Below are 54,786 nucleotides of genomic sequence, written 5' to 3' on the forward strand. Positions count from 1 at the left end.
TGAAAACAGCTTCACGGGCACGGGCGGCGGTGGGACGGACAACGTCCGTCCCTTCAGGAGCTACGAGCTTCTTGCCACGAAAGCGACCGCCAATGATTTGCATGCTATCCTGTCGTACGTTCAGGATGCGTCGTAGCGTTTGCGCGGAGCACCAGCGGCGGAACGGGGGCGGTCCTCGCGGTTCCGGAACCCGTCTTCACGGCGTGGGCGGAATTCATCCCGTGCCGGGCGTTCGCTCCCTGCGGAACGGGGGCGGTCCTCGCGGTTCCGGAACCCGTCCTCACGGCGTGGCCGGAAACCTTCCTCGCGGCGTGGGCGGAATTCATCCCGTACCGGGCGTTCGCTCCCTGCAGAACGGGGGCGGTCCTCGCGGTTCCGGAACCCGTCCTCACGGCGTGGCCGGAAACCATCTTCACGACGTGGGCGGAACTCGTCCCGTGACGGGCGTTCGCTCCCTGCGGAACGGGGGCGGTCCTCGCGGTTCCGGAACCCGTCCTCACGGCGTGGCCGGAAACCATCTTCACGGCGTGGGCGGAATTCATCCCGTGACGGGCGTTCGCTCCCTGCGGAACGGGGGCGGTCCTCGCGGTTCCGGAACCCGTCTTCACGGCGTGGCCGGAAACCATCTTCACGGCGTGGGCGGAATTCATCCCGTGACGGGCGTTCGCTCCCTGCGGAACGGGGGCGGTCCTCGCGGTTCCGGAACCCGTCTTCACGACGTGGGCGGAATCCTTCCTCGCGGCGTGGGCGGTTTTCGTTGTTGTGGTCCCGATCCTTGTGGTGTGGGCGACGTGCACGGGACGGGGCTGTTTCTTCAGCCTTGAATGATGTGCGGCTTTTCTGCTCGTTTGGCATAGAGTCTACTTTGTTGGTTTTATGAAAATGTTTTCGGTGCCCGGGGCGTGTTGGTGCTACTTTTGCCTTTGCCCATCCGGTCCGGTCCATAACGGGTTTGCCCGTAGGCCCCGATTGAGTTGGGTCAAGGCTTGCCAGCTGTTCACGTAGAAGACGGGGAGGCACTTCCTCAATGCATCCACGTTCCATGCGGCCAAGATAGAAGTTTCCGTAGGCAACCCGGATCAAGCGATTGACGTGATAGCCAAGGTGTTGCATCACCCGCCTGATTTCGCGGTTCTTTCCTTCGGTCAGGGTTATCAGCAGCCATGAATTCGCGCCAACCCGGCGCTCTACATGCGCCTTGATCGGGCCATAGTGAATGCCCTCAACCGTGATGCCGTTTTCCAGATCGGCCAACCTGTTTTCATCAACTGCACCGTAAACCCGTACCCGGTAGCGACGGGGGATGCCTGTGCTCGGCTGTTCAAGCTTGCGTGCCAGTTCACCGTCATTGGTCAACAGCAAAATGCCTTCAGAGTTCAGGTCCAGCCGGCCTACGCTGATCAGACGTGGCAGATTACCGGGCAGGTTCTCGAAAACAGTCGCGCGACCCTGTGGATCATGATGCGTGGTGACAAGACCGGCAGGCTTGTAATAGCGCCAAAGACGCGGCACATCCGCTTTTGCAACCGGCACGCCATCAACGGTTACCCGGTCTGTCCCGGTAACCATAAAGGCCGGTGTATCCAATACCACACCATTGACGGCAACGCGTTGGTCTGCAATCCAGCGCTCTCCATCACGGCGTGAGCATACCCCGGCGCGGGCAAGAAACTTGCAAATCCTTTCTCCTTCGGGGCCTTGCCCTGTTTCATCGGAGTGGGGTTCCGCGCTGTCATCGTGATGGTCTGGAGCGTTGTCTTCGTTCCGCGACGAAGAATCCGCCATGAAATCCAGTTCTTCCAGCGAGGTATCAAGCTCGGGCAGCTCTTCCTCGTTGTCGGGTTTGTGCATGTCGAGCGGGATGATGGTATCGGGTGTCATGGGAGGCGCGCCTCGTTGATAAAGGCGTCAAAGATTTTTTTGTCCGCCGGGCTGATGTGATACTCCGGGTGCCATTGCACACCGAGGCAAAAGGAATAGGAAGGGTGTTCAATGGCCTCGACTACGCCGTCGGGTGCTGTCGCGCTGACAACAACCCCCGGGCCAGGTGTTTTTGCAGCTTGGTGGTGTGCTGAGTTGACGGGAAATTCCTGCTCGCCCGTAATGCGATGGAGCAGTGTTCCCTCGCGTACATGGACGACATGTCCGGGTTCGGTACGCGGGTTGGGTTGCTCGTGGGCCAAGGGAGAGGGGATTTCGTCAGGTATATGCTGGATCAGTGTACCGCCTAGCAGAACGTGCAGAAGCTGCTGCCCGCCACAGATTCCCAGAACAGGCTTGTCTGCAGCAAGGGCTGCACGTGTTATGGAGGCTTCAAACAGGGTTCGGCCCGGCTTTAGCGTAACAGTTTCATGACGGTGGTCAGCACCGAACAGTGCAGGATCGATGTCAAAGGCGCCGCCGGCGATCAAGAGACCATCGATCATATTGATGTAGGCTTCTGTGCATGCCTCTTCATGAGGCAGCAGCAAGGGCACACCCCCGGCCTTGACCACGGATTCCACGTAATTCTTGCGCAAGGCATACCACGGCAACTTTGAGTAACCGCCCCCATCCTCGCTGTCCAGGGGAATTCCAATAACGGGTGCTTTCATGGGTCCCTTCTTACCGTCCCCGTATCAATCCGGCAATCATCCTGTAGAGAAGCAGAGCAAACTCTTGACGCCAAGTGTCTGTAACCAGACATTCAAGCCATGAAAAACGACGCTTCCCATATTCCGATGATGGCCGCTCTGGCCGAAGCCCATGCCGCTGCCAAGCGCGGGGAAGTGCCTGTTGGTGCGGTCGTCGTTTGCAAGGGCGAGATCATCGCCCGTGCATCCAACCGTACCGAGGAACAGTGTGATGCTACGGCTCATGCCGAGATTCTGGCCCTGAGGCAGGCTGCAAAGCATTGCAGAAGCACACGGCTCGATGATTGCGATCTGTATGTTACCCTTGAACCGTGTGCCTTGTGTGCGGCTGCTGTGTCTTTTTTTCGTATTCGACGCCTGTATTTCGGGGCCTATGACCCCAAAGGAGGTGCTGTCGAGCATGGCCCCAGACTGTATACCCAGCCAACGTGCCATCACAGGCCGGAAGTATACGGAGGATTGGCTGAAACGCAATGTGCTGATGTGCTGCGTGCCTTTTTTCGTTCCTTGCGCCAGACTTGATGCTGGTTATGGAAGCCGGGGTGTGTCCGGAGTCGGTTCATCCTCGTTGGAGTAGAGGCACATGTTATTTTTTTACAGGCAGTTACGGCACATTCTGGCGGTAGCCTTTGCCCTTGTGTCTGTTCTTTCGGTGTTTTTGTCTTCGGATGCAGAGGCCGGGTCTGGCGGGAAAAAGGCTTCAAAGCCACGTAGCGAGGCCAATGCGGTACCTGGAGACTATATCCAGCTGGATGTGATCTGGATTCCCGTTGTGGACGGTCAGAAGACCCTTTACCAAGGTCTTTTTGTCCGTCTTTTTGTTCCTCCCCCGCCAGAGCCTGTAGAGGGTGCGCTGCCGTCCAATGCCCGTTATCAGGCGTGTGTGAAGGCACCATGGGCTCGACAAGCTATCATCGCGGCTCTTAACGATATTCCTGCAAGCCGCAAGGAGTTTGCTGACGAAGCCAAGCTCAAGCGGCGGGTGGAGCAAGCTGTACAGACCATTTCCAAGGAGAAGGTCTATCGGTCGATAGAGATATCCACCAACGTGTTGGTACCGGATGCCGATGCGGCCATGTTATCCAATACGTGCAAGTAGTACTGTTATTTCAGAGCAGGGGTGCTCTTGCTGTGAAGAGGGCAACCGTACCATGTGTGCGAACGTGAACTGACCCGAAGTGCTTTTTCAGGGCTTCTTCCAGGTTCTCTGCCGTGTCGTTCCGGTTACCGAAAATCCCCTTCTTGTTGTAGACATTCATCAACGTGCGGCCAAAGCTGTTGTGGTTCGCCTGATCCCCCAGAATTGTTGCACCGTAGAGTATGCCGTCTGTGCTCAGTGCTGTTTTCAGGCAGTGAAAAGCGGCGGCCTTGTCCTCCATGGTTCCCGGAAGGCAATGCAAAAGGTAGAACAGCGAAATGGAGTCCCAGCTTTGCGCCGGGAGTTGAACCGATGGATTCAGGATATCAGCTTGGATTGATGTTGTGCCCGATCGCCCGATCCGGTCCGAGGCTGCGTTCAGGCTATCCGTGTTGAGATCGAGGAGGGTCAGTTTGGCATTGTCCCGGAATGTGGTGTTCGTAGGATAGAAGCCCGTTCCAACACCGACATCCAGGTGCCGGTTGCTTGCGTGCTCGGTGAAGAAGGGGAGCAGAACGGTCCGTGTTGGACACTGCCATGCCAGTGTATTTGATACCCCCAGCACCCAGAAATCATAAAGTTTCAAGATGAAGCGCGAGTATACGGCTGCCCCCGCTGTGGTATCGAGTGTTGTTGTCATCGTCTGTCCCCACCAAAAACAACGCGGCCACCCTTGACCGAGGGACAAGTTTTATCAGCCCTTTCTATTCAATTGAAGATAGATTTTTCCAGAATCACCTTCTTTTACTATGTTTGTATCCTTTGGCTTGCATGCAGGCATCAAGGATTTCTGTGTAGTGTTTCATGGCATTGCCCCGGTCTTGGATGTCCAGGGCATGTGTGGTGGAGCTTGCGCTGTCCACATAGCGTCTTCCCCCGCTTATCCCTTCGGCATAGCGTCGGCAGGACAGCCATTCTCGCTGTGTTTCCGTGTCGCTGGAGCCTGTTTTTGACCAAGGAGGGGGTGCTGCTGCGCAGGATGACAGGACTGTGCTGACACATATGACAGCTGGCAGGAACAAAGAGCGTATATGCATGGAGTCGTCTCGAGGAATTCTGGTCTTTACCGACCAAGCATACAGGCACGGCATGTGTCCGTCATGCGTCCTTTGCTTGTGACAGAGCCCTGTTCGGGTCTATACTGCGATGCACAAATTTGTTCGGTGTATTAGTACGTCCGTAACACCAAGGAGATCCTGCGATGAACAGCGTTGTTACGGGTTTTGCTGTTGATTCCCCCGTCCATTATTTTGAAGATATTATCAAGGGTGCCTACGCGTCATTCAGCAAAACTGTGACGGAAGCGGATATGGTTCTGTTTGCAGGGATCAGCGGTGATACGAACCCGATCCATATCAATCAGGAATTTGCCGAAAGCACGGCCTTTGCCGGGCGAATTGTGCATGGCATGTTGTCTGCGGGTTTCATATCGACTGTTCTGGGGATGAAATTACCTGGTCCGGGGGCTGTTTATATGTCCCAGACCCTTAACTTCCGGGCACCCGTGCGCGTTGGGGATACTGTAACCGCCAGAGCCGAGGTCGTTGACCTGATACCGGAAAAAAGAGTGATCGTGCTGCAAACAGTGTGTCTGGTCAAGGAGAAGGTTGTTCTGGATGGAGAAGCCAGGATGACCATGCCCTCCCGGCAACGACACGGCCGTTGATTGCTGTTGCTTTTCATTCATCCGGCCAGCGCCGGTGTACCCATAGCCATTGTTCCGGATTTTCGCGGATCCATCCCTCCACCATGGCATTGACATCCTTCATGATCTTTTCCACCCCATCATGATGGTCTGCACATGTTTCGGGCGAAAGGGGAGGAAGAATGTCGATGCGGAATCTGGCTCCGTTCAGGCGAATGACTCGTGCCGGTACAGCGGGTATAGCATACTTCAGGACAAACTGGGCCAGGGCCGGGGCTGTCATGGCTGTGCGCCCGAAAAAGGGGACAGGAATGCCGTCGTTCATTTTCTGGTCCACCAGCATGCCAACGTGTTCACCGCTTTTGAGAAGGGCAAGGCCCTGCTTGGCTCCGGATGCTCCCTTGGGCAGAAGGATCCCATTTCCCCGTCGCAAACGTGTGAATAACCGTCGCATCAGGGGGTTGTTGGGGGCACGGTAGAAAAGGTGTATGGGCAGCCCTTGATCCGCGGCGGACAAGGCAGCCAGTTCCCAGTTGGCAAGGTGGGCCGAAAAAAAGATACCGCCGATGCCATCTTCGGCCAAGGCTTGTATGTGTTCTGCGCCATTCAGCTGTATGCGTCCGTTGGCCCGGTCCATGATGCGTTCCAGGTGCGGGAACTCTCCAACATTTCGCCCCAGGTTATCCCACATCCCTTTCAGGGTTCTCTGGATCCATGCTTCATCCTGTTCCGGGAATGCCTGCCGCAGGTTGCGGCTGGCAATGCGATGCGCACGCAGCCGCGGGCCTATGATACGCAGGACAAGGCCACCGAAACGGGATGCAGCGTCTATTGGAAGAACACGCATAAGACCCCAGTACAGGCAGGCAAGGGTAACCAGAAGAATATCTGTAACAGTTGGCTTTTCTCTCATCGGGTCAGGGGCTCCAGCAACGCACCCAAGGCTTCTCCATGATCGTTCCATTCTACATGCACGGACAGGACGGACAGTGCAGAACGCTGTAGGGGGTCAATGCGGACGGCATCTTTTGTGGTTGTGACCAGCTGACAGTGTTCAAGACGGGCATGTTCAAGCATCCTGCTGATCTTACTCCTGCTGTAAGGATGGTGATCGGCAAAGGAATAGGTCGCAACCAGTTCGGCCCCCAGCGTTGTAAGGGCATCAAAAAATTTCCCGGGACGCCCGATTCCGGCAAAGGCAATAACGCGCTGCCCGCTCCAAGTTTGGTCCTTGTTGTCCGGGACGAGGCGACCCCGCAAAACAGGAAGATGAGCCGGAGCCGTGTCTATAATGCCCGTGCGGTCTTCACCCAGAAGTACAATGCCATCAGCCCTTTTCCATGCTTGGCGCGGGATCTCCCGCAAGGGGCCGGCCGGTATCATCAGGTTATTGCCAAAGCCGTATTGTCCATCGATGACAACCAAGGACAATGTTTTAGTCAGGGAGGGGTTCTGTAAACCATCATCCATGACAATATACCGTGCACCCGCCTCGCAGGCCGCTTGTGCTCCGGCCGTGCGATCGCGTGCAACCCATGTCGGGGCTTTTTCAGCCAGAAGCAGGGCCTCGTCACCGGTTTCGTCACAGGTGTGGTGCTGTCGGTTGACCTGTACTGGCCCCTTGAGTTTCCCACCATAGCCGCGCAGCAGGGCATGCGCCCCGGGAAGACGTTCAAGAATATCCAGCGTTACCGGTGTTTTTCCGTTTCCCCCTGCGGTTATGTTGCCAACGCAGATAACCGGGACGGGTGCTGTCCAAGGGTGCATGGCGCGCTGCCTCATAAACGTCCCGAGGCCGTACAGCCACCCGAAGGGAGACAGGGCCAAGGCTGTCATATTGCGGTGCTGCCACCAAGAGGGGGTTTGCATCAGCTGGCCCCACTGTCGCACAACGGGAGCAGATAGGCCATAATCCGCTCCAGAACAGCAGCCTCTTGATGGCAAAAGCTTTGAGCAGACTGTATCAAGGTTTCGCGTATGCCGGGCTGCAGCAAAAGCTGCTGCACTGTTCTGGTCAGTTCTTCTGCATCGGGAACCTGTATTGCGGCACGATTCTGCAACATGCGGATGCTGATTTCAGCAAAGTTCTCCATGTTGGGTCCAAACACAACAGCGCTGCCAAGTCGGGCTGGTTCCAGTGGATTCTGTCCACCCGTTCCGAGCAGGGATTTGCCGATAAAGGAAACAGGGCACAGGCGATAGAAAAGCCCCAGTTCTCCCAAGGTGTCAGCCAACCAGACATCGCATGCCTGATCAGGAGCAGACCCGTGGGAGCGGAGGGCAACTTTCATCCCTCTGTCTGTTAGCTCCCTTGCAATATCTTCCCCGCGTTCGGGATGGCGGGGCACGATAATGGTCAGCAGGCCAGGCAGCTGTGCCGTCATGGCGCGGTGCACCTGCCCGGCCATCAGCTCTTCCCCGGGGTGGGTAGACGATGCCAGCCATACAGGGCGATTCTTTATGACGCTTCGAGCTGCCTCCAGTTTGTTGAGGTCGACCGGCAAAGGGGGTGATGCGTACTTGAGATTTCCCGGGCATACAGGATTCCGGGCTCCCAGTTCCTGCAGGCGTTGCGTGTCTTCCGGGCTTTGCCCCATGCACAGGGAGAAACCGGACAGCATATCCCGGATCAGGGCAGGGGCGAGCCGCCAGCGTTGGAAGGAGTGTTCCGACATGCGTCCGTTTACCAGAACGGAAGGAATGCCGCGCTCGCGGCATGCCTTCAGCAGGTTGGGCCACAGCTCGCTTTCAACCCACAAGGCAAGGTTTGGCTGCCAGTGATCCAGGAACCGTCCTACCCAGCGGGGGTGATCCAGGGGGACAAACTGATGTATGACGCGCCCGGCTCCGATGTCATGGAGGCGAGAGGGGAGCAGGCGTGCCGATGTCCGTGTGCCGGTTGTCAGAACAGCTGACCAAGACGGACGGGCTGTCATCACGGACTGGAGCAGGGGCAGGACAGACAGGCTTTCCCCCACACTGGCCGCGTGGATCCACAGTACAGGTCCTGCAGGGCGCGGGCGGCTGGCAATCCCCCTGCGTTCCGGCAGGCGTTCAGGGTCCTCCTTGCTTTGCCGGGCCCGGTACTGAAGCCACAGGCGCAAGGCTGGTGCGCTGGTTGAGACAACGCTATGGTACAAAAAAGGTATCACGCCGATCGCCTTGTCTTGCTTGTCTCCCCGGGGTTGGCCGGGGGTGTTGGTTCGTGGCCCATGCGTGCATCGGCGTTAGCAGCCAAGGCAATCATCGCAGTCTCCAGCTTTTCGCGTTCTTGTTCCACCTGATCCGGGTCCAGGTCTGGTGCGATTGTGACGGGATCCCCCCATGCGATGATCCCCTTGCTGAAAGGCAGAGCAAGGCGGAATTTGTCCCAGCTTCCCAGGATCCGACGTTTCTTGCAGGAAAAGGCGCATGGGATGATGGGTACACCGCTCAGGCGGGCAATATCGATAATGCCCCGGCTGGCCCGCATCCTTGGTCCCCGGGGGCCATCTGGGGTCATGCCGATGCTGCTTCCTGTCTTGAGGACCTTCAGGATCTGCCGTACGGCAGATGCGCCGCTTTTGCCTGAGCTTCCGGCAATAGAGTGAAGGCCAAGGTAAGAGATCGTTTTCGCAATCAGCTGTCCGTCGCGGTGCCGCGAGATCAGCATGTACATAACGCGCCCTGTGCGCCATGCGTAAGGCATCATCAGCAGATGCCCATGCCAGAATGCCATGATGAAAGGCTTGTTCTCTGCCCACATGCGCTTGGGCTGTTCGTCATTGTCTATTGTCCACGATCCGGTATGCCAGACCAGCCGTATGTACAGGGATCCCAGCCAGCTGAAGAGGGAATGGACACGGTCGTGGCGCAGAATTTTTTTCAGCATGACGGTCCCGGTTCTGTTGTATCCCTGAACTGAAGGGCATACAGGGCGGCGTAGGCCCCGCCACGTTCCAGAAGATCCTGATGGGTACCATGCTCGATAACCCGACCTTCATCAATAACATGAATGATATCGGCTTGGGTTATGGTTGACAGGCGGTGCGCTATGACAACCGTTGTGCGTCCCTGCATCAGGGTTTGAAGAGCGTCCTGAACCTGACGTTCGCTTTCGGTATCAAGGGCGCTGGTAGCTTCATCCAGCAGAAGGACCGGTGCATTCTTCAGGATGGCCCGGGCAATCGCAATCCGTTGTCGTTGGCCCCCGGACAGGCTCATGCCACGTTCCCCGACCGGTGTTTCATACCCCATGGGCAGCGCAGAGATGAAGTCGTGCGCAGCGGCCAGGCGAGCTGCATTTTCAATTTCGGTATCATTGGCGTCCGGTTTACCGAAGGCAATGTTGGCCCGGATTGTATCATCGAACAGGACCACATCCTGACTGACCAAGGCGACGGATTGGTGGAGTGAGACGAGCGTTGCCTTCCGTACGTCCAGCCCGTCTATCAGGACGGCACCGGATGCAACATCATGGAAGCGTGGTATCAGGTTCAGGATGGTCGATTTTCCTGCCCCGGATGGCCCGACCAGCGCGACAGTCTTCCCCGGCGGGACAATCAGGTCCAGACCCGAAAGAACCGCTTTCTGACCGTTGTAGGAGAACGAGACATTCCGGAATTCAATCTGCCCGCCATTTGTTTTCAGGGGAACAGCGTCCGCCTGTTCGGTAATGGCGGTACGGGTGTCCAGAATAGAGAACAGCCGTTCAGCCCCCGCCAGTCCTTCTTCCAGCGAAGCATTCAGCTTGGCCAGATTTTTCATGGGTTGGTAAGCCAGCATCAGGGCCGTGATGAAGCTGAAAAACTGACCAGCCGTTGTGGTGCCGTCCACAACCCGGCTGCCGCCATACAGTATCACAACAGTGATGGCAATTCCGCCCAGTGTTTCCATGACCGGACTGGACATAGCCCTGATTCGTGACGCCTTGAAAGCCAAGGAAAACAGATCTTCGGTCAGGGCACGAATTTTTGAGCATTCGTGTCCCTCAAGGCCATAGGACTTGACCATCCGGATTCCGTGGAAGGATTGCTCGAGAACGGTGTTGAAGGCCCCCATCTGATCCTGGGTGTTGATAGAGACCTTGCGCATGCGGCGCCCGATCCGGGCAATCGGCAAGATGGCAACCGGAAAGACAAAAAAGGCTACCGCAGCCAGAAGCCAGTCCTGCCAGAACATGACGGCTACCAGGCCTATGACGCTCAACATGTCTTTTCCCAAGCTGGTCAGGGCGTTGGAAACCGCATTGCGCATCTGGTTGATATCCACCAGGAAGCGCGATACCAGCCGCCCGGTTGTGTTGCGGGCGAAGAAGCCGGCATCCAGTGTCATCAGGTGGCCAAACAGCCGTTGCTGCAGGTCGGCAATGATACGCAGTCCAACCCGGGCCATGACAACAGACTGCCCGTACTCGGCTATCCCCTTGGTGGCAAACGTTGCCAGCACCATGCCGGCGACCGGCCACAGCAGGGCTGCATTCCGCAGCATGAACACTTCGTTGACAACCGGTTCCATCAGCTTGGCTACCGCTGCTGTCGCCGCTGCAGAAAGAGCCATGAAAAATGCCGCCAGAACAATCTGGCCGCGGTATTGTCCAACAGACTCCCGGTAAAGGCGTTTCATCAGGGCCATGGTCGGGGTTCTGTGGCGGGTCTCGGCGGTCACGCTTGGTTATCCTGTTGCTGCCATGATGCGGCGGGAAGCTATCATGTTGGCCTGTTTTGTCCAATCCCGCAGGCATGATGCAAGGCTTCCTCCGGGGCTATAGATCTGCTATCCACGCATGAACGTGTGCGCAGATCCACCATTGTCTGCCTCCCAACCCTGTTTTTCTGTGGAATGTCCTATGTCCAAGCCTCCTCTTGTGATTGCCCTGGCCGGACCACGTGGCTTCTGCGCCGGTGTTGACCGGGCGATCCAGATTGTCGAGCGGGCGCTGGAGAAATTCGGGGCTCCTGTTTATGTGCGTCATGAAATTGTCCATAATCGCTTTGTAGTTGAAAGTCTGAGGGCGCGTGGCGCTGTCTTTGTCGAGGATCTGGATCAGTGTCCGGACGACCGCCCGGTTATTTTCTCGGCGCACGGTGTCCCCAAGAGTGTCCCGGAGGCCGCAAAGGCCCGCAGGATGACCTGGGTAGATGCAACCTGTCCCCTGGTCAGCAAGGTTCATAACGGGGCCGAACGTCATGTGGCAGAGGGGCGTCAGGTCATCCTGATTGGTCACGCCGGCCATCCTGAAGTCATCGGTACCATGGGGCAGGTTCCCGACGGCCAGATGTTGCTCGTTGAAACGGTGGAGCAGGCCGAGGTTGTGCAGCCCCGAACGCCGGAGCATCTGGCCTATGTTACCCAGACGACCCTGTCGGTTGACGAAACCGCTGACATCATTGCCGTTCTGCGTCGTCGTTTTCCGCAGATTTCTGCGCCGCACAAAGAAGATATCTGTTACGCCACGACCAATCGCCAGGCCGCAGTCAAGGCGATGGTCCGTGGATGTGATGCCGTTATGGTGATCGGGGCGCCGAACTCGTCCAATTCACGCCGCCTGGTAGAAGTAGCCCGCAAGGCCGGCTGCGAGCATTCCCTGCTGGTGCAGTCTGCGGCAGAGGTTGACTGGGCCGCCTTGGCAGGCGTGCGTCGTCTTGGGTTGACGGCTGGTGCTTCCGCCCCGGAAATTCTGGTTGAGACTGTTATCGAGGCGTGTCGGGAGCATTTTGATGTGACCCTGGAGCATGTGTCGGTGACCGAGGAAAACATCGTGTTCCGATTGCCCCGTATACTGGCAGCCGAATAGACGGAGAAATACAGAACAATGGCCGTTTATACCAAGGTCGGCGATTCCGAGCTGGCCGCGTTTGTCCGCTCTTATGATATCGGGGATGTCCAGTCTCTGGAGGGTATTGCAGAAGGGGTTGAGAATACCAATTTTCGTCTGGTGACCAGCGGCGGTACCTTTATCCTGACCTTGTACGAAAAAAGGGTTGATCCGGACCATTTACCCTTCTTTCTTGGCTTGATGCGGCATTTGGCTGCGCGTGGTGTTCCTTGCCCTGTGCCGGTGGATAACAGGCATGGTCAGGCGTTGGGTATGTTGTGTGGGCGTCCGGCTGCCCTTGTTACGTTCTTGCAGGGGCATTGGCCGCGACAGATCCTGCCTGTCCACATGGAACCGCTGGGCATGGCGTTGGCCACGATGCACCGCGGGGCTACCGATTTTGCCATGACCCGCCCCAATGATTTGTCCCTGCAGGGGTGGCATACCCTGTACAGGGCCTGTGCCGATCGCGCCCATGACATTGAGCCAGGCCTGGCTGATGAACTTGCCGCTGAGCTTGCTGTTCTTGATGATGTGTGGCCTTCCGGGCTTCCCTACGGGATCATTCACGCCGACCTGTTTCCTGATAATGTGTTTTTTCAGGATGGCCATCTTTCCGGGCTTATTGATTTCTACTTCGCCTGCAATGACATGTTGGCCTATGACATTGCTGTTTGCCTCAATGCCTGGTGTTTTGATGAGATGGCTGGTTTCAGTGCCGAACGTGCCCGTCTCTTCCTTTCTGGTTACCACAGTGTGCGTCCTTTACAGCCGGCAGAGCTTGACAGCCTGCCGTTGTTGGCCCGCGGTGCGGCACTGCGTTTTCTCCTGACCCGCCTTTATGACTGGTTGTACACAGATCCCGATGCTCTTGTGACCAGGAAAGACCCGCTTGAGTACCTGCGCAGGCTGCGTTTCCACCGTACGGCTGCCGGGATTTCCGCGTATGGATTGACGCCGGGAGAGCTGGTATGAGCCAGACACGGGATGATTCGGATCGCGTTGAAATTTTTACAGACGGGGCTTGTTCCGGGAATCCGGGCCCGGGTGGATGGGGGGCCATTTTGCGCTGGAAAGGGCACGAAAAAGAGATTTGCGGGGGGGAAAGCGAAACCACCAACAACAGGATGGAGCTGACCTCGGTAATCGAGGCTCTCAAGACCTTGCGGCGTCCGATGGTGGTAGATGTCTATACAGACAGCACATATGTCCAGAAGGGCATGACCGAATGGCTGCAGGGGTGGAAAAGGAAGCAATGGAAGACGGCTGACAACAAGCCAGTCAAAAATGCGGACCTGTGGCAGCTTCTTGATGTGCAGGCCAGCCGCCATGAGGTACGATGGCACTGGGTCAAGGGGCATGCCGGCCACCCGGATAACGAAAGGGCAGATTTCCTTGCCCGGTCCGGCATCCCGCAATCAACCCGCCAGGCTATGGATTGATTGCCCTTCAGTGGCGATGGCAACAGTTCCGGTTGTGGTGATGTACAGGGGAATGCCGTGTCGGACCAGAACAAGGACAAGAAGCTGAGACTGGGTGTCGGCGGGCCGGAAATGATCGTGCACGCCGAGGAAATTGGTAAGGTTGCAAAGAAGCTGGCGGAATCACGGGGCGTTGACAAGCTGGTTGCCGAAACCGAGCTGTTTGTCAAAGGCCAGGTCGCCCGTATGGAGATTACCTGCTCCAGCTGTGCCCGGCGTATGGTTCAGGATGCCTCTGCCGAGGCATTGAGGGCCGAGCCTATCGAGCGCCCCGCGTGGGACCGCCGTGCTGATTTTCTCCTGCGTTTGATTGTTGCCTTCTACCCACACGGTGTTTCCAACGAGGTCAAGGATCACTCCCTGGTTCTGCCCCGGCACTGTTTGGTGCGCCTGGGGGGGTTCTGGCGTGATGTTCTGGGGACTTTTCCCTATTCGGACCTGAATTCGGATGCCAGCCGCCTGATGACGCGCTTTCCCTCGGCCCGGGATAGCGAGCTGCGGTCGTTGATGTTTTCCCACCCGCCCTCGCGGCTTTTGCTGATGAAGCTTCTGACGCGCCTGTTGGCCATTTTCCAGGATGCTCCGGCCTTGCGTTCCCACTTCATTCCTGCTCTTGCGTATGACAAGTGGCCCAATATTTTCAAGCCGACGGAGAAGCATTTTTCGGCGATATGCTCGGGTTTGTTCGGTGACTTCATGCTGCAGCTCCAGAAGCCCCGGCAGGGGGATGATATGGAGCAATGGTTCGGGCGTGGGGCAACGGGGCGGCTTCTGGACTTGTTGGAAATGACGATCAGCCCCGGTGGCTGAGCTGTTTGTATTCCGTTCTTGCCGAGTCTGGTGGTGGTGCTATAACCATCGGCATCTTAGCCTTGGACAGGATACCTGCCATGTTTCCGGCCAACCCGTTGTTTGTTGCCTTGGATACGGTTGATCACACCCGTGCCGTGCGGCTGGCTTCTGCTGTAAAAGATCTGGCAGGAGGGATCAAGCTTGGTCTTGAGTATTATTCCGCCCATGGGCCCGATGGTGTGCGCTCTGTCCAGGAAGTATCGGGTGGTTTGTCGCTTTTCCTTGATCTCAAATTCCACGATATCCCCAATACGGTTGCCGGTGCTGTGCGTGCCGCGTGTCAGCTTTCTCCCTTTTGTATGACGCTGCATGCCGGGGGAGGGCGCGACATGATGCGCGCCGCAGCGGATGCCGTGCATGAGGAAGCGGGGCGGCGTGGCATTGTCAGGCCACGGCTGTTTGCTGTGACTGTCCTGACCAGTCTGAATGCTGCAGATCTGGCTGAAGTTGGTCTGCCGCGTGTGCCTACGGACCAAGTGCGGCACTTGGTCTCTCTGGCCCGTGATTGCCGTATGGACGGGGTTGTGTGCTCGGCGTACGAGGCTGAGCTTGTCCGTTCTGCCTGTGGGCCCGATTTCGCGATTGTCGTGCCGGGCATCCGGCCACTGTGGGCTGGCTCCGGTGATCAGAAGCGTGTTGCAACCCCGGCAGAAGCACGGGAAGCAGGCGCGGATTATCTTGTTGTCGGTCGTCCGGTAACCACGGCAGAAGATCCTTCACAGGCCGTTTATCGTATACTGGAGGAGCTGGCCGATCCAGCTTTCTCCCAGCAAGGAGATTATGTGTGAGCCAGCCGGTACTCATCAAGATTTGTGGCCTGACCGACGAGGATGCGGTTGAAACGGCAGCAGGGGCCGGTGCCGACTTCCTTGGCTTTGTCTTTTGTCCTGCCAGCCCCCGTGCTGTCAGCCCGGAACGTGCAGCCGAGCTTCTGGCCGGTGTACCAGCTGAGATCCGCGACGAAATTCGGATTGTTGGCTTGTTCGTTGATCCATCTGATGCGGACATTGATGCGGTGTACCGTCATGTCAGGCTGGATGTCATTCAGCTCCATGGAACCGAGAGTCCTGAGCGGGTCGAGGAACTCCGGCTGGAGTATGGTTCGGAAGTGATCAAGGCCATTGGTGTTGCCAGTGCTGCCGATCTGGAGGACGCAAGGCCTTATGACGGTATTGCTGACTGGTTGCTGTTTGATGCCCGTCCTCCGGAAGGAGCGTCTTGCCCAGGAGGAAATGGCCATGCATTTCCGTGGTCTGTAATGCGGGGGTGGTCCGGCCAGAGTCCCTGGCTTCTGGCTGGCGGACTGAATCCCGAAAACGTGGCGGCAGCAATGGCAGAAAGCGGTGCTGTTGGTGTCGATGTGTCTTCTGGCGTCGAGCGTGCGCTAGGGGTGAAAGACCCGGAGCGTATCGCCCGTTTTATTGTTGCGGCGCTTGATGCGGGTGAAGGAGAGTAGTCTCCCTCACCTTTTCAGGTATCCAGATCAGGCGGCCTGACGCTTCAGCTCGGCATCCAGTTTCTTGGCCCGCCGTGAGATGAAAGACCACATGATCTTGCCGACAGCCGCCCCGACCAATCCACCGGGTCTTATACCGGCTGCCTTCAAGACCATGTTGGAAGCGCGTTCTACATGCAACGGCCTGTAGAAACTGAAGGCCCGGGCACCATAGGCCAAGCTGGCCCGGGCACGGTCATAGGGTGTGTCGGCTGGCGCATTAGCGGCATGCCATGCAAAGGACAGCTCGTCATCCTCGCTTTCACGGATTCGTCCCATGGCGACCAGAAGGCGCCGCCATGTGGGGATTTGTTCTTTGTCCAGATAATCCTGCAGGGCAGTGTAAAACAGCTTGTAGTGACGGAACTCATCGCCGGCAATCCGGTGGCAGATGTACTGCAGGACAGGTTCTTCGGTTCCATCGCGCAGGGCGGAGTAGTAGGAGCTGGTACCCGTCTCTACGATGCAGCGTGCAATCAGCTCGCGGGTCAGTGACCCGCGTATGCTTTCTCCTGTTTCCAGATTGATCCGGTATCCATCCCGGAATCTCTGGAGTGCAGATTTGTAGTCGAAAGTCTGGTCTGCACGTTCAGCCCAGAGTCCCAATGCATCACCGTGCTGTACCTCTTCTTCCTGCCATTCATCGGCCAGGGACTGGAAGGATGGGTCTGCATGGAACACGTTCTTCAGATATGTGGTGTAATCTGCGGCGTTTCGCTCGACCAAGGCGGCGGCCTTAACCAGCTTGGTCACTTCGGGATCAACCTTGGAGGGGTCAAACTGGCTCCAGGGAATATCGTCCAATTTCCATGTCTTCATTGTGCTGTTTGTATCTCCATTTACACCGACAGCAACTGTTTCCACGCAAAAAGAAAAGGGAACCAGTTACCCGCGCATCATCCAAGATCTTATACCTTTTGTAGTGATAGCCATGAAAAATACAAGGATATGTGTTCGGAAAAGGTTGCGTTTGCTCTCCTGGGGGAGGCTTGTAGAGGATGATTTTCATCTCTGGATTGTTGATTCTGCAGCGGGGATATCATCGTTTTGTGACTGTCTATCCGCCCGGGCATTGCGTGCATGTGTCGGGTCGGGAATAATTCACGGGGTAATGGCCAGGGTTATCGGGAAGCATGAATACGTCCAGTCAGAACAGGGCTCCTGAGAATGACACCCCTCCCGAGGAATGGCAGGCGAAGGTCGCTGGCGCCAATATCAGCCAGCAGACCCTTCTGGCGACAGATTATCTCAATCATTTCAATGAAATAGTCATGCTGATGGATATCTTGGCAGATATGCCGGAGCTTTTGGAAGAATGCCTGCAGTGGACGCCAAAGAGTTATCAGGAACACTTTCGCGACAGTAGCTTCTCGGATAAAGAACTGGCAATTGAGGCGTATAATCATGTGCCCGCCCGTTACAAGCGGCCGTTCGAGGATACCATTGCCCAGATGGATTCGATTGTTCAGCAATCGTTGGAGCGTGTTGCCGAGGCGGTCAAACTGCAGGACCAAGAGATCGTAAGGGCGAGGGCAAAGGCAGGCTCAACGGCATTGCAGCGCCTGATTGACGTTGCCAGCTCCATCATTCACGGCAGGGACGCCGCGATGGATCAATCACAGATTGATGAAATCTTTCGTCACCTCTGAGAAATACTGATAGCAGGCCCTTTTCAGGGAATCCGTTTTGCCAATGGCTCATTGGGCATCAGCTCTGCATCCCACGGAAACAGGAGCCACATGTCTTGGGGAACGGCCACAGCGTATGTATCAACGCAAGGTTCTCCATGGGGTTTTGCATAGACGGTTGCCATGTAGCCCTGCGGCAGGATCGCTTTGGCCTTGCGAGCTGTAACGCCTGAATCAACCAAGTCATCGATAATCAGCCATCCTTCACCGTTCCCGACCACATCTTTCTGAACGGTCTTTGCTACTCTGACTTCCCCTTGGACGCGATCATCATAGGAAATGATGGACAGGCAGTCGATTAATCTCAGGTCAAGCTCGCGGGCAATGATGGAAGAGGGAATAAGTCCCCCCCTGGTTATAGCCACGATGCCCTTCCAGTCTTTGCGACCCATCAGTTTGTGCGCCAGAAGGCGCGTATCACGGTGGAACAGCTCCCACGCGATGGGCAAGTAGCGGTTTGCTGAATAGTCCTGCATGGCGCACGCTTCCACGAATCCAATTTCTCAAAGGTTTATCCCGACGTATGGGCATAGCTCCACCCAAGTTACAGGGCGGTTTTTGTATCCCATGATTTTCTGTCTGCGTCACATGTAAATTTTCTTGCCATACGTGGTTCTTTGTTACCGTATTCTTGATGAAATATTATTGTTGGACATACGTAGTTTCTATGTTCTCATCATCCGTTGAGACTGTCTTCGTTACCCTTTTCCGGGTTCCTGTGTCCGATGAAGGCAGGCTTGGCTTGCGGGTATACGTCCGGAGCGGATTCTGCTTGGGGGCACAGCTAGCATGTTCACTGTTGGATGAATGAAAAGATGGCTGCGGAATCGCCAACAAATTTGAGTGTATGTGATCTTTATACCATTGGTGTCGGTCCCTCCAGCTCACATACGGTTGGGCCAATGCGGGCAGGATACCGTTTTGTGCAGTCTCTGATACAGCAAAATATTCTGGATGCCGTTGCGTCGGTAACAGCCGAGCTTTACGGATCATTGGCCCTGACCGGCAAGGGGCATGCAACCGATACGGCTGTTTTGGTCGGGTTATCCGGAGAACAGCCGGAAACTGTTGATCCGGATGCGATCCCGACGATTGTTGCCGGGATTGAGCGTGAAGGAACGCTTCGTTTGGGAGGAACGCGGACGATTTCTTTTGCGGTATCCAAAGACCTTGTCTGGCGGTTTGATGATGTTCTTCCGGGTCATCCCAACGGGCTGCGCTTTACAGTCCGCGATGCCGGTGGCGAGGTTTTGTGTACGCGCGACTATTACTCGGTCGGAGGCGGCTTTGTTGTGACCGAGGGAGAGAGCGAGGCTGCCCTTACCCCGGGGCGCAATGTCTTTCAGCCTTACCCCTATAACTCGGCTGCAGAACTGGTTGCGATCTGTAACAGGGACAGCCTTTCAGTTGCCCAGGTTATGATGGCCAACGAGCAAGTCTGGCGCCCCGAAAGCGAGACCCATGCTTTCCTGGATCGTGTCCGTGATGCCATGATGCAGTGTATTGACCGGGGGATTTCACAGACAGGTATTTTGCCGGGGGGGCTGAAGGTCCGTCGCCGTGCCAATGATTTGTTTCGTGAGCTGACCGGAAGGCCCGAGGCCGCCATGAAGGATCCTCTGACAGTCCTTGACTGGGTCAATCTCTATGCCTTGGCGGTCAACGAGGAAAACGCAGCTGGCAGCCGTGTTGTCACGGCGCCAACCAATGGCGCTTCAGGCGTTATACCAGCTGTGCTGGCATACTATGAACGGTTCTGCCCGGGGGCAACCCGGGATGGCAGCCGGACATTCCTGATGACAGCGGCTGCGATTGGTGCCTTGTACAAGACACGTGCCTCAATTTCTGCGGCCGAGGTTGGCTGTCAGGGAGAAGTCGGCGTGGCTTGCTCGATGGCAGCAGGGGCGTTGACGGCTGTTCTGGGCGGGACGCCGGATCAGGTTGAGAACGCAGCCGAGATTGGCATGGAGCACAATCTTGGCTTGACATGTGATCCTGTGGGGGGCTTGGTGCAGGTTCCCTGTATCGAGCGCAACACGATGGGGGCCGTCAAGGCAATCAACGCTGCGCGTCTGGCATTGCGCGGCGATGGCCAGCACTTGGTGTCACTGGACAAGGTCATCGAGACCATGCGCCAGACCGGCCTTGATATGCAGAGCAAGTATAAGGAAACCTCGCAGGGCGGGCTGTCTGTCAATGTGGTTGCGTGTTAGTCCCGTGCCTTGAGACACTCTTTATGAATTCGGTATGAGCCCGCAAGACTTCCATATGGTGGTTCTGCGGGCTTTTACTGGCGTCTAATGACACAGCGAATCCAGTTCCTGGACACGGATGCTCCCCTGACATTATGTTTCATGAACTGATCAATTTGATATATATACTTTGCATAAAGCATATTTTTTACTGATATATGACATATATACGTTCATGCTACTGCAAAATGTATATGCAGATCCCTGTTGGTTGTGTTATCGCTCCTTTCCATAAGAAGGACGTTTATAGGGGCCTGTTTTCGGCTCGTCCGGCGTCATTTTCATGGTGCTTCCTGCCCTGACAGGGCTGTGAGGCGCGTTTTTGTGGATCATCTCCTTGTATTGAAGAGATTTTGCAGTGAGGGACACAGAGATGACAAAGCAGGCCGGTGTTTTGAGCCCCGGAGATCTTGAAATGGTTGTGCAGGAAACGGCGCCGTCCCGCAGTGGGTTGCGTCTTGGGGCTCTGACAGCCTTGGTCGTTGGTTCGATGATTGGTGGCGGTATTTTTGCGTTGCCGCAGAACACCGCCAGCAGTGCCGCGCCTGGTGCCATGCTCATTGGCTGGACAATCAGCGCCTTGGGCATGCTTGCCCTTGCGTGGGTTTTCCGTCTTCTTGCTGATCGCAGGGCTGACTTGGACGGGGGCATCTATGCCTATGCCAGGGCCGGCTTTGGTAACTATGTTGGTTTCTTGTCAGCTTGGGGGTACTGGATCAGTGCCTGGATCGGGACAACCAGCTACCTTGTTTTGTTGCTCAGTACGCTGGGGTATTTCTTTCCTGTTTTTGGGGATGGTAACACCCTGTGGGCTGTGATTGCAGCCTCCGCACTGCTCTGGGCCGTGCATGCCATGGTGCTGCGTGGTATTACCGGTGCTGTTCTTGCCAACCAGGTTGCAACGGTTGCCAAGGTTATTCCCTTGATCCTGTTTGTCATCATTGCCGCCACGGCTTTCCAGCTGGATATCTTTACAACTGATATCTGGGGTGCTGGCAGTACGGATCTGGGCAGTGTCATGGACCAGGTTCGTAACATGATGCTGATTACAGTCTGGGTTTTTATCGGTATTGAAGGGGCTGGTGTTTACTCGGCACGTGCCCGGCGGCGTTCCGATGTCGGCAAGGCGACAGTTCTGGGGTTTCTTGGGGTTATGGCCCTTCTGGTTTCTGTCAATGTGCTGTCTATGGGCATTATGTCCAGAGCGGAACTGGCAGGACTCAAAGACCCCTCCATGGCATATGTTCTGGAGAGTGTTGTTGGTCCCTGGGGAGCCGTTCTGGTCAGTGTCGGGCTGGTGATTTCCCTGCTTGGTGGTTTGCTGGCCTGGATGCTGCTGTGTACCGAGATTTCGTTCTCGGCATCAAAAGGCAGAAGCATGCCGGCTTTCTTGCGTCAGGAGAATGCAAACCGGGTTCCTGCCAATGCCCTGTTCTTGTCCAATGTCATGATCCAGATTTTTCTGGTCCTGACCCTGTTCAACGAATCAACGTATCTGGCCTTGGCATCTCTTGGTACCTCGATGATTCTGGTGCCTTATCTGTTATCTGCTGTTTTCGCCTTGCGCTGCGGTATGCGTGGTGAGTTGTACGGGCACGGTGTTGCCGGTCGCCGACGTGCGATGTGTGTGACAGGCTTGGCTGCCCTGTATAGTTTGTGGTTGCTGTATGCTGCCGGTGTTGACTATCTGCTTTTGTCTGCTCTTTTGTATACGCCGGGCATTGTCCTATATGTGCAGGCCAGAAGAGAGCTGCGTGAACCGGTCTTCAGGCGTCGGGAGGGTGTCCTCTTTTCCCTGCTGTTGGCCGGTGCTGTTGTTGCGGGATCGATGCTTTACGCCGGTTATCTCAGCCTCTGAGTGAGCCAATCGAGCACGCCCCCGCCCAAGAAGAAGGACGGGGGCAATTGTTTCAGAATGTCAGGCGCTGCAGGAAATACCGCCATCCCTTTTTGTCATGCATTTCATGTCTTGATTGCCCATGGCCTGTATCTGTGATCAGGCCCAGTTTTGTGGCGACTTTGGACGCGATGTCCATATACGCACGGGCATGAGGTCCATTGGGTGACGATACAACGCTTGGTCTGCCGCTGTCTGCATCTTGGCGAATGGTGGCAGCCAAGGGAATTTCGCCCAGAAAATCCACACCCATCTCTTTTGCTGTTTGTCGTGCCCCGCCGTGGTCAAACACGTCTTCGCGATGTCCGCATTGCGTACAGATGTGATAGCTCATGTTTTCGACAATGCCGAGGATGGGAACTTCGACCTTGTTGAACATACCCAGCCCCCTGCGTGCATCAAGCAGAGCAAGATCCTGAGGGGTGGAGACGATCACAGCCCCTGACAGTGCCAGCTTCTGGCTGATGGTGAGCTGCGTATCGCCCGTGCCTGGTGGCATGTCGATAATCATGATGTCGATATCATTCCATCGGGTATCACGCAGCATTTGCTCCAGAGCCCCCATAACCATGGGACCACGCCAGACGAGGGGGCTGTCTTCCTCCACCATGAAGCCAATCGACATGATTTTCAGGCCCATGCTTTCTGCGGGGATCAGGCCCTTGTCGTCACTGCTCAGGCGCTGTCCTCGCAAACCGGTCAGGCAGGGGATGCTTGGGCCATAGATGTCAGCGTCAAACAGGGCAACAGAAAGCCCCAGATGCTTCAGCGCCAAGGCAATGTTCACCGCTGTTGTCGATTTGCCAACACCACCCTTTCCCGATGCGACCGCGACAATTTTCTTTACTTCCGGCATGGGAATATGGCCTTGCACTTTCGGTCTGCTTTTCTTTTCCGGGTTGGTATGGGCGGTCAGCACAACAGTGGCAGCTTCAACACCGGGCAGGTCGGCGATGACCGTTTCCGCTGCCTGCCGTAAGGGTTCCAGTGATGAACCCAGTGCAGGCGGAACAACCAATGTTACCACGACATTCTGATTGGTGATGGTGATGCTTTCAACCCATCCTGCCGAGACGGGATCCCCGGCTTCGGGATGGGAAACCGTGCGCAGTGCATCGGTGATATGGTTCCTGTCGGGGGACAGCATTCCTGAAAACTCCGTGTCTACTCTGGTGTTGCAGATGTTCGGTGCATTGCGTGGGGCTGCTTCATGACCTATAAGGCTTGCACGGAGACTTTGTTCCGTACGGTTCCCGGGGCGGCAGGTAAGTGCTTTGGGGCCGGTTTTGCTTTTGTGACTGTAGCGGATTGTACACCATGTCCGGTGCACCATAGCGGCAGATCCGATGTCATTCGAGAAGGAATTGTGGTAATGGCCTCTAACAATCAGGGCGGCCCATGGGGCGGAAGTGGCCCCGGTGGTGGTAACGGGGGAAACAATCCCTGGGGGCGGCGTGGACCCCGCAGTGGGAATCAGCCACCGGACATTGATGACTTGCTTCGTCAGGGCCAGGATCATCTGCGTCGTATGCTTCCCGGGGGCTTTGGTTCAGGACGCGGGACCGTTCTTGTCGTCCTTGCTGTTCTTGCGGCGTGGATGCTGACCGGTTTGTATCGGGTTAATCCTGATGAACAGGGCGTAGAGTTGTTGTTCGGGCGTTATGTCAAGACAACGGGGCCCGGTCTGAACTACTGGTTTCCGGCTCCATTGGGTGAGGTTGTTACCCCGCGTGTTACAGAGACCCGCCAGATCAGCATTGGCTCCCGCGAGAATGCACGGTCTCTTCTGGCACCCCGCGATACAGTGCGCGGAGAGCTGGCTGCTGCAACCAGCCAGATGTTGACCGGCGACCAGAACATCATCGATCTGGATTTTATTGTTCAGTGGCGTATTCGTGAGGCGGGCGAGTTCCTGTTCAACATCCGCGATCCCGAGCAGACTGTGCGGGCTGCGGCTGAGAGTGCCATGCGTGAGGTCGTGGGGCAGACCCCGCTGGAGATGGCCATGACAACCGGACGTGCCGAGATACAGAGCCGTACGCGTGAGTTGTTGCAGAGCATTCTTGACAGTTACCATGCCGGCATCACGATTCTGGATGTGAAGCTCCAGAAAGCAGATCCGCCGCAGGATGTGATTGATGCCTTTAACGATGTCCAGCGTGCGCGCCAGGACAAGGAGCGTCTGCAGAACGAAGCTCAAGCTTACAAGAACGATATTATCCCGCGTGCCAAGGGGGAGGCCGAGCGTATGCAGCAGGAGGCTTCTGCCTACCGGGATCGTGTTGTCAAGGATGCTGAAGGTGAGTCGGCACGGTTCCTTTCTGTTTATGAAACGTACCGCAATGCCCGTACAGTCACGACAGAGCGTTTGTATCTGGAAGCCATGCAGGATGTCCTGAAAAACTCTGACAAGATTCTGCTGGGCCATGGAAATGCTGCCGGGCCTGGCGTTGTGCCCTATTTGCCATTGCCGGAGCTGAAGCGTACCGAGCGCGCAGCCGGACAGGAGAAAGCCCGATGAACAACGGAAAACTTGTGCTTGGTGGTGTGGCAGCGTTTGTGTTGCTGCTGCTGGTTTCCGGGGCTTTGTTTACTGTGCGTCAGACCCAGCAGGCTATTGTGCTGCAGTTCGGCAATCCGGTTCGAGTTATTCAGGAACCCGGTCTGCATGCCAAGATTCCGTTTGCCCAGAATGTGATCTTGTACGAGAACAGGGTGCTGGAACTTGACCCACCGACCCAGGAACTGCCCCTGATCGACCAGAAACGGATCATCGTTGATACCTATGCCCGCTACCGTATCGTCAACCCACTGGAATTCTACAAGACGGTGCGGACCGAGAGCGGTTTGCGCGATCGTCTGGGCGGAATTCTGAATGCAGCTGTGCGTGATGAGCTTGGTGAGTCTGATCTTGCCGATCTTTTGACACAAAAGCGTGGTGACGTGATGCGGCGGATCACCCGTGCGGTGCAGGTTCGTGCTCCGGAATTTGGTATCGAGATTGTGGACGTCCGCATTGGTCGTACCGATTTGCCCCAGCAGACATCCCAGTCTGTTTTTAACCGGATGCGATCCGACCGCGTGGCCCAAGCTGCTCAGTTGCGGGCCGAGGGTGAGGAGTTGAAGGCCAAAATCCAGGCTGAAGCCGACCGCGAGCGGACAGTTCTTCTGGCAGAAGCCCGCCGCGTTTCCGAGGTTCTGCGTGGTGAGGGCGATGGGGAGCGGAACCGTATTCTGGGCGATGCCTATGGCCGTGATCCCGAGTTCTTCCGGTTCTATCGGTCCATGGAAGCGTATCGCAATGCGCTGGGCAATGGCGGTACTGCAATGGTCCTGAGTCCTGATTCCGAGTTCCTGAAGTATTTTGATCGATCTGGTCCGGCGGGTAGTTCCGTCCGTTAGTCTTGATTCCGAAGGGAAGGGTCGGTCAGGCCGGCCCTTCTCGGGCAAGACGGCTTCTCATACCTTGTTCTTTGTGTAGTGTTTGGGCTTTGGTGTGAGAAAGCAGGAAAATCGGGCATATGGTGTCCGGGAAACTTTTGTTATGTTTCGCAGAGGGTCCTGATTCCCGGCAGGATGCTGCGTCAATGGAGGTTCTCGTGACTTTTGGGCCTTCCCTTAAAGCAAGGCAGCTGGTTCCCGTGTGGTTCCGGTGCGCGCGTGCGCTGTCTGTTCTGGTCTTGTCTGCCGCCTTTCTTGCATTGCCATCCGGTTTTACCGGCCTGGCCTCGGCACGCAGTACAACAACCAGCGTGGCTGATCTTGCCGAGCGGTTGTTGCCGGCGGTTGTCAATATTTCAACATCGCAGACCCTTTCAGCAGAGCGTATGCCGGATCTGCCGCAGTTCCCGCCAGGCTCTCCGTTCGAGGATTTTTTCAAGGAATTTTTTGAACGTGGTGCGCCCGGGAATCCCCATGGTGGGCGCAGGGCGACATCACTCGGTTCCGGGTTCATTATTGATCCTGAGGGCTACATCGTGACGAATAACCACGTTATTCAGGATGCTGACGAAATAACCATTATTCTGTCTGATGAGACGGCTTTGAAGGCGAAGCTGGTTGGTCGTGACAGCAAGGTTGATATTGCGTTGCTGAAGGTTGATGCCAAGCGCAAATTGCCTCACGTTGAATTTGGTGATTCCGACAAGGCCAGAGTTGGGGAAGAGGTTATTGCCATCGGTAATCCCCTTGGCTTGGGTGGCTCTGTTACAACCGGGATTATTTCGGCCAAGACGCGGGATATCAACTTCGGACCCTATGACAGCTTCATACAAACGGATGCAGCCATCAACAAGGGTAATTCCGGGGGGCCCCTGTTCAACATGGATGGCCAGGTGATCGGGGTCAATACCTCAATCTATTCGCCGTCTGGGGGGAATATCGGTATTGCCTTTGCGGCCCCGTCCAATTTATTGCGACAGGTTCTGGATGATATTCGCAAGTATGGCCGTACCCGGCGCGGATGGCTGGGTGTCCGTATCCAGAGTGTTACAGACGAAATTGCCGAGAGTATCGGGTTGAAGAAAGCGTACGGTGCCCTTGTCGCTTCGGCCGAGGCGGGGAGCCCTGCCGAAAGTGCAGGTATCCGGTCCGGCGACGTTATTATCGAGTGGAACGGCAAGGAAGTGAAAGAGATGCGTCGCTTGCCGGTGATGGTTGCAGAAACGGAGATCAACCAGAGTGTCCCCGTTGTTGTCTGGCGCAATGGCGAGCGGGTGAAGATCAAGGTCAAGGTTGGCGAGCTGAAGGATGATGAGCCATTGCCTGTGGCAGGGGCAGAGGAGGGGGCTGGTCCCGCTGATCAGGGTGCCATTGTTCAAAGTCTCGGGTTCTCGTTGTTGCCCTTGGGGCAGGCAGAAAAGAAGCGCTATAACATTCCTGATGATGCCAAAGGGATGATAGTAGCGGATGTTTTACCTTCCGGTGCTGCGGCAGAGAAAGGGATACGCCCTGGTGATGTCCTTGTCGAAGTCAACCAGAGTGCGGTTGCCTCTGTCGCCGAGGTAGAGGAGCAGATCAAGAAGGTACGCGAAAAGGCAAGGAAGTCTGTTCTTCTGTTGTTCCAGAACGCATCAGGCATGCGTTTTGTTGCCTTGCCAATAACCGGTTAATCGTTACCTGGTTTCCCCTGTAGGTCGGTCGCGCTGTCCGGCCTACAGGTCTCCCTTCCACGCGCTGTCGTGGGTCGGAACCCGTTCCAGAAGTCCGTTCTTGACCAAGCGGCGCTGGATAACGCGCCCTTCGCCCTGCGGGGGCGTATCATCTGACTCCGGTGCCGTGCGGGAGAACGCGATCTCGATACTGCCCAGATCGTGGCTGACCCAGTTGGCTTGCAGGGATCCGTCTTTCTTTGCTCCGTCAGGGCCTGTGCTCAGTTCGATACGCAGACGTGCATTGTTGGCATCAACCAACGTGAAGACAGCGCCTTTCTTTCCGTCCTGCGCATCACGCTCGTTGCGTGTTGCCTTGGTTGGCATGGAGAGATCAACCTGTGGAGACTTCATCCGGACAATCAGATTTTCCAGCCTCTCGCGGATATACAGGGCTTCCTCTGATCGAGCACCGTCGAACATCTGATCCATTACTTTGGCAACCAGTGTGCCGTCCGGACCCGTCGAGCGCAGGATTTCTGCTGATATACGCGTCTTCAGAAGGCCATCCAGGCGTTCCTCTACCAAGCGGCCAGCCCCCGGTGTGGCGTGGTTAAAAAAACCGCCGAGTGCTTGGGCCAGCTTGGTCTTTTGCGCATCATCACCCGTGTTGCCGGTTCCCGTATCCTGTTCGGCAACGGATTTTTCTATGGCCTGTGCTTCCGCGGAGTTGATGCCAGACAGAATATCAACCCATCCCTTCGCTTCGCCGGTTCGGTCCTTGTCTGTGATCTCATTCTTTTGATCAATGAAGGATTGCCCGTTCAGAACAGCGCGCTTCAAGGCCCGCAATGCTTTTGAGTCCAAGGTTTCTGTAACCCATGCCAACTTTCCGACAGGTGGTACATCGACATCTTGTCCCAGCAGTTTCCCGATAGCACTGCGCGAGAGTGCCACTTCGGACGCATTGCCAAAGCGTGACGACATGTTCTGACTCGGGGTTCCGGCACTTTCCAGGGCGGCTTGGTTTCGGGCAGCTGCCAGAAGGCGTGCCGAAGCGCCAATACCCTGACCATAGAGAGCCAGAAGATTACCCGTCTGAATGGGGCCAAGCAGGCCAGAGAGCATAGAAGGTTTCATGAACGTAGACCTGTTTTCTTCAAGGCATCCGGTCCGGTAAGGCCCTGTGGGCTACCGGTTCTCTGGCCATCAGCAGCAATATTCATGCCTGGAAGAAATTGGTCCTGCTAACAGTGGGATAGAGATGTCTCCGTCATCCCTTGTCGGCAAGGATTGCCGCCCGGTGGGCAGTTCTGTGCCGTGAAAGCAACAGGGCCACCCTGAGGCAGCCCTGTCGTACCGGTTTTTGATATCCAAGGTAGGCGTTCAATCCAGCCCCTGGCGTCCCATCTGGATAAATTTATCGCGACGCTTCTGACGCATAACCCCCGGTTCCATGGTGATCAGTCCTGTGAGGTGGCGCTCTATGGCCTCTCCGACAGCCTCGATAGCCGAGCGTGGCATACGGTGCGCCCCGCCCAAGGGCTCGGGGATAATTTCATCGACAAGACCCATCCGGTGAAGGTCTTGAGCCGTCAGGCGCATGGATTCAGCAGCGACCTGTGCCTGATCGCCTGATCGCCACAGAATCCCGGCGCATCCTTCTGGCGATATAACAGAGTAGATGGAATGCTCTAGCATGAGGATTGCGTTGGCAGCGGCCAAGGCGATAGCACCGCCGGACCCACCTTCCCCTATTACGACGGAAATCAGCGGAACCCGGATATCCAGGCATGTTTCCACAGAGCGGGCAATGGCTTCGGCCTGTCCCCTTTCCTCGGCATCCAGGCCGGGGAAAGCGCCCGCAGTGTCGACCAGTGTCAGGACCGGAAGGCCAAAGCGATCGGCCATCTGCATCAGGCGCCGGGCTTTCCGGTATCCTTCCGGGCGGGCCATGCCGAAGTTATGGCGCATCCGTGTTTCGCCATCGTGCCCTTTTTCCTGACCCATGACCATGACCGAGCGCCCGCGGAACCGTCCAATGCCGCCAATGATGGCTTCATCCTCTCCAAACTGGCGATCCCCGGCCAGGGGCTGGAAATCTTCGATAAGTGCGCGAAGATAGTCCACAAAATGGGGCCGCTCAGGATGACGGGCAACCTGTGTCTTCTGCCATGGGGTCAGGCGTGCATACGTCTCACGCAGCCGTCTCTCGACCTTGTTTTGCAGGCGGGCGACCTCTTCGGCGATATTGAGACCTTCTCCGTCACCCATGTGACGAAGGTCCTCTATTTTACCTTCCAGTTCAGCGACTGGTTTTTCGAAATCCAGAAAGTTCATGGATCCGCACTACACTGCCTTCAGAAAATGGAGCCTACGTCTAGCACAGGGTTCCCGGGGCGGCGACGGGAAAATGCATGTCCTGCGCCGAAACATGCCCGGACCCACCACGCTGTTGCTGTTTACGGGGCACTCAGGGGGGCACGCAATCCTCTGACCAGGCTTTCATAATCCGGCTCTTTTTCAGGATCCAGAAGTCCATGACGTAGGGCAAAGTCAAGAATAACCAAGGCGACATTGAATTTGGCATCCTGACTGCGGCGTACTTGTTCGATCAGCTCCTCTGCGGGAATCAGCTCGAATCGTTCGACCTCGCCGTCTGTGTTGCGCGGCACAAATGATGCGGGAAGTTCCAGGTCGAAACAGAACAGGGTATCCCGGCGAATACCCCATGCATTGTCCATCATATACGACACGGCACCGACCGGTCGGGCTGCGGCCGCAATATCCGCGGGCATGCCGGCTTCCTCTGCCGCTTCCTTGCGCAGATTGTCCAACAGGCTCAGGCCGGCTGGTTGTCCGCCGGCAATCATGCTGTCGAGTTTACCCGGGTCGAGTGTCTTGCTGGCAGAGCGAATGCCGGTCCAGATCATGATACGACCATCGGGTTGGCGGACATACCCGTTGACGTGGATACCCCATGCCAGAAGCCCCAGCATGGCAACGTATCCCCTGTCGATCTGCATCAGGTCGGGATTATGGAATGCCGTGCGGACGGCATACAGTTCATGGCGGCTTCGGGGGGCTTTTCCTTGTGCTGTCAATGTGTCCAGAACCTGCGCAGCAGCTTGTGTTCGTTGTGCCGGTGTCTTGTGCGTCGCGGCGACTCTGACCGTGTCAGATGTAACGGTGAAGATATCCGGAAAAGCGGACAGAGCCTCTGCGTGGTCATGCCGCACCATGCCAACCGGGTGGCCGGCAACGCTGAGGGGACGATACAAATGAGGTGTCCAGGCGTTGCAACGCTTGATGTGATCCTGGAAAGTCATGAACGGGTTCCGGTTCTCAGAGAGCTCCCCCAATCAAAAAAGGAAGGTTGGATTTTTGCAAGATTGTTGTGTGATGTTTCGGTGTTTGCCCTGCGTGAAAGGATCAATCACCATGGCGTGACAAGCTCTTTCCTTTTGTCCCATTATGGGCATCTGTTTGCTGCATCCTGCTCTTGATCGGGAGTTTCTCCATGATGGCCCTTGTCGTTGTTTTTTGCCTTGCAGGCTTGCTAACCTCGTTGTGGTTGGGCGGGGCTGTCCTCTACATAGGCTCCCTTGTCGGATGGGACAGCCTGATGCTTTTGCCGCCATCGGACATGGCTGTTCTTGTTGCGGGTACTTTTGGTCCGGTTGTTGCCCTGTGGCTGCTGGTTGGCTTCATCAACATGGCGGCTTCCGGGCATCGGCAGGAGCATGTTCTCAATACGCTGGCCCAGCAGTCGCGTCATACTTCCGATCATGTCGAGGCCCAGGTGCGCACCCTTCTGCAAATGCAGGCCGACAGCCGCCGTCAGGCAGCCGTAGAGGGAATGGAGCTGGCACTGCGTGACCTGAATGCGCATGCGTCTCTTTTGGCGGAGCGGCTGGGCATGGTCAGTACCGCCGAGGCAGAAACGCTGTGGGGGCGCACGGTATCCGGTGATGTGTGGGCCTTTGCCCAGGCTTTTCTTGTGCGCGCGGCTGCTTACCCTGAGTTTGCCGGTATGTTGGCCGAGCGTGCTCTGGGGGACCCTGTATCAGTTCAGGCCCTGCACTGTTTTATCCGCCGCTGCGAAGCCTTGCGGCACGAGGTTCAGCAGCATGACCTCCACCCGCTGTTCGGGCAGGTTATTGAGGAGGGGCCTCTTGCCCGTCTTCATACCCTGTTTTTGGATCTTGCGGACCGTATCGAAATTTTGCGCGATGTTAAGGTCGGATCTGCGGATTCTTTCTCTTCGACGGTCGAGGACGTGGTGCGCCAAAGGGTTTCATCCTCGCTGGGTGATGACTCCTCGTTACTGGAGCAAACAGATTTTGGCGACGAGAATGATCCGGCCGTTCCCGAGCCTGAACCTGTTTATGGCTCTGGCTCCCGCGCTTCTGCATCGCCTCGCACATTTGGTCTGGATCGCCTCCATGATGCCTTGGCCCGTATGGGGGGCGGAGGGGCCTATTCGTCGAGTACTCTCGGAGACGGGGCTACGGGGCTTCCCGAACGGCCTGTGCAAGGTGAGAAAGGTGTTCTTTCTCGTGAGGCACAGCACCCGGCGTCAGACGCGGTTGTATAATTCTGATATTAGGTATGGGGACCCTTGTGTCCGGTGTTGTGGCAGGGTCCCATCCGTATAAAGGCAAGGATATTGGGAGCTTTTCTGGAGAAGATGTGGGCCTTGTTTTCCCGCCAGCCATCGGGCAGGAAGCAACGGCGCAAAGGCAGGGCTGGCGTTGCGGCCACCCGGGTGGGTGCTCCTTCTCCACCCGATTCTAAACCTCAAGATGTTGCTGGTGGCGCTGAGAATACCCAAGATAGCTTCGGGGAGGTTCCAAAGGAGTATCCCATGACTCCGGAGCGTGCAGAACTTATCCGGCAGGCAAAGGATATTCTGCAGGCCAAGCAAAAAATGATCGAGTCCCTTCCAGAGCCACAGCGCCACAAACTGGCTCTTCTGGCTCATTTGATGTTGTCCATACAAAGCCGGCAGGACAAAAGCGAAAAATCCTAGCCTGCCTGTTTGTGGAATATCCGCTACTATGTCCTGTCAGAAGTTGACGTATGAACGGACGGGCAGAGCGGATGGGCAAAGGTCCTGTAACCGAGGCCGATCTCCTGAAGCGGGAGTTGCGAGGCCTTTTCGAACACATAAAGCGTATGCGCCTTGAAATTGCGTCGATTCGCCGTCCCGGATCCACGGACGAGGACGACCACTTCGCCAAGATGTCCGACGAACTTGATGCCATTGTTAATGCGACAGAAACAGCAACCGACAGCATTATGAGTGGTGTCGAGGAGCTTGACGACCTGTTGACTGGCCTCAGGAAGCATATTGCCGGTAACAGTGAAGCGTTGGAAACCCTTGACCGTGTGCCAGCCCTGACGGCCAATATCTTTGAAGCCTGTTCTTTTCAGGATATTACGGGACAACGAATCAGCAAGGTTGTCCGCTCGCTTCAGTATATCGAGGAGCGGGTCAATACCCTGATCAATATGTGGGGTTCCGATTCGCTGGCTGATGCCGATGTCGATGAAAAGCCCATTGATTTCGAGAAGTCGCTGCTCAATGGTCCCCAATTGCAGGGGAAAGGGGTCAGTCAAAAAGATGTTGATGCCATGCTGGGTGGGGGCGCTGCACAGGCACCGAAAGCCCCCGTTCCTCCTCCGCAACCCCCTGCAAAAGCAGAATCCGCACCTCCTGCGGCAAAGGCTCCTCCCAAGCCCCCTGCAGCGCCTGCGAAGCCATCGTCCGGCGATGATAACCCGGGGAATGGAATGGGGCAGGGAGATATAGATAATTTGTTCGGCTGACGATACATCTTGACGAAAGCTGGGCGTATAGCTAATAACCCTCCCTCCTGCTTTCCGTTCAGGCCTGAAGAAGACAAGAAAAGGATACGAACCATGGCTCGTCGTTGCATTGTTACCGGCAAAGGCGTTCAGACCGGCAACAACGTCAGCCACGCCAACAACAAGACCCGTCGTCGCTGGCTGCCAAACCTCCAGGAAACAGCCTTGGTGTCCGAGGCACTGGGCGAGTCGGTTGCGATCCGCGTCTCTGTCCATGGACTTCGGACAATTGAGCATCGCGGGGGCATTGATGCTTATCTGCTTGGCATGGCCAACACCAAACTTCCGGCTGACCTGCGTCGTTTGAAGAAGCGTATTCAGGCTGTCAAGGCCGCCTGATACCGACCTTCTTCAGGGTCCATGTTTGATATAGAAAGCCCTGTGCGTGAAACGCCCGGGCTTTCTGGCTTTTTAAATCCTTCTTCATTTCCCGAGGGTATACTGAGAAGCTATCTCCACGGGGGTGCCGGTGTATAGCCTTTCCGAGTCGCCGTTCTTTGCTGATGGGGCTGTCTGGTCTGCCGAGGGACAGTATGTCGAGGAAAAAGGCATCGTTCTGCCCGCGCATGGATCGTGGCGTGTCCGTCATCGTCGCCTGCGGCAAAGAGATCGATCTGCGGATGATGAATCTCTTGATGTGCCGAGCCTTACCTCTCCTCGTTTGGTTTGGTACATCGAGGCGGATCTGAGACTAATAACTGCCCAGGGCGACTTTGGAGCTATGCGCGGGGTTATCTCGGTCGATCCTCCTACAGAAAAGCGCCCGCGTGATGCGTGGTGGGAATGGTCCAGTCCCGGCATCGGGACATTGGGTGGCCGTTATACCCGTGTTGGTGATACCATCATCAGTCAAGGGGCAACAGATGATGGTGTGCATGTCCTCACCGAGTGCTTCCTGATATCAGAGTCCGGCATAATCGGGGTCGTACGCGGTGTTTTATCCCGTGACGGGGAGACAATCGCGTCGTGGGGATTGACTCTGAGTCTTGAGTAAGATGTTGAGCTTACTGTACACTTGATAACTGTTCCGGGTGTGCCATTCAGGGTCTTCGCTGTTTTCCGGCGTGGTGCCTCCGCTCTCCCTGTTGAGAGGTGTCAAACAGGGCTGAAACTTGCTTCAGTACGGCCCCTCCAAGCTCTTCTGCATCCATAAGGGTTATGGCGCGGCGATAGTAGCGGGTGACGTCATGCCCAATGCCAATTGCGAGCAGGTTAATCGGGCTGCGGTTCTCGATCCAGGTGATGACGCTGCGGAGGTGCTGTTCCAGATAGGTTCCGGGATTTGCGGACAGGGTCGAGTCATCAACGGGAGCGCCATCCGATATAACCATCAGGATACGGCGTTGCTCCGGGCGGCCAATAAGCCTCTGATGGGCCCATAGAAGGGCCTCGCCATCGATATTCTCCTTCAGAATTCCTTCCTTCAGCATCAGGCCAAGGTTACGGCGTGCCCGTCGCCATGGTGTATCCGCACTTTTGTAGATGATATGGCGTATATCATTCAGGCGTCCGGGGTTGGCTGGTTTGCCATTTTGCGTCCACGCTTCGCGCGCTTTTCCGCCTTTCCATTGGCTGGTTGTGAATCCCAGAATCTCCACTTTGACGCCACAGCGTTCCAATGTTCTGGCCAGAATGTCAGCGCTCATGGCGGCAACCGTGATCGGGCGTCCGCGCATGGAGCCGGAATTATCAATCAGCAGGGTTACAACGGTGTCACGAAACGTGGCGTCACGTTCCTGCTTGTACGACAGGGACAGCGCTGGGTTGGCAACAACGCGGGCCAGGCGGGCTGAGTCAAGGATACCTTCTTCCAGATCAAAGTCCCATTCCCGCAGCTGTTGTGCCATCAGACGCCGTTGCAGACGATTGGCCAGGCGCGCCACAACTCCGCGCAGGTGATTCAATTGCTGGTCCAGCTGAAAGCGAAGACGGGCCAGTTCCTCGGGGTCGCACAGTTCATCGGCACTGCGGATCTGGTCGAATTCTGTCGTATAGACGTGGTATTTTTCGTCTGCAGGTCTATTGTGCCCCGGCCCCGGTGGATGTGTCTGTGATGGTGCAGACACCTCTTCCTCAAGCAGAGAGGCTCCGGAACTTTCCGTCTCTGTCTCCTGCTCTGCGGGGGTTGTATCCCCGGTTTCCAGGCTGTCGCTGGACTGATCCCCTGTGTCTTCTGCTGTGGAATCCGGGTTCTGTGCATCTGCCCCTTGGTCAGCGGAGGACTGCTGGTTCTTGTCCTGCGTGTCAGATTCAAGAGATGCTCCGTCTTCTTCTTGATCCCTGTTGTCGTCTGCTTCAATGCCAAGATCATCCAGAAGCTTGCGTATGGTGGCCGCATATTGCTTCTGATCTGTCAGGCTGTTTTTAAGAATATCCAGCCAGTTATCCAGGGGACCGAGGGATTCCGTACAGAGATCGAGGATGTATTGTTCTGACGTACTGGAGGGAACAATACCAAGATGGCGGTGGAAGGCTGCATGCACCAGATCAGCCATCGCGATGCTTCCGGGGTCAGTGACAGAGCAAAGCTCTTCAGCACTGAGCCTGGCTTCTGTTGCTGCGGCCAGATTCAGGGCTGTTCCGGGCAGGCGTATGGCACCAAGAGCCTCGACCCTTGCCTGTTCCAGGGCATTGTAAACAGACCGGGCATCTTGTCCCTGTGGCATCCGTCTTGCGTGCACGGATGGATCATGATGGCGCAGCTTCAGGGCAATGGCATCGGCCATACCGCGCAGACTTGCTCTGTGGTCAGGGTTGTCTGATGCTGGGGAAGAGGGGAGTGGCAGGCGGACCTGGTCATGAAAGATCCCTGCTGCAGGTGTGATGCCATGTGCATTGACCGGCGTATAACTGACCAGAAGTTCGGACCGGCCGCTTAGAGCGCGTACACAGGCTGCTGTTGCACGCTTGAGGGTCTCGACGGGGGTTTCCTGGCCATCAAGAGGTTTATTCGACATGCGGGCCCGGTGGTCCCCTCCTGCCGAAGATGGCGCGGGAGGATGCGGGCGAGGTGGCGGTTCAGTCATCAGGCAATCTCGACGCACGACAGGAGGGAGAACCCGTTTGATCCTGTTTATTTTTCAGGGCTGGGGTACAACAGCGCGAAGGGCCGAGGACGGCAGCTCTTCGCCAAAGCAGCGCTGATAGTATTCTGCCACGACAGGCCGTTCCGCTTCATCACACCTGTTCAGGAATGTGACGCGGAATGCGTAGGGTATACTACTGAATATGCAAGCATTTTCTGCCCACGTCAGAACCGAGCGCGGGCTCATGACGGTGGAGATATCTCCTGCTATGAAGCCGGCCCGTGTCAGGTCAGCAACAGAAACCATCTGGGATATGGTTCTGCGTCCGGTTGCGCTGTCATATTCTGGCATTCTAGACACCATGATTGCCACTTCGGCATCGTGTTCCAGGTAGTTCAGGGTTGCCACGATATTCCAGCGGTCCATCTGCCCTTGGTTGATCTGCTGGGTTCCGTGATAGAGCCCCGTGGTATCCCCCAAGCCGATGGTGTTGGCCGTTGCAAAAAGGCGGAAGGCCTTGTGTGGACGGATGACCCGGTTCTGATCCAGAAGGGTCAGCTTGCCTTCCACTTCCAGTACTCTCTGAATGACAAACATGACATCCGGACGGCCGGCATCATATTCATCAAAAACCAAGGCACAGGGATGTTGAAGCGCCCACGGCAGGAGACCTTCGCGGAATTCTGTGACCTGTTTACCGTCGCGCAGCACAATGGCGTCTTTTCCGATCAAATCAATACGACTGACGTGGCTGTCCAGGTTGATCCGAATGCATGGCCAGTTCAGCCGGGCGGCCACCTGTTCAATATGGGTTGATTTCCCGGTGCCATGATACCCTTGGATCATGACCCGCCTGTTGTGGTGAAATCCGGCCAGTATGGCCAACGTTGTGTCGTGGTCGAAGCAGTACCCCGGGTCTAGGTCGGGAACGTGGTCCGAGGAGGTGCTGAAGGCCGGAACCTGCATGTCACTGTCAATACCGAAGACCTCACGGACAGACAGTGTCCGGTCGGGAAGATCGGGCAGGGGGGCCTTGGAAAGATCCATCGGGGAAAGTCTCCGGTCACATGGCGTTATAAGAGGGGAGAAGAAGGCGTGGGAAGTGAGGGCACAGGCAGGAGGATAATCCTATCCCGGAGCCTTGAGTCCAGCGAGAAGGGTATGATAGGCATCACTAATGGTTTTGAATCGCTCTTCGGCGTCCGGGTCATCATGATTCAGGTCCGGGTGGTGTTCCTTGACCAGCGCCCGATAACGAGTCCGCAGTTCATTGATGTCAAGCGGAAGGTGCAGGCTCAGCGTCTCCAAGGCTTTTCTTTCTTCTGGATTATCAGGCTGTGGTTTGTGGCCATTTCTGTGCCATCGGCTTCGTCCCGCCTCGGCTTCGTCCCGTTCAGGGTCAAAGAAACCAAAGTGGTCGCGGAAGCGTGCGGAACCATTGCGATCTGCACCTCCCCCCAGTGTTCCAAGCTTCCAGGTTGGTCTTTGCCACGTGTAATCCTTGCGGATTTCATCCTCCAGCTCTTGGGGGCTCATATTCTCATAGTAATTCCATTGCCGATTGTAGCTGCGAACATGGTCCAAGCACAACCAGATATAATCTGTCAGCCCACGGTCACGCGGTGCCCGATATTCCCCCTGCTGCGAGCAACCGGGCATCGCGCAGGCATGCGTCTCCGGGCCGCTTGCAGTGCGTGTGCGGCCAAAAGGGTCAAACGGATCAGGGGCGCCCGGGGCCCCGTTTTCGGGCTTTCTGTTACGCATGCAACCACTATAGACAGCCATTTTCCTTTCAGGCAAGCTGCAGGCCGTGGTCCGTGCCGGAAGGTTGACCTTCGTTTGCCATCCAGCCAGTTTCTCCAGCTTTTCTTTGCCTTTTCTGTTGTGGTGTTTCATGACCTTTCGCGACCGCATACACAGCAAGCTGACTGTGGCCCTGTCTCCGGTTTTTCTGGACATCAGGGATGATTCCGCGCGTCATGCCGGTCATGCAGACCGGATTGCCGCGCTGGCTGAACGGGGTGCCGGCGCAGGGCATGCGCCCTTGGACGATAGGGGCGAGACGCACTTTACGGTAACTGTTGTGTCGGCTGCATTTGAGGGGAAAAGCCGCGTGGAGCGCCAGCGCTTGGTTTATGCCCTGCTTGCTGACGAATTGCGGGAACGTGTTCATGCCCTTTCGATAATGGCCCGTACACCTGCTGAGGCATCCACCCTCTAGATTCCTAGCTGTTTCCCGGTGGCGTGTCTGTTTGCGGCCATTCCCGGGCAGCAACGCTTCCTTCTGCTCTCAGAGCGTAGCAGCTGTCCATCAGTGCCGGGGGAAGAGAGCGTTTCTGGTGTGCAGGTTGCTCGGGATCCACTCGTGCAGACATGATTGTTTGAATAGCGGTTGTTGCCAAGGGACGCAGTAGCTCTGTCAGATGGGTACAGCCGCATGGGCCTTGCAGAAGGCTGCGAACATGTTTCTCAAACCCCTTTCCGATTGTTAGGCCTTCCAGCTTTTTGTACGCCGATGCAATGTTCGGACATTCGTGGAATGGAGCGTGTTGAGTTACGGCCTGTGCCCCGTGAATAAGAAGGCTGCTGTCGATAGTCAGGCGTATCGTCATGCCGTGAAGTGGTTCTCCGGCTTTGATTGTGCCTCTGTCGCGATTGGAGAAATCATAGGTTTTTGTGTCGTGCAGGCTGGCCTCGACATCCCACAGGCCATCTTGGCGCAGGTATCCCAGACATTCGATACGACGTGTATGGATCAGGGACCGTGGGGTGTCAGCGGGGCATGAGGGCATATCAGATGTCCAGTATCGGTAGGTGGTGGAGTGGAGATCCCAAGGTATATCTCCCTCCACCGCCGGATACAGGGATCAGCCCCCGGTTCCGTAACCATCACCGCCGATATAGCTCTCGCAGCTCTTGATGGTACTTTCAAGTTCACCTTGCACAACAGCGTATAAATCCCGCACGGACACGATACCCACTGCATTTCCACGATCATCAACCACCGGAAGATGGCGGTATTTGTGTTGTCGCATCATATGCAGGGCGTCCTGTGCCTGGTCGCCAGGCCGAAGGGTATCCGGATCTGCCGTCATGACATCACCGACCTTCGTGTGGTCAGGATCCAGCTGTGCAGCTACAACACGTTTTGTGATGTCCTGCTCTGTCATAATACCTTTCAGGCGTGTGCCTTCGGTAATCATGACAGCAGCAACACCTTTCTCCGCCATCAGGCGTGCTGCGTCGCGTACAGAGAGAGAGGAGGATACGGTAGCCAGCGTTTGTTCGTTGATAACATCAGGTACGATTCTGGGCATGGACTTGTCTCTCCATCTTGTTTCCTGTCTCCGCTTCGCCTGATGGCGATGGTGTACGGGGACAGGATCCGTGCCTTGATGTGCAATCATAGAGGGATAAGTGGTCAGGCCACAACACTAACATTTCATCCGAAATGTGTGTTCGCACGGAACAAGCGCCAGCATACGATTTATGTGTCGCAGCAGGCTAGATTGCAGATGGACTGCGTTCTTCGATTATTTTTCCGGGACAGAGATTCCAACACCTAGGTAGGTCAAACCCAATCCAGGTTAAAGGCGCTGACAATGTCGTTATTATCTTCATCCTGTTCTTCGGATGTTTCTGCCAGAACAGGTGTGGTCGCAAAAACGTGGGCCCGTGACAGCAAGCTTGCGCTGACCACGATATTGGACACCAAGTATTGGTTCCCGTTATGGGCCGGGCTGACAAGGATTGCCGGGCTGTCTTCCGGCCATTCTGCAATTATTTGAGCCATAGAAACACCTTTCCCTGCCGGCCGAACAAACCGCCGGTATGCATAGAGACAATCGTGATTATCAGGAAAGCAGCCCCCGGGAGTTTTTTGACTCCCGGAGTCTCCTGTTTTTCCCGGGATTATCCGGGAAGGCTACGGGGTATCAACCCTTGGCAGCCTCGGCCTCAGCCTCGCGAGCCTTTACGTTGGCTGCGATGTCTTCGGCAATACGTGCCGCACGACCGCGACGGTCACGCAGATAGTACAGTTTTGCCCGGCGCACCTTGCCGCGGCGAACCAGTTCGATACGATCAACAGCAGGCGCATACAGGGGGAACACACGTTCCACGCCTTCCCCGAAAGAAATCTTCCGAACGGTAAAGTTGGAGTTGATGCCTGCATTCTTGCGTGCGATCACAACGCCCTCGTACGCCTGCAGGCGTTCACGGGTGCCTTCGACCACCTTTACATACACGCGAACGGTGTCGCCCGGGGTAAAGGCCGGAATCTTCTTGCCTTCGGTCAGTTTGGCAATCTGTTCCTGGTCAAGTTGCTCAATAATGTTCATGGAACTAACCCTCTTGCTCTTGCTTCTGTGCACAATACCGTTCCCACAAATCAGGACGGCGGTGCCGGGTAATGTATTCCGACTGAACGAGCCGCCATTGGGCAACCCGCGCATGGTGCCCCGAAAGCAGAACCTCCGGGACAACCCGGCCTTTCCAGTCGGCAGGCCGGGTATAGAGTGGGTACTCCAAGAGCCCCCGCTCGAAACTTTCTTCTTCCAGCGACTCCGCTTTCCCAACGACGCCGGGTAACAAGCGAACAACGGCGTCAACCAAGGCCATGGCCGCAGTTTCGCCCCCGGTCAGGACAAAGTCACCCAAGCTGACTTCCTCCATGTCCCAAGCATCTATCACCCTTTGGTCTACCCCCTCATACCGTCCGCACAGGAGCGTGAGGGAAGGCTCAGCGGCCAGTTCCTTGGCCAGAGCCTGATTCAGGAGCTTTCCCCTGGGTGACAGGTACAGAAGGCGCCCGGGGCGAGGCTTTACGGCCCCAAGGGCAGCATCAATGACATCGGGTTTCATAACCATGCCGGCCCCCCCACCAAAGGGGGTGTCGTCCACCGAGCGGTGTTTATCGCTCGCGAAGGCGCGGATGTCCACTGTTTCCAGAGACCACACTTCATCCGTCATGGCCTTTCCGAGAAGAGAAAGTCCCAGAGGCCCCGGAAACATCTCGGGAAAGAGGGTCAGAATCCGGACAGAAAAAGGAGCCTGATTGCCCTTCGCATGCGCAGCATCAGCACCCGCATCCATCAATGCCAGTCCTCTTCGGGCCACTCATCCGTGCGAATCACGGACTCGTTATCACGAATCGGGGGCTTCTTTTTCACTCGTGGGGGCTGGTCCCGGGAATCGGCGGCCGGAGCTACCGGAGCCTCCAGAAGTCCGGGGACAGGATTAATAACGATGCGCCCTGAGGCAATATCGACGGTTGGCACAGTTTTATGGGTAAACGGGATCATGGCTGCCCCACCCGTGTCGCCTCGAATCTCAAGGATATCTCCGGCACCAAAATCATACAGGGCGCCAACAGTTCCAACCTTGGTGCCATTGGGGAAGAAAACGGGCAGACCAAGCAAGTCAGAGTGGTAGAATTCTTCTTCGTGATCCGGACAGGGCAGGGCATCACGGTCGACGTACAGCCTCTGCCCTTTCAGAGCATCGACAGCTGAACGATCATTGACGCCCTCGATTCGGCATAGAATCGAGCCTTTTGCCCTGCCGGTGATTTCCAGGTCAAAAACCCGGGAACCGCTGAGGTCGGTCAGGGGGCCATAGGCCCCCAGGTCTTCGGGCGTTGCTGTAAAGGATTTGACCTTCACAAGCCCACGTACGCCATGTGCGCCCACGATGACACCAACACATATACGTTGGTTGGATTCATCGTTAGCGGAATGCACAGGTTCCCGGATCATGACCGCAAAATCCTCGGCCGTCTTATTCAGAGGCGGCTTCAGCAGCAGCGGCTTCGGCAGCAGCCTTGGCGCGCTCTTCAGCCATGCGCAGGCGTTCCTGAGCCTTGGCACGGGGCTGGTTCTTCTTGGTCTGAGCCGGGATGGCAGGGGTCTTCACAACGCCGGCCAGGCCAAGGATACGCTCGACACGGTCGGATGGAACAGCGCCCTTTGCAATCCATTGCCGGGTTACTTCATCCTGCACGCGGATGCGATCTGGGTGATCGGCAGGGAGCCTGGGGTCATAGGTGCCGATCTTCTCGATGAAGCGGCCATCACGTGGTGCGCGGGAATCAGCAACAACAATGCGGTAGAACGGCTTTTTCTTGGCACCACCACGGGCCAGGCGAATACGAAGGGACATATGTGTTTCCTCAAGACAGTTGATACGGGGTTGTGCTGGTGTGCATAACCCAAGTAAACCTCAGCGTTTCTTGCCACCTTTACGTGACATGGAATGCAGAAGATCAGGGGGAAGCTTCCCCGGTAGCCCGGGCATTGCGCCCGGAAATCCCGGCGGGAGCCCACCGGAGAATTGAGACAGATCAGGAAGCGCATTGGCTTGGCCGGTCGGATCAGCTTCAGCAGGCAGTGAACCTTTGCCGAACAGGCCACCAAGGGCCCCCATCAGGCCTTTCTTGCCCCCCATTTTCCGCATCTGCTTCATCATGTCCGCCATTTGCTGATACTGCTTCAGCAGGCGATTGACATCAGCGACGGTAACCCCGGCTCCGGCCGCAATGCGCCGTTTCCGGCTTGCTTTCAGAAGGTCTGGTTTGTGCCGTTCCGTCGGGGTCATGGAGAGGATAATGGCTTCCTGCCGGGCAACCATGGTGTCGCTGATGTTGGCATTCTCGATTTGCTTTTTCATTTTTGAGATGCCGGGCATCAGGCCAAGAAGGCCCTTGACGTCTCCCATCTTCCGGATCTGGCGGATTTGGCCCAGCATGTCGGCCAGGTCGAACTTGCCCTCCATCATCCGGGCGGCCAGTTTCTCGGCTTCGTCCTGGTCCAGTGATATGGCAGCTTTCTCGACCAAGGCCACAACATCGCCCATTCCCAGAATGCGGGAGGCGATGCGATCCGGGTGGAAATCATCCAAGGCATCGAGTTTTTCACCGACACCGATCAGTTTGATGGGGCAGCCAGTGACCGCACGCATTGAAAGGGCTGCCCCCCCGCGGGAGTCCCCGTCCATGCGGGTCAGGACAATGCCCGTAACGCCAACCTTTTCATTGAATTCGCGGGCCAGGGTAACGGCGTCCTGGCCAATCATGGCGTCTGTGACCAGAAGTGTCTCTGCCGGTGTTGTTATGTCCCGGACGGCAGCGACTTCAGCCATCAGCTCACTGTCAATGTGCAGCCTGCCGGCAGTATCAAGTATTACAACATCATAACCGCCCTTGCGGGCCTCGCTCATGGCCCGTGTTGCAATCGCTACCGGCATTTCGCCGACGATGACCGGCAGGGTGTCAACGCCGGTCTGTTCGCCCAGAATGCCAAGCTGCTGTTGCGCTGCCGGACGATACACATCCAGCGAGGCAAGCAGGACTTTTTTTCGCTCACGGGTCTTGAGACGCAGGGCAATTTTCGCCGATGTCGTTGTTTTACCTGATCCCTGCAGGCCAACCATTAAAATGGGCACGGGCGGTGTGCGGTGGATGTTCAGGCCATTGTCGCCTTTACCACCCCCAAGCATGTCAACAAGGGCGTCGTTGACAATCTTGACAACCATTTGCCCAAGGGTAACAGAGCGAATTACCTCTTGTCCGATCGCCCGTTCCTGTACGGCAGTAATGAAATCCTTGACGACGGGGAGGGCGACATCCGCCTCCAGAAGCGCGACTCGAACCTCCCGCATTGCATCAAGAACATCCTTCTCGCCAAGCGCACCGCGCCCGCGAAGTTTGTCAAAGATGGTTCCCAAGCGTTGCGACAGGCTGTCAAACATTCTTCTTTCCGTATCCTTTTTCCCGCTCTACCCCGTGTTCCCGGTTATGCTGGAGGATCTTCCTGTTGAACAACAGGAAACGCGCCAGTGCGCGTATCTTCGCGGACTGGCGGACCCCCTCGGGAGGAAAAGGAACCCGAAGCAGAGAGAAACCGGTATTTTCCGGTCCGGGCTTCATACGCTGTACAACCCGGTAAGTCAAGATTTCGCGTTATCCACAGACGTGGGCGCTGTTACCCATGGCCTGAATCCGGTTTGGCGGGCTTGTCCGGGGTCATGCGGACCAGCACGATCTGGTTCCGCTGCCGTTCAACAACTTCGAAGCGGAAGCCATGGAACCGGAATACCTGGCCTTGTTCCGGTATGGACCGGGTTTCATGCAGCAGAAGCCCGGCCAGGGTTGCCGCTTCTTCATCCGGCAGGGACCAGTCAAACTGACGGTTCAGGTCGCGGATAGTAACATCACCGTTGATCAGCCAGGTTCCACCCTCTTCCTGACAGATGCCGTAGGCGGGTTCATCGTGTTCGTCTGCAATGTCGCCGACGATTTCTTCCAGGATATCCTCCAGGGTCACAATGCCTTGCAGGGCGCCGTATTCATCGACAACAAGGGCAAAGTGCTCCCGGCGCTGGCGAAAGGCTTGCAGCTGGTCCAGAAGGTTGGTGGAATCCGGTATAAACCAGGGGCTGGATGCAATATCGTCGAGCCTGAGCTGGCTGGGGGTGTTGAAATTGGCCCGTACGGCCCGCAGCAGGTCCTTTGCGTGCAGGATACCAATAATATTGTCCGGGCGCTCGCGCCAGAGCGGAATCCGTGTATGCGGACTGGTCAATACTTGGTCAACGATGACATCGACCGGTTGGTCTGCATCGATCGTCATAAGATTGCGCCGGTGTACCATAATCTCGCTGACTTCGACGTCAGCCAGGTCCAGAACGCTTTTCAGCATGGCGCGTTCGTGCCGGACATCGTGATCCTGGCTGGCTATGGCCTCGGTGTGCAGGTCAATCGCTCCCCGTAGTTCGGCCAGCAGAAGGTCTGCGGACTGATGACCCGCCGAGCTGGCGCCGAAAAAGCGCAGGGTCAGGCTGACGACGGCCTGTAGCAAGCTGACAATCGGGTGAAGAAGCCAGACAAGGATGCTCATGATACGGGCCACGCGCAGGGCTGTTACCGTGGTGTGCATCAAGGCCAGCGTTTTGGGCAGGATTTCCCCGAAAATAAGCAGCAAGGTTGTCATGACAGCTGTGGCATAGGCAACGCCGGCGTCACCGAACAGGTTGATCATGATGCTGGTTGCCAAGGCAGAAGCAAGAATATTGACCAGGTTGTTGCCCAGTAAAATAGTGCCGATCAGGCGTTCCCGCTTTCCCAGCAAGCGGTTTACAAGACCGGCCCGGGGGTCATTGTCTTCTTTTTCCAAGGCATGCATCAGGGGGCGTGATGCGGCGGTCAGGGCTGTTTCCGAACAGGAAAACAGGGCCGAAAGCAGCAAAAGAAACAGGATAATGGTCAAGGTTGTAATCATGGTCTATGCCCGCGCGGGCCTTTCCAGTCTGTTCTCAGGGGCCGGTAACAGTACTTCGGGCAGAGGTCAGCGCCTGTTTCAGGATACCCGAAACATCGGCAGGCACAACATCCCGGCACAGGAAAGCCTGCCCAATTCCACGTGACAAGACGAACGCCACGGTGCCGTCCTTGGCTTTCTTGTCTGATGCCATGTACTCAACAAGGCGGTCTGCATCCAGCGGGTGTCCCTCATGGTGGGGTGGAGCTACCGGCAAGCCAAGTGCCCGGAAGTGATGGCGGATCCTGTCAGCGTCTGCAGGTTGGCACAGCCCCATGTGTGCCGAGAGGTCAAAGGCCATAACCATGCCAATCGCTACAGCTTCGCCATGCAGCAGGGTGCCGTCATAGCTGTATGCACGCTCCAGGGCATGACCGAATGTATGCCCAAGATTCAGGAGGGCGCGTACACCGCGTTCGCGTTCGTCTGCCCCGACAAGTCTGGCCTTGGCCACGCAGCTGGTATGGATGGCTTGTGCCAGTGCCGCTGTATCCAGTGACAGCACAGCAGGCCCATTGTCTTCCAGCCAGTGCCAGAATGTGGCATCGTCGATCAGCCCGTATTTGGCAACTTCGGCATAGCCGGCCAGACGCTCCCGTGCAGGCAAAGTGGACAAGGTTTCAGTATCCGTAATGACTCTGAGCGGTTGGTGGAAGGCCCCGACCAGGTTCTTTCCGTGCGCGGTGTTGATGCCCGTTTTACCCCCTACGGAACTGTCAACCTGGGCCAGCAGGGTCGTTGGGATCTGAACGAAATCAATGCCTCGAAGCAAGGTTGCGGCAGCAAACCCGGCTATGTCGCCGACAACGCCACCTCCCAAGGCTATGACCAGGGAAGAGCGCTCGCAGTGGTTGGCGAGCATTTGTTCCTGCAAGGTTTGCAGGATCTTGAACGTTTTACTGTGCTCACCGGGGGGCAGAATGGCCCGCCCGGTACGAAAGCCGCTCTCTGTCAGGCTGCGTTGCAGGGTATCCAGGTAAAGGGGAGCAACATTCTGATCTGTTACAATAAAGGCGTGGCGCCCCTTGGTTATTTCAGCAATCAACCGGCCTGCCTGCGCCAGAAGCCCGTGACCAATCAGGATATCGTAGGACCGTGGACCAAGATCAACAGTCAAATGACGGTACATTTCCGGGGCAGGCATCATTCAGAATCCGTGACAGAGCCGTGGGTGAAGTGGGCAAGTGCCCTGCGAATGCGGCGACAGGTCATGCCAGGAGACTCGTCCTTGGCCTCGATGACGATGTCAGCGCTGGCGTATATGGGATAGCGTTCTCGTATCAGGCGTTCCAGTGTTTCCTGCAGATTGCCTTGGTTCAGAAGCGGGCGGTGCATACGCCCTGTGGTGCGTGAAACCAGTAGATCCAGCTCTGCCCGCAGCCATATTGACACCGCACGATGAGTGATGAGGTCGCGTGTTTCCTCGGCCAGGAAGGCCCCGCCGCCTGTTGCCAGAACGCACGGTGCACCATTCAGGAGGCGTGCAATTACTTTGGCCTCTCCGGCCCGGAAATCCTCTTCACCAAACCGTGAGAACAGATCGTTTATGGTGCAGCCGGCCGCTTTTTCCACTTCGGCATCAGAGTCATGAAAGGGTAGGCTCAGCTGCTTGGCCAGTCTTCTCCCAACGACGCTTTTCCCGGCTCCCATCAAGCCAACAAGAACCAAGCTGCGTGATGGGGGGTGACAGTTTGAGGGAGAGGTGGCTTGGTTTGGGTCGTGCGACATTGAGAAAGTTTGTATTCTTCACTGAGAGTTCTGCATTGTTTCCGGGTTTGCGGCGGAGGGCAAGGGGCAACCGCACCGGGCATGCATGCCAGCAGCCAATGGAAGGCAGGCTGTTTCACGCATTGACTCCATTGTAGCCTACAGTTGCTTTCCTTGAGGTGGCATTCAGTGCTGCTGCGTTGCAATGACTTGGGTACAGGAGTGTTCCGGCTTAATTTCATGCTGATGGTTCTCAAGCTATTATGGATGTGAAAACGCCACGGAGATATCCCGTGGTGTTTTCTTTTTAATAAGTCTGTGGCCCACCGGATTCTTTGTCACTATGAGGTCAAGTGACTGTGTTCGACTTTAGGCAATCTGATCCTGGAGCGTCATTGCCAATGACTGTGAGGTAGGTTTGCTTCCTCAGTAAGTCTAGAGCGCTGATTCCAGAACAGCATATCCAGTCCTGCGATCGAAGAATGTGCTGCCAATTTGCAGGAGAAGCTTCTCGCATTCGCCTTTTAATTCCAAGGGAGGCGCTTCAAGAGGGCTTACGTCACGCCGTTGGCGACGTGAACAACTGCCTGCTTCCGGAACGACCCATCGTGGGGTTAGCGCAACCGCCAAAATAGCCCCCCAGCTTTGCAGATGGTTGCTGATGTCCTGCAGGCTTGAAGTAACCCAGATTCTCGGCTCGTCCGAGGGACGTCGCCGCCCCCTGAGTTCCATCCTCTGGGATATGCTGTCAGAGTCCGTATCACTACTGTGTAGCGATGTCCTTGAGCCAAACTCCGTTAGACTTCTCCAGTTATTTGTAATAACAGCAGCCCGATAATCGACGGTCCATGAATGTCCTTCATCGAGGCGCGCGGCATGTATCCTGTTTGAAATATCATGGAAACGCACCCCTTCAAAATAGGCGACAACGATGCGCAGGAGTGACATGGCTACTTCTGCATCGGCCTCCTGATCATGCGGTGTTCCATCATACTCAGACAGAATCACAACAGACTGTCTTAAAGTGCGCATGGACATTCTGATGCTATTGGGCTGGAGGCCATCGTATTGATCATGGCTTTGCCCGTATCGAGAAAGTCCTGCTACCCGTTCGATATCTGGATAATCATAAGAAAATGGCAGATCGACAGTTCTTGTGTTGGGCCAAGTCTCCGTTGATATCACTGAGTCCCTGGAACCCGGACGCGGTTCACGCATTCTGAAAAAAACACGCCTTCCCGGTGCTCCATTAATGAAGCCCAGAACGTAAAGATCCCTGTCACGAACAACCAAGCTTACAGAATTCCCTATCGGGGTTCTGTTATCTCTGTCCAGATTAATGAAATCTACTAAAGACCGACCATTGCTGATGCGCGTAAATCGCAATGCCCCGGGGGAGTAGGGAGGTATCCGTGATCCCGCCAGGTAGGATGATGCGGCACCTTCTGCGGTTTCCCCCGTTAATGCTGAACGCAATCCATTGATTTCGTCGAGATAAGTGTGACGGTCGGTAGATGATGATGCATGGCGTAGATAGACAACGTGTGGCTTCATTTGCGCAGCTGCAGGCAGCGATAAAAAGCCAAAAATGATCGCGGATAGAATTACACAGAATGCGTTTCTATATCTATTTACCATACTGTACACAGTCATATGTAAATCTCAATCAGAAAGAAGAGTTAAGCTTTTTATAGTCTGTTTTTCGCAGTCACTGTCATAATCGGCTTCGCCGCGTACTTTTATTCCTGTAGCCAGGGCCAAGGAGAGCATCTTATGCATGCCTTTTGTGCCGGAATAATCAATGTTTCTTGTTGTTGTGCCGTAGTTAAAGTCCTTTCCATTAGTTGATCCTGCTGTAGAGAAGTGGAGATCATAGTTGTCGTGAACTTTTACCAAGGTGACCCTTGCATTATCAAAGCACACAGCAGGACCTTTAGCTTCCGCGTCGTTGTTCATCGTGAATGAGATAAAAATAGCGGACATGATGGCTATGTTTTTTTTCATCTTTTTTCATTCCGTAACGTAAAAAAACAGAAACGAAAAGATACACATATGTACACCCGTATGTGAATATCATAATGATATGATTATGATGAATTTTTCTCATTTCTAGTGAAGTGCATTGTGCCCTGCGGGGAGCAGGCGGAAAAAGTGAGTAGGCGTGCAGAGCCTGACCGTCTAGACTGTCGTGGTCTTGCGCGTAGGTGGGCTATAGGCGTGCGTTGTATTATGGAAGAGTATGGTGATGCGTTTTCTTTTGGCTGTTTTGTTTTTGTCTTTGGTGGGTGGTGCAGTTTTCCTGGCTACATGGGATATGCCTCCCCCGCGTGTTTCTTTCGAAAAGGTTGTGCGCTCTGAACGCGTGACGGGGTAGGCATGTGGGCAACCTTTTTTGTCTGACCTGTATCTGTGGGGGAAAATAAGGAGTGGGCGCGCAAGGTTTGCACCACGTTGAATCTTTTCTGGAAATGATGGCGGTAGAACGCGGCGCAAGCCTGCGGACGCTGGAGGCTTATCGTCGGGATTTGCTGGATTTGGCTGAATATTGCCCGCATGTGAATGTGGCGGCTTTGTCTGAGGCTGATCTGCGCTGCTATGTCCGTTCCCTGGATGAACGGGCGATGTCTCCGCGCACGGCGTCACGTCGTCTTTCAACGTTGCGTCAGTTTTTTGGTTTTCTTCTGGTGGAAGACATCAGGAGAGATGATCCAACCACAAATCTTGACAATCCCCGCCTAGGGCGCATGTTGCCCCGGTTCTTGTCCGAGGAAGAGGTTTCACGTCTTCTGGATGCCGCCCGGATGTCTTCCGGTTTTGCAGGGATACGGAGCACGGCCCTTCTCGAGATTCTTTACGCTACCGGCATTCGTGTGTCAGAGCTCGTCGGTCTTCCGCTTGCTGCTGTTGCGCGGGATCAGGAAAGCCTGCGGGTGATGGGAAAAGGATCGCGGGAGCGTCTTGTCCCCCTTACACGGTCAGCGCGCAGTGCTATCCGGGATTGGCTGCCTGTGCGTGAGCATGATCTGCAGAAAGTAAAGAAAGACAGCCGCTGGCTTTTTCCCTCTACAGGAAAGAGCGGGCACCTGACCCGCGATGGCTTTTTCCGTATCCTGCGTGAAATCACAAAGACAGCGGGTATAGACCCGGCCCGTGTATCACCTCATGTTCTGCGGCATTCGTTTGCGACCCATCTTCTGGCCCGTGATGCTGATTTGCGGAGCGTGCAGCAGATGCTGGGGCATCGGGACATCGCAACAACCGAGATCTATACCCATGTGATGGAACAGCGCCTGCACGACGTCGTGATCCGTGCCCATCCCCTTGCCCGCAAAGCGGCAGACTCAGCAAATGACAAGACCTGAGCCTGCTTTGCGGACGGGGGTGGCATAGAGGATTTTCAGTGCAGGGGGCGTTCTGTCCTCTGCTGCACGTCTTGTTCCGGATCCTCCGGGTTCGTGTGGTTGCTGTCTGCTATCTCGTTTGCGTTTCCTGTTCGCGCGCGCCTTTCAAGGCGCAGGAAGGATGAGCGCGCAAAAGGAATGCTTCCCAGATAAATCAGTCCCACTATGCCCAATGTTGACCATGGTTCTGTCACCAGGAATGTTGCCAGCAGGCCGATCCCGATCATGAAAGGCAGAACCCAGCGGGTTGGAATGCGGAACCGTTTCATGGAATAGGTCGGGATCCGGCTGACCATCAGAAATGATACGCCAAGCATGTACGGGCCAACCAGCCATGGGCTGGAAAACACACCGCCCTCGAATTCAAACGACATGACCATGGGCAGGACGCCAAGGAAGGCCGCTGCCGGAGCCGGGGTACCAACAAAGTAGTTGTGTGCATACGATGGCAGGTCCGGTTCGCCCAGCATGGTGTTGAACCGTGCCAGACGCAAGGCCATGCACAGGGCAAAAAGGACACATATGGCCCATCCGATGCCACCGGCGCTGCTCATGCTCCACATATACAGCAGAACAGCTGGTGCAACGCCGAAGCTGACCACATCTGAAAGGCTGTCCAGTTCGGCCCCGAATTTGGATGTGGACTGCAGCATCCGGGCCACGCGACCGTCTATGCCGTCAAAGACAGCAGCAAAGAATATGGCAATCACAGCATGACCGAATTCACCGCGCAGGCCGTAGCGTATGGAGGTTAGTCCTGCAGACAGGGCCAGCAGAGTAATCAGGTTCGGCAGCATTTTGTTGAACGACAGGCTTTGCAGGCGTGCCGTATGATGCAGCGGCATGATTATACAGCCTTTCCTTCACGGGCTGGTTCGTCTGTTGTCAGATCGGCCAGCACGGTTTCACCAGACACGCAAACCTGGCCAAGGATCACCAAAGGGTTAATGCCGGGAGGCAGGTAAATATCCAGACGTGAGCCAAAGCGGATCAGGCCAAAACGATCACCGGTCTGGCAAGCCTGGCCTTCATGAACATCGCAGCGAATGCGCCGTGCAATCAGCCCGGCAATCTGCACGACACCATATTCCCGGCCATCGGGCAGGGCGATGCGCAGCCCGTTGCGCTCGTTATCTTCACTGGCCTTGTCCAGTGTGGCGTTGACGAATCGTCCCGGCTTGTAAATCACAGAGCGTATTTCACCCGCGCATGGGATCCGGTTTACGTGGCAGTCAAACACGCTCATGAAGACGGATATGCGTGTGACCGCTGTATCACCCAATCCCAGTTCAGGGGGGGGGACCATTTCCCCGATCATTTGTACCACACCGCTGGCCGGGCTGATCATAAGTCCGGGGCGTGTCGGCACATAGCGTACTGGATCGCGGAAGAAGAAAAAACACCATGCTGTACCAACCAGGCCGATCAGGCCACCAAGCCACCCTGTCAGCAGGTACAGGACAAGGGCCAGAGCTGCGAAGACGGCAAGAAAACGAGGCCCCTCCTCATGCAGAGGGGGCATCAGGAAGCGGCTCCAGGGGACGTCGACAGATTTCACGATCAACCTTCTTGCAATGGACAACACAGCACCGCAAGCAACCAAGGGTACCTATGCGGCCCGGCCAGAATAGACCTCTCTTGTCATGATAGGAAGTACAGTGTTTCCCGGCAGTGAATCTGGTCGTTTGAGCGTAGCCCTCTTCTGTCGGGGATGCCATCATGGGCTTGTGGGGCCGGAGGTCTCCCTATCCGATCCGGGTCCCTGGTTACAGGAGAGGTGTAGCGTGAGCGTTTCCATCCTGCATCACGAAGAGGCTCTGAGCCTGAAGTCGCTGTCCTTTGACGAAGAGGGTTCGGTTTCGCGCCGCCGGACCATTGGTCCTCTTGACTTCTCTTTTTCCAGTCACGGGCTGACGTGGAGTTGTCGTTTCCTTGAGAAGCAGGGGCGGGCTCGTCTGACAATGGCAACCAGCATCTGCTCGGTTCCGGGGCGCCCGGAGCGGATGGAGGCGATTGCAGCCCTGATCCGGGCTGCAAAAACGGCTGGCCTGCACTTTACCATCCAGGAGGGGCATGTGCTCCTTTTTGATCACCATCCCCTGTCGATACCTGTAACGCCCGTGCGTCTTCTGACTGCCCTGACGAAGAAGGTCTTGGTCTGCAAGCCATGGGCCATTGCGCTACAAGATGCGGCCTCCGGTGCCCTGTTCCGCTGAAGGCGGTCAGGATTCTTTGCTGCGGGATGATGGAACCACAAAGATCTGACCTGGGTAAATCAGGTCAGGATCCCGGATTTGACCACGGTTCGCATCGTAGATAACGGTGTAGGCCAGTCCATCGCCATACGCACGGCGAGCCAGTCGCCACAGACTGTTTCCTTCCTGTACGATAACGCGGCGGCCTTCGGGCATGGAGTCCATCTCTATCCTTTGGAAGGGCAGCTCGATACGGGCTTTGACCGCTCCCTTGTCATCCACAAAGTCGGCTCGCAGAGTGTGATCACCCAAGGCGGCTTTCTGTTCCGGGCGGATACGCCATATTCCTGCTTCCCGTGACTGAGCCTCGCCTGCCGGGTTGTTGTCCAGATACAGGCGGATCAGCCCCGGTCCGGATGAGCGGCCAGACACTGCAAGGGTGCCGTTCCGGTCGTAATCAATGGTATCAAGAGAGAGAAGGCTCCCCTCTGGAAGGGGCGCGGCACCTTGCAACAAGGTACTTTCACCGGTCTTCTGGTCGGAACGCACAGCCAGTGTCCGCGTGCCTTTGTGTTCCGGCACAACCAGTATCACAACATCGCGTGACGGAATATCCGTCCCATTCTGGTCTGTGGCTCTCAATGTCAGCTCGCGGGAGCCTGGTGGCAGAGGTTGATCCGGAAGGAAGACCCATTCACCGCGTGCGTCTGTGATGACTTTGCCCAGTTCCCGCATGCCGTCCATCACAACAACTGTGCTACCCACCGGTGCCCGTCCGGCAATGACGGTATTGCCTTCGGGGTCAATGCGTACAACGTCAAACGATGCTTCCCGGGTTGCATACATTGTCGGGGCAGGCATGGATGGGGGGATGTCTGTCCCGGGCGTTGGCAGAACAGCTTGCACATCGGTTGATGGTCTCTGGATTGCGGGGGTTGCGACAGACAGGGGGGCAACCGTATTGCCTTCGTACGTTATCCAGGCCAGAAGCGCGGCTGTTCCTGCAAGCCCAACCCCGACGGCGACAAGGAACAACGGCTTGCGGAACAAGGGCACGGCACCACGTGCGGCCTTGGTGGCTGTCTGGTTTTTCTTTGCTGTCATGTCCGCAAGTCCAATGTCTGGCGCAAACTGTCTCGGTGGAGTGGTCTGCTCTTTATGCCTGAAGATGCACCGTACGGCAAATGTTCCCGCTCAATCATGCAAGGCTATGTGGTGAAAAATCCATCTATGGGTTGCGGTTTGCAAGGGCCAGAATGCATCCGGCCATAACAGGGATCGAAGCAAGAAGAGCGGCCCATAAGGGCTTGGCCCACACAGGACCGGGCATGCGGCGTGCCGTTGGGCCGGCAAAAAGACCAAGCCCTGTAATCAGGAGGGGGAGGATGGATCCGGGCCACCGTGCTCCCAGCCCTTGCGCCAGGCCAAGAAGAGCGCCACCTCCACCAAGAATCGCCGATGATGACAGCCCTGTTCCTAGCGGACTGGCCAGAACAAGAACGCCAGCTGTAGCTGCAGCCAAGGCAAAGGCCGGTCCTGTCACCGGCTCTGCCTTGATAACCGAGGCGATCAGCCCGATGCCAATGGCAAGGACCAAGAGAATGGACAGCCCCTGTGTGCTGCGTTCGGGTTTGTGATGAAGATCAAGGCCAAGCAGCGTTGTAACCCAGACCATCGTTAAAAGGATGCAGCCCACCATGAGTTCCATGCGCGTTACCGGTCCGGCTGGAAGACGGGTCGGGAAGCCGAAAGCGGCCCAGATACACACCGCAGCAAATAAAAGAATGAACGGAACGCGCAGCCATCGGCGGGCATCGGTGCTGTCCAGCACGATACCCGCCAAGGCTCCCCCCAAGGCAACATGTGCCGTTTGCTCAAGAAGTCCTTCCGTACTGAAAGAGAACCCTGACATCCAGGCCCAGCTGGCAAGAAAACCGGCGGGAATGCCGCTGGCTGCCAAGGCTTGACCATGGCCGGGACCTCCGGTCATCCGAATGATACACGAGACAGTCACGGCTAGGCCGAAAGCAAAGGATACGGGTGCAATCAGGTCATTCATTTGGTCTTCTGGGATCGGTTGTTCGAAAGGCTGCTCCAGAGTCCGGGGCACGGCTTTGAAGAGGGGGATTGTCTGTGATATCTGCTCTGGTCAAAGGCGCATGCACCCCCGATACACAACAGATCCAAGATATCCGGGAAGGAGATTACCCGGTTTCCAGTTCGCTGTCCCAGTAAAGATAGTCACGCCAGCTTTCGTGCAGCCAGTTGTGTGGAAAAATCCGACCGATATCCCGAAGCTGGTGAC

Annotated in this window: 59 protein-coding genes and 1 pseudogene (2 of these 60 only partly in view); 23 read left to right on the forward strand and 37 right to left on the reverse strand. The window is 56.2% G+C overall.

From position 1 onward, the window contains the following. The 3 genes in view from rsmD to HEQ61_RS03800 are tightly spaced (at most 17 nt apart) and all read right to left on the reverse strand, a layout consistent with a single transcriptional unit that may run on beyond the window. On the reverse strand, positions 1–103 hold the 5' portion of the coding sequence (gene rsmD, locus HEQ61_RS03790) for a 16S rRNA (guanine(966)-N(2))-methyltransferase RsmD (RefSeq protein WP_168019427.1). 464 nt of this gene lie to the left of the window's left edge; 103 of the gene's 567 nt are visible here — the first part of the coding sequence; its start codon is at positions 101–103; its stop codon lies beyond the left edge, outside the window. Positions 104–120: 17 nt separating this feature from the next. After that, positions 121–1,881, reverse strand: a complete 1,761-nt coding sequence (locus HEQ61_RS11485) for a pseudouridine synthase (protein ID WP_322099179.1) — start codon at positions 1,879–1,881, stop codon at positions 121–123. Then, complete coding sequence (locus HEQ61_RS03800; protein ID WP_168019425.1) at positions 1,878–2,594, reverse strand: gamma-glutamyl-gamma-aminobutyrate hydrolase family protein; 717 nt, start codon at positions 2,592–2,594, stop codon at positions 1,878–1,880. Before HEQ61_RS03800 ends, HEQ61_RS11485 begins: the two co-directional genes overlap by 4 nt. 99 nt (positions 2,595–2,693) lie before the next feature. Here HEQ61_RS03800 and HEQ61_RS03805 point away from each other — a divergent pair, with 99 nt between their 5' ends. Next, positions 2,694–3,155, forward strand: coding sequence for a nucleoside deaminase (locus tag HEQ61_RS03805; protein ID WP_245183114.1), 462 nt, complete (start codon positions 2,694–2,696; stop codon positions 3,153–3,155). Positions 3,156–3,216: 61 nt separating this feature from the next. Then, positions 3,217–3,732 (forward strand): hypothetical protein, encoded by a 516-nt coding sequence (locus HEQ61_RS03810; protein ID WP_168019423.1) that lies wholly within the window; start codon positions 3,217–3,219, stop codon positions 3,730–3,732. A 10-nt stretch (positions 3,733–3,742) separates the two neighbouring features. Here HEQ61_RS03810 and HEQ61_RS03815 read toward each other — a convergent pair whose 3' ends face one another. Further along, positions 3,743–4,411 (reverse strand): methyltransferase domain-containing protein, encoded by a 669-nt coding sequence (locus HEQ61_RS03815; protein ID WP_168019421.1) that lies wholly within the window; start codon positions 4,409–4,411, stop codon positions 3,743–3,745. Between the two features lie 561 nt (positions 4,412–4,972). Here HEQ61_RS03815 and HEQ61_RS03820 point away from each other — a divergent pair. Beyond that, entirely contained in the window at positions 4,973–5,437 is a 465-nt protein-coding gene (locus HEQ61_RS03820) for a MaoC family dehydratase (protein ID WP_168019420.1), read from the forward strand. Positions 5,438–5,450: 13 nt separating this feature from the next. Here the strand turns inward: HEQ61_RS03820 and HEQ61_RS03825 are convergent, their stop codons facing one another. The 5 genes from HEQ61_RS03825 to HEQ61_RS03845 are packed head-to-tail and all read right to left on the reverse strand — an operon-like array spanning position 5,451 to position 11,062. After that, entirely contained in the window at positions 5,451–6,329 is an 879-nt protein-coding gene (locus tag HEQ61_RS03825) for a lipid A biosynthesis lauroyl acyltransferase (protein ID WP_168019419.1), read from the reverse strand. Beyond that, positions 6,326–7,285: a tetraacyldisaccharide 4'-kinase gene (lpxK, locus tag HEQ61_RS03830; RefSeq protein WP_168019418.1), complete on the reverse strand. Its 960-nt coding sequence runs from the start codon at positions 7,283–7,285 to the stop codon at positions 6,326–6,328. Before lpxK ends, HEQ61_RS03825 begins: the two co-directional genes overlap by 4 nt. Next, on the reverse strand, positions 7,285–8,568 hold the full coding sequence (locus HEQ61_RS03835) for a 3-deoxy-D-manno-octulosonic acid transferase (protein ID WP_168019417.1): 1,284 nt from the start codon (positions 8,566–8,568) through the stop codon (positions 7,285–7,287). Before HEQ61_RS03835 ends, lpxK begins: the two co-directional genes overlap by 1 nt. Then, positions 8,565–9,287 (reverse strand): lysophospholipid acyltransferase family protein, encoded by a 723-nt coding sequence (locus HEQ61_RS03840; RefSeq protein WP_168019416.1) that lies wholly within the window; start codon positions 9,285–9,287, stop codon positions 8,565–8,567. The genes HEQ61_RS03835 and HEQ61_RS03840 overlap by 4 nt, the downstream gene beginning before the upstream one ends. Next, a complete protein-coding gene (locus tag HEQ61_RS03845; protein ID WP_322099180.1) occupies positions 9,281–11,062 on the reverse strand; it encodes an ABC transporter ATP-binding protein in 1,782 nt (593 codons plus the stop codon). Before HEQ61_RS03845 ends, HEQ61_RS03840 begins: the two co-directional genes overlap by 7 nt. Positions 11,063–11,243: 181 nt before the next feature. On the opposite strand from HEQ61_RS03845, the gene ispH reads away from it, so the two are divergent. From ispH to HEQ61_RS03875, 6 genes are read left to right on the forward strand one after another with little or no spacing between them, the layout of a single operon-like run. Next, positions 11,244–12,191, forward strand: a complete 948-nt coding sequence (gene ispH, locus HEQ61_RS03850) for a 4-hydroxy-3-methylbut-2-enyl diphosphate reductase (protein ID WP_168019415.1) — start codon at positions 11,244–11,246, stop codon at positions 12,189–12,191. 18 nt (positions 12,192–12,209) lie between these two features. Continuing rightward, the gene (locus HEQ61_RS03855; RefSeq protein ID WP_168019414.1) at positions 12,210–13,187 is read left to right on the forward strand and encodes a homoserine kinase; all 978 of its coding nucleotides are present in this window, start codon (positions 12,210–12,212) and stop codon (positions 13,185–13,187) included. Next, positions 13,184–13,654 carry a ribonuclease HI gene (gene rnhA, locus HEQ61_RS03860; RefSeq protein ID WP_168019412.1) on the forward strand — a complete coding sequence of 157 codons (471 nt, stop codon included), beginning with the start codon at positions 13,184–13,186 and terminating at the stop codon, positions 13,652–13,654. The genes HEQ61_RS03855 and rnhA overlap by 4 nt, the downstream gene beginning before the upstream one ends. A 57-nt stretch (positions 13,655–13,711) precedes the next feature. Then, a complete protein-coding gene (locus HEQ61_RS03865) occupies positions 13,712–14,503 on the forward strand; it encodes a hypothetical protein (protein ID WP_168019410.1) in 792 nt (263 codons plus the stop codon). Positions 14,504–14,508: 5 nt separating this feature from the next. After that, positions 14,509–15,333 (forward strand): orotidine-5'-phosphate decarboxylase, encoded by an 825-nt coding sequence (gene pyrF / locus HEQ61_RS03870; RefSeq protein WP_322099181.1) that lies wholly within the window; start codon positions 14,509–14,511, stop codon positions 15,331–15,333. Continuing rightward, positions 15,330–16,001, forward strand: a complete 672-nt coding sequence (locus tag HEQ61_RS03875; protein ID WP_168019408.1) for a phosphoribosylanthranilate isomerase — start codon at positions 15,330–15,332, stop codon at positions 15,999–16,001. The genes pyrF and HEQ61_RS03875 overlap by 4 nt, the downstream gene beginning before the upstream one ends. Positions 16,002–16,028: 27 nt before the next feature. On the opposite strand, the gene HEQ61_RS03880 is transcribed toward HEQ61_RS03875, so the two are convergent. Then, positions 16,029–16,859 carry a ferritin-like domain-containing protein gene (locus HEQ61_RS03880; RefSeq protein WP_168019407.1) on the reverse strand — a complete coding sequence of 277 codons (831 nt, stop codon included), beginning with the start codon at positions 16,857–16,859 and terminating at the stop codon, positions 16,029–16,031. Between the two features lie 314 nt (positions 16,860–17,173). Between HEQ61_RS03880 and HEQ61_RS03885 the strand changes: the two genes are divergently transcribed. Continuing rightward, positions 17,174–17,689 carry a hypothetical protein gene (locus tag HEQ61_RS03885; RefSeq protein WP_168019406.1) on the forward strand — a complete coding sequence of 172 codons (516 nt, stop codon included), beginning with the start codon at positions 17,174–17,176 and terminating at the stop codon, positions 17,687–17,689. 23 nt (positions 17,690–17,712) lie between these two features. Here the strand turns inward: HEQ61_RS03885 and gpt are convergent, their stop codons facing one another. Next, positions 17,713–18,204 carry a xanthine phosphoribosyltransferase gene (gene gpt / locus HEQ61_RS03890; RefSeq protein ID WP_168019405.1) on the reverse strand — a complete coding sequence of 164 codons (492 nt, stop codon included), beginning with the start codon at positions 18,202–18,204 and terminating at the stop codon, positions 17,713–17,715. A 339-nt stretch (positions 18,205–18,543) separates the two neighbouring features. Here gpt and HEQ61_RS03895 point away from each other — a divergent pair, with 339 nt between their 5' ends. Both HEQ61_RS03895 and arcD read left to right on the forward strand, forming a co-directional pair. Continuing rightward, the gene (locus HEQ61_RS03895; protein WP_168084756.1) at positions 18,544–19,941 is read left to right on the forward strand and encodes an L-serine ammonia-lyase; all 1,398 of its coding nucleotides are present in this window, start codon (positions 18,544–18,546) and stop codon (positions 19,939–19,941) included. A gap of 412 nt (positions 19,942–20,353) precedes the next feature. Beyond that, on the forward strand, positions 20,354–21,838 hold the full coding sequence (gene arcD / locus HEQ61_RS03900; RefSeq protein ID WP_245183115.1) for an arginine-ornithine antiporter: 1,485 nt from the start codon (positions 20,354–20,356) through the stop codon (positions 21,836–21,838). A 52-nt stretch (positions 21,839–21,890) separates the two neighbouring features. Here the strand turns inward: arcD and apbC are convergent, their stop codons facing one another. Continuing rightward, positions 21,891–23,024, reverse strand: coding sequence for an iron-sulfur cluster carrier protein ApbC (apbC, locus tag HEQ61_RS03905; protein ID WP_168019404.1), 1,134 nt, complete (start codon positions 23,022–23,024; stop codon positions 21,891–21,893). 225 nt (positions 23,025–23,249) lie between these two features. Here apbC and hflK point away from each other — a divergent pair, with 225 nt between their 5' ends. From hflK to HEQ61_RS03920, 3 genes are all read left to right on the forward strand, one after another. Next, the gene (gene hflK / locus HEQ61_RS03910) at positions 23,250–24,398 is read left to right on the forward strand and encodes an FtsH protease activity modulator HflK (protein ID WP_168019403.1); all 1,149 of its coding nucleotides are present in this window, start codon (positions 23,250–23,252) and stop codon (positions 24,396–24,398) included. After that, positions 24,395–25,279 (forward strand): protease modulator HflC, encoded by an 885-nt coding sequence (gene hflC, locus HEQ61_RS03915; RefSeq protein WP_168019401.1) that lies wholly within the window; start codon positions 24,395–24,397, stop codon positions 25,277–25,279. The genes hflK and hflC overlap by 4 nt, the downstream gene beginning before the upstream one ends. Before the next feature lie 197 nt (positions 25,280–25,476). Further along, positions 25,477–26,988 carry a Do family serine endopeptidase gene (locus tag HEQ61_RS03920; protein WP_322099182.1) on the forward strand — a complete coding sequence of 504 codons (1,512 nt, stop codon included), beginning with the start codon at positions 25,477–25,479 and terminating at the stop codon, positions 26,986–26,988. A 42-nt stretch (positions 26,989–27,030) separates the two neighbouring features. Here the strand turns inward: HEQ61_RS03920 and HEQ61_RS03925 are convergent, their stop codons facing one another. From HEQ61_RS03925 to HEQ61_RS03935, 3 genes are all read right to left on the reverse strand, one after another. After that, positions 27,031–28,107: a hypothetical protein gene (locus tag HEQ61_RS03925; RefSeq protein ID WP_168019397.1), complete on the reverse strand. Its 1,077-nt coding sequence runs from the start codon at positions 28,105–28,107 to the stop codon at positions 27,031–27,033. 246 nt (positions 28,108–28,353) lie between these two features. After that, positions 28,354–29,307, reverse strand: coding sequence for an acetyl-CoA carboxylase carboxyltransferase subunit alpha (locus HEQ61_RS03930; protein WP_168019396.1), 954 nt, complete (start codon positions 29,305–29,307; stop codon positions 28,354–28,356). A gap of 122 nt (positions 29,308–29,429) precedes the next feature. After that, positions 29,430–30,296: a DUF4743 domain-containing protein gene (locus HEQ61_RS03935; protein WP_168019395.1), complete on the reverse strand. Its 867-nt coding sequence runs from the start codon at positions 30,294–30,296 to the stop codon at positions 29,430–29,432. Positions 30,297–30,487: 191 nt separating this feature from the next. Between HEQ61_RS03935 and HEQ61_RS03940 the strand changes: the two genes are divergently transcribed. The 5 genes from HEQ61_RS03940 to HEQ61_RS03960 all read left to right on the forward strand — a co-directional run bounded on the left by HEQ61_RS03940 (position 30,488) and on the right by HEQ61_RS03960 (position 33,832). Then, on the forward strand, positions 30,488–31,564 hold the full coding sequence (locus HEQ61_RS03940; protein WP_168019394.1) for a hypothetical protein: 1,077 nt from the start codon (positions 30,488–30,490) through the stop codon (positions 31,562–31,564). A 270-nt stretch (positions 31,565–31,834) separates the two neighbouring features. Continuing rightward, positions 31,835–31,999: a hypothetical protein gene (locus tag HEQ61_RS03945; protein WP_168019393.1), complete on the forward strand. Its 165-nt coding sequence runs from the start codon at positions 31,835–31,837 to the stop codon at positions 31,997–31,999. Between the two features lie 71 nt (positions 32,000–32,070). Then, positions 32,071–32,799: a protein phosphatase CheZ gene (locus HEQ61_RS03950; RefSeq protein ID WP_168019392.1), complete on the forward strand. Its 729-nt coding sequence runs from the start codon at positions 32,071–32,073 to the stop codon at positions 32,797–32,799. Between the two features lie 93 nt (positions 32,800–32,892). Next, a complete protein-coding gene (gene rpmB, locus HEQ61_RS03955) occupies positions 32,893–33,177 on the forward strand; it encodes a 50S ribosomal protein L28 (protein ID WP_168019391.1) in 285 nt (94 codons plus the stop codon). Between the two features lie 130 nt (positions 33,178–33,307). Next, positions 33,308–33,832, forward strand: a complete 525-nt coding sequence (locus HEQ61_RS03960) for a hypothetical protein (RefSeq protein ID WP_168019390.1) — start codon at positions 33,308–33,310, stop codon at positions 33,830–33,832. A 46-nt stretch (positions 33,833–33,878) separates the two neighbouring features. On the opposite strand, the gene HEQ61_RS03965 is transcribed toward HEQ61_RS03960, so the two are convergent. The 3 genes from HEQ61_RS03965 to HEQ61_RS03975 form a co-directional block, all read right to left on the reverse strand. Next, the gene (locus tag HEQ61_RS03965) at positions 33,879–35,795 is read right to left on the reverse strand and encodes a cobaltochelatase CobT-related protein (RefSeq protein WP_168019389.1); all 1,917 of its coding nucleotides are present in this window, start codon (positions 35,793–35,795) and stop codon (positions 33,879–33,881) included. Between the two features lie 123 nt (positions 35,796–35,918). Further along, positions 35,919–36,911, reverse strand: coding sequence for a cobaltochelatase subunit CobS (gene cobS, locus HEQ61_RS03970; RefSeq protein WP_168019387.1), 993 nt, complete (start codon positions 36,909–36,911; stop codon positions 35,919–35,921). 81 nt (positions 36,912–36,992) lie between these two features. Beyond that, positions 36,993–37,760 carry a J domain-containing protein gene (locus HEQ61_RS03975; protein ID WP_245183116.1) on the reverse strand — a complete coding sequence of 256 codons (768 nt, stop codon included), beginning with the start codon at positions 37,758–37,760 and terminating at the stop codon, positions 36,993–36,995. Between HEQ61_RS03975 and HEQ61_RS03980 the strand changes: the two genes are divergently transcribed. Next, positions 37,759–38,085 carry a BolA family protein gene (locus HEQ61_RS03980; protein ID WP_168019385.1) on the forward strand — a complete coding sequence of 109 codons (327 nt, stop codon included), beginning with the start codon at positions 37,759–37,761 and terminating at the stop codon, positions 38,083–38,085. The genes HEQ61_RS03975 and HEQ61_RS03980 overlap by 2 nt on opposite strands. A gap of 4 nt (positions 38,086–38,089) precedes the next feature. Here the strand turns inward: HEQ61_RS03980 and HEQ61_RS03985 are convergent, their stop codons facing one another. The 14 genes from HEQ61_RS03985 to HEQ61_RS04050 all read right to left on the reverse strand — a co-directional run bounded on the left by HEQ61_RS03985 (position 38,090) and on the right by HEQ61_RS04050 (position 48,889). Further along, complete coding sequence (locus HEQ61_RS03985; protein WP_168019384.1) at positions 38,090–38,656, reverse strand: DUF2889 domain-containing protein; 567 nt, start codon at positions 38,654–38,656, stop codon at positions 38,090–38,092. A gap of 75 nt (positions 38,657–38,731) precedes the next feature. Beyond that, the gene (locus HEQ61_RS03990; RefSeq protein ID WP_168019383.1) at positions 38,732–39,181 is read right to left on the reverse strand and encodes a CBS domain-containing protein; all 450 of its coding nucleotides are present in this window, start codon (positions 39,179–39,181) and stop codon (positions 38,732–38,734) included. 254 nt (positions 39,182–39,435) lie between these two features. Continuing rightward, positions 39,436–39,657, reverse strand: a complete 222-nt coding sequence (locus HEQ61_RS03995; protein WP_168019382.1) for a hypothetical protein — start codon at positions 39,655–39,657, stop codon at positions 39,436–39,438. A 142-nt stretch (positions 39,658–39,799) separates the two neighbouring features. Beyond that, positions 39,800–40,204, reverse strand: a complete 405-nt coding sequence (gene rplS / locus HEQ61_RS04000) for a 50S ribosomal protein L19 (RefSeq protein WP_066132574.1) — start codon at positions 40,202–40,204, stop codon at positions 39,800–39,802. 4 nt (positions 40,205–40,208) lie between these two features. After that, positions 40,209–40,958: a tRNA (guanosine(37)-N1)-methyltransferase TrmD gene (gene trmD, locus HEQ61_RS04005; RefSeq protein ID WP_168019381.1), complete on the reverse strand. Its 750-nt coding sequence runs from the start codon at positions 40,956–40,958 to the stop codon at positions 40,209–40,211. Further along, positions 40,958–41,620 (reverse strand): ribosome maturation factor RimM, encoded by a 663-nt coding sequence (rimM, locus tag HEQ61_RS04010; protein ID WP_168019380.1) that lies wholly within the window; start codon positions 41,618–41,620, stop codon positions 40,958–40,960. Before rimM ends, trmD begins: the two co-directional genes overlap by 1 nt. A gap of 22 nt (positions 41,621–41,642) precedes the next feature. Continuing rightward, positions 41,643–42,023, reverse strand: a complete 381-nt coding sequence (rpsP, locus tag HEQ61_RS04015) for a 30S ribosomal protein S16 (RefSeq protein WP_066132565.1) — start codon at positions 42,021–42,023, stop codon at positions 41,643–41,645. A 60-nt stretch (positions 42,024–42,083) separates the two neighbouring features. After that, on the reverse strand, positions 42,084–43,610 hold the full coding sequence (ffh, locus tag HEQ61_RS04020; RefSeq protein ID WP_168019379.1) for a signal recognition particle protein: 1,527 nt from the start codon (positions 43,608–43,610) through the stop codon (positions 42,084–42,086). Next, the gene (locus HEQ61_RS04025; RefSeq protein ID WP_168019377.1) at positions 43,603–43,812 is read right to left on the reverse strand and encodes a hypothetical protein; all 210 of its coding nucleotides are present in this window, start codon (positions 43,810–43,812) and stop codon (positions 43,603–43,605) included. The genes ffh and HEQ61_RS04025 overlap by 8 nt, the downstream gene beginning before the upstream one ends. A 31-nt stretch (positions 43,813–43,843) precedes the next feature. After that, positions 43,844–45,139 carry an HlyC/CorC family transporter gene (locus HEQ61_RS04030; protein ID WP_168019376.1) on the reverse strand — a complete coding sequence of 432 codons (1,296 nt, stop codon included), beginning with the start codon at positions 45,137–45,139 and terminating at the stop codon, positions 43,844–43,846. Positions 45,140–45,173: 34 nt separating this feature from the next. Beyond that, positions 45,174–46,325, reverse strand: a complete 1,152-nt coding sequence (aroB, locus tag HEQ61_RS04035) for a 3-dehydroquinate synthase (RefSeq protein WP_168019375.1) — start codon at positions 46,323–46,325, stop codon at positions 45,174–45,176. Then, positions 46,322–46,906, reverse strand: coding sequence for a shikimate kinase (locus HEQ61_RS04040; RefSeq protein ID WP_168019374.1), 585 nt, complete (start codon positions 46,904–46,906; stop codon positions 46,322–46,324). Before HEQ61_RS04040 ends, aroB begins: the two co-directional genes overlap by 4 nt. A 414-nt stretch (positions 46,907–47,320) precedes the next feature. Continuing rightward, entirely contained in the window at positions 47,321–48,439 is a 1,119-nt protein-coding gene (locus HEQ61_RS04045) for a ribosome-inactivating family protein (protein WP_168019373.1), read from the reverse strand. Between the two features lie 108 nt (positions 48,440–48,547). Then, the gene (locus tag HEQ61_RS04050; RefSeq protein ID WP_168019372.1) at positions 48,548–48,889 is read right to left on the reverse strand and encodes a hypothetical protein; all 342 of its coding nucleotides are present in this window, start codon (positions 48,887–48,889) and stop codon (positions 48,548–48,550) included. Between the two features lie 422 nt (positions 48,890–49,311). Between HEQ61_RS04050 and HEQ61_RS04055 the strand changes: the two genes are divergently transcribed. Next, positions 49,312–50,247 carry a site-specific tyrosine recombinase XerD gene (locus tag HEQ61_RS04055; protein WP_322099183.1) on the forward strand — a complete coding sequence of 312 codons (936 nt, stop codon included), beginning with the start codon at positions 49,312–49,314 and terminating at the stop codon, positions 50,245–50,247. 185 nt (positions 50,248–50,432) lie between these two features. Here the strand turns inward: HEQ61_RS04055 and pssA are convergent. Beyond that, positions 50,433–51,131: pseudogene (gene pssA / locus HEQ61_RS04060) on the reverse strand (CDP-diacylglycerol--serine O-phosphatidyltransferase); the annotation flags it as partial. A gap of 2 nt (positions 51,132–51,133) precedes the next feature. Beyond that, entirely contained in the window at positions 51,134–51,844 is a 711-nt protein-coding gene (locus HEQ61_RS04065; RefSeq protein WP_322099184.1) for a phosphatidylserine decarboxylase, read from the reverse strand. Between the two features lie 226 nt (positions 51,845–52,070). Between HEQ61_RS04065 and HEQ61_RS04070 the strand changes: the two genes are divergently transcribed. Further along, positions 52,071–52,502, forward strand: coding sequence for a hypothetical protein (locus HEQ61_RS04070; protein WP_168019369.1), 432 nt, complete (start codon positions 52,071–52,073; stop codon positions 52,500–52,502). Between the two features lie 6 nt (positions 52,503–52,508). Here HEQ61_RS04070 and HEQ61_RS04075 read toward each other — a convergent pair whose 3' ends face one another. The 3 genes from HEQ61_RS04075 to HEQ61_RS04085 form a co-directional block, all read right to left on the reverse strand. Beyond that, positions 52,509–53,585: a LysM peptidoglycan-binding domain-containing protein gene (locus HEQ61_RS04075; protein ID WP_168019368.1), complete on the reverse strand. Its 1,077-nt coding sequence runs from the start codon at positions 53,583–53,585 to the stop codon at positions 52,509–52,511. A 124-nt stretch (positions 53,586–53,709) separates the two neighbouring features. After that, entirely contained in the window at positions 53,710–54,540 is an 831-nt protein-coding gene (locus HEQ61_RS04080; RefSeq protein WP_168019366.1) for a YfhO family protein, read from the reverse strand. A 145-nt stretch (positions 54,541–54,685) separates the two neighbouring features. Continuing rightward, positions 54,686–54,786: the 3' portion of an HNH endonuclease gene (locus HEQ61_RS04085; protein WP_168019364.1), read on the reverse strand. It continues 523 nt past the right edge of the window; 101 of the gene's 624 nt are visible here — the last part of the coding sequence; its start codon lies beyond the right edge, outside the window; it ends in the stop codon at positions 54,686–54,688.

The sequence above is a fragment of the Haematospirillum sp. H4485 genome (assembly GCF_012102745.1).
Taxonomy (GTDB): Bacteria; Pseudomonadota; Alphaproteobacteria; order Rhodospirillales; family Rhodospirillaceae; genus Haematospirillum.

What these genes read in the sequence shown, in the direction of transcription:
- HEQ61_RS03820 (WP_168019420.1), top strand. Translation starts at nt 4,973, where the DNA reads ATGAACAGCGTTGTTACGGGTTTTGCTGTTGATTCCCCCGTCCATTAT.
- rplS (WP_066132574.1), bottom strand. Translation starts at nt 40,204, where the DNA reads ATGAACATTATTGAGCAACTTGACCAGGAACAGATTGCCAAACTGACC.
- HEQ61_RS03815 (WP_168019421.1), bottom strand. Translation starts at nt 4,411, where the DNA reads ATGACAACAACACTCGATACCACAGCGGGGGCAGCCGTATACTCGCGC.
- HEQ61_RS03885 (WP_168019406.1), top strand. Translation starts at nt 17,174, where the DNA reads ATGAATACGTCCAGTCAGAACAGGGCTCCTGAGAATGACACCCCTCCC.
- ispH (WP_168019415.1), top strand. Translation starts at nt 11,244, where the DNA reads ATGTCCAAGCCTCCTCTTGTGATTGCCCTGGCCGGACCACGTGGCTTC.
- HEQ61_RS11485 (WP_322099179.1), bottom strand. Translation starts at nt 1,881, where the DNA reads ATGACACCCGATACCATCATCCCGCTCGACATGCACAAACCCGACAAC.
- aroB (WP_168019375.1), bottom strand. Translation starts at nt 46,325, where the DNA reads ATGATGCCTGCCCCGGAAATGTACCGTCATTTGACTGTTGATCTTGGT.
- rpsP (WP_066132565.1), bottom strand. Translation starts at nt 42,023, where the DNA reads ATGTCCCTTCGTATTCGCCTGGCCCGTGGTGGTGCCAAGAAAAAGCCG.
- HEQ61_RS03800 (WP_168019425.1), bottom strand. Translation starts at nt 2,594, where the DNA reads ATGAAAGCACCCGTTATTGGAATTCCCCTGGACAGCGAGGATGGGGGC.
- HEQ61_RS04040 (WP_168019374.1), bottom strand. Translation starts at nt 46,906, where the DNA reads ATGTCGCACGACCCAAACCAAGCCACCTCTCCCTCAAACTGTCACCCC.
- HEQ61_RS03940 (WP_168019394.1), top strand. Translation starts at nt 30,488, where the DNA reads ATGATGGCCCTTGTCGTTGTTTTTTGCCTTGCAGGCTTGCTAACCTCG.
- hflK (WP_168019403.1), top strand. Translation starts at nt 23,250, where the DNA reads ATGGCCTCTAACAATCAGGGCGGCCCATGGGGCGGAAGTGGCCCCGGT.
- gpt (WP_168019405.1), bottom strand. Translation starts at nt 18,204, where the DNA reads ATGCAGGACTATTCAGCAAACCGCTACTTGCCCATCGCGTGGGAGCTG.
- HEQ61_RS04030 (WP_168019376.1), bottom strand. Translation starts at nt 45,139, where the DNA reads ATGATTACAACCTTGACCATTATCCTGTTTCTTTTGCTGCTTTCGGCC.
- HEQ61_RS03855 (WP_168019414.1), top strand. Translation starts at nt 12,210, where the DNA reads ATGGCCGTTTATACCAAGGTCGGCGATTCCGAGCTGGCCGCGTTTGTC.
- HEQ61_RS03880 (WP_168019407.1), bottom strand. Translation starts at nt 16,859, where the DNA reads ATGAAGACATGGAAATTGGACGATATTCCCTGGAGCCAGTTTGACCCC.
- HEQ61_RS03895 (WP_168084756.1), top strand. Translation starts at nt 18,544, where the DNA reads ATGGCTGCGGAATCGCCAACAAATTTGAGTGTATGTGATCTTTATACC.
- HEQ61_RS04080 (WP_168019366.1), bottom strand. Translation starts at nt 54,540, where the DNA reads ATGAATGACCTGATTGCACCCGTATCCTTTGCTTTCGGCCTAGCCGTG.
- cobS (WP_168019387.1), bottom strand. Translation starts at nt 36,911, where the DNA reads ATGGATCTTTCCAAGGCCCCCCTGCCCGATCTTCCCGACCGGACACTG.
- HEQ61_RS03825 (WP_168019419.1), bottom strand. Translation starts at nt 6,329, where the DNA reads ATGAGAGAAAAGCCAACTGTTACAGATATTCTTCTGGTTACCCTTGCC.
- rnhA (WP_168019412.1), top strand. Translation starts at nt 13,184, where the DNA reads ATGAGCCAGACACGGGATGATTCGGATCGCGTTGAAATTTTTACAGAC.
- HEQ61_RS04045 (WP_168019373.1), bottom strand. Translation starts at nt 48,439, where the DNA reads ATGAAGCCACACGTTGTCTATCTACGCCATGCATCATCATCTACCGAC.
- HEQ61_RS03975 (WP_245183116.1), bottom strand. Translation starts at nt 37,760, where the DNA reads ATGAAACACCACAACAGAAAAGGCAAAGAAAAGCTGGAGAAACTGGCT.
- HEQ61_RS03965 (WP_168019389.1), bottom strand. Translation starts at nt 35,795, where the DNA reads ATGTCGAATAAACCTCTTGATGGCCAGGAAACCCCCGTCGAGACCCTC.
- HEQ61_RS03810 (WP_168019423.1), top strand. Translation starts at nt 3,217, where the DNA reads ATGTTATTTTTTTACAGGCAGTTACGGCACATTCTGGCGGTAGCCTTT.
- HEQ61_RS03990 (WP_168019383.1), bottom strand. Translation starts at nt 39,181, where the DNA reads ATGCCCAGAATCGTACCTGATGTTATCAACGAACAAACGCTGGCTACC.
- HEQ61_RS04050 (WP_168019372.1), bottom strand. Translation starts at nt 48,889, where the DNA reads ATGAAAAAAAACATAGCCATCATGTCCGCTATTTTTATCTCATTCACG.
- HEQ61_RS03805 (WP_245183114.1), top strand. Translation starts at nt 2,694, where the DNA reads ATGAAAAACGACGCTTCCCATATTCCGATGATGGCCGCTCTGGCCGAA.
- hflC (WP_168019401.1), top strand. Translation starts at nt 24,395, where the DNA reads ATGAACAACGGAAAACTTGTGCTTGGTGGTGTGGCAGCGTTTGTGTTG.
- HEQ61_RS03945 (WP_168019393.1), top strand. Translation starts at nt 31,835, where the DNA reads ATGACTCCGGAGCGTGCAGAACTTATCCGGCAGGCAAAGGATATTCTG.
- HEQ61_RS03935 (WP_168019395.1), bottom strand. Translation starts at nt 30,296, where the DNA reads ATGACTTTCCAGGATCACATCAAGCGTTGCAACGCCTGGACACCTCAT.
- arcD (WP_245183115.1), top strand. Translation starts at nt 20,354, where the DNA reads ATGACAAAGCAGGCCGGTGTTTTGAGCCCCGGAGATCTTGAAATGGTT.
- trmD (WP_168019381.1), bottom strand. Translation starts at nt 40,958, where the DNA reads ATGGATGCGGGTGCTGATGCTGCGCATGCGAAGGGCAATCAGGCTCCT.
- HEQ61_RS03995 (WP_168019382.1), bottom strand. Translation starts at nt 39,657, where the DNA reads ATGGCTCAAATAATTGCAGAATGGCCGGAAGACAGCCCGGCAATCCTT.
- rimM (WP_168019380.1), bottom strand. Translation starts at nt 41,620, where the DNA reads ATGATCCGGGAACCTGTGCATTCCGCTAACGATGAATCCAACCAACGT.
- HEQ61_RS03840 (WP_168019416.1), bottom strand. Translation starts at nt 9,287, where the DNA reads ATGCTGAAAAAAATTCTGCGCCACGACCGTGTCCATTCCCTCTTCAGC.
- HEQ61_RS03985 (WP_168019384.1), bottom strand. Translation starts at nt 38,656, where the DNA reads ATGCCCTCATGCCCCGCTGACACCCCACGGTCCCTGATCCATACACGT.
- HEQ61_RS03925 (WP_168019397.1), bottom strand. Translation starts at nt 28,107, where the DNA reads ATGAAACCTTCTATGCTCTCTGGCCTGCTTGGCCCCATTCAGACGGGT.
- HEQ61_RS03930 (WP_168019396.1), bottom strand. Translation starts at nt 29,307, where the DNA reads ATGAACTTTCTGGATTTCGAAAAACCAGTCGCTGAACTGGAAGGTAAA.
- rpmB (WP_168019391.1), top strand. Translation starts at nt 32,893, where the DNA reads ATGGCTCGTCGTTGCATTGTTACCGGCAAAGGCGTTCAGACCGGCAAC.
- HEQ61_RS04075 (WP_168019368.1), bottom strand. Translation starts at nt 53,585, where the DNA reads ATGACAGCAAAGAAAAACCAGACAGCCACCAAGGCCGCACGTGGTGCC.
- HEQ61_RS03980 (WP_168019385.1), top strand. Translation starts at nt 37,759, where the DNA reads ATGACCTTTCGCGACCGCATACACAGCAAGCTGACTGTGGCCCTGTCT.
- lpxK (WP_168019418.1), bottom strand. Translation starts at nt 7,285, where the DNA reads ATGCAAACCCCCTCTTGGTGGCAGCACCGCAATATGACAGCCTTGGCC.
- HEQ61_RS03950 (WP_168019392.1), top strand. Translation starts at nt 32,071, where the DNA reads ATGGGCAAAGGTCCTGTAACCGAGGCCGATCTCCTGAAGCGGGAGTTG.
- ffh (WP_168019379.1), bottom strand. Translation starts at nt 43,610, where the DNA reads ATGTTTGACAGCCTGTCGCAACGCTTGGGAACCATCTTTGACAAACTT.
- apbC (WP_168019404.1), bottom strand. Translation starts at nt 23,024, where the DNA reads ATGCTGTCCCCCGACAGGAACCATATCACCGATGCACTGCGCACGGTT.